General features: G+C 72.6%; 54 protein-coding genes, 1 tRNA gene and 1 riboswitch (1 of these 56 running past the window's edge). Of the genes, 31 read left to right on the top strand and 24 right to left on the bottom strand.

All coding sequences use genetic code 11. The annotated features are described in order from the left end of the window. The 7 genes from sucB to AB0G50_RS28160 all read left to right on the top strand — a co-directional run. On the top strand, positions 1-817 hold the final stretch of the coding sequence (gene sucB / locus AB0G50_RS28190; RefSeq protein WP_360114094.1) for a 2-oxoglutarate dehydrogenase, E2 component, dihydrolipoamide succinyltransferase. Its footprint begins 944 nt before the window's first position; only the last 817 of its 1,761 coding nucleotides appear in the window; the start codon falls outside the window, past its left edge; the stop codon is at positions 815-817. 81 nt (positions 818-898) lie between these two features. Further along, positions 899-1,384, top strand: a complete 486-nt coding sequence (locus AB0G50_RS28185) for a hypothetical protein (protein WP_360114091.1) — start codon at positions 899-901, stop codon at positions 1,382-1,384. A 378-nt stretch (positions 1,385-1,762) separates the two neighbouring features. Further along, positions 1,763-2,644 (top strand): TIGR01777 family oxidoreductase, encoded by an 882-nt coding sequence (locus AB0G50_RS28180; RefSeq protein ID WP_360114088.1) that lies wholly within the window; start codon positions 1,763-1,765, stop codon positions 2,642-2,644. 46 nt (positions 2,645-2,690) lie between these two features. Then, the gene (locus AB0G50_RS28175; protein WP_360114085.1) at positions 2,691-3,290 is read left to right on the top strand and encodes a phosphatase PAP2 family protein; all 600 of its coding nucleotides are present in this window, start codon (positions 2,691-2,693) and stop codon (positions 3,288-3,290) included. Beyond that, positions 3,277-4,020, top strand: coding sequence for a lipoyl(octanoyl) transferase LipB (lipB, locus tag AB0G50_RS28170; RefSeq protein ID WP_360114082.1), 744 nt, complete (start codon positions 3,277-3,279; stop codon positions 4,018-4,020). The genes AB0G50_RS28175 and lipB overlap by 14 nt, the downstream gene beginning before the upstream one ends. Before the next feature lie 61 nt (positions 4,021-4,081). After that, complete coding sequence (locus tag AB0G50_RS28165; protein ID WP_360114079.1) at positions 4,082-5,038, top strand: serine hydrolase; 957 nt, start codon at positions 4,082-4,084, stop codon at positions 5,036-5,038. A gap of 1 nt (position 5,039) precedes the next feature. Then, complete coding sequence (locus tag AB0G50_RS28160) at positions 5,040-5,516, top strand: helix-turn-helix domain-containing protein (protein WP_360114076.1); 477 nt, start codon at positions 5,040-5,042, stop codon at positions 5,514-5,516. Here the strand turns inward: AB0G50_RS28160 and AB0G50_RS28155 are convergent. The 3 genes from AB0G50_RS28155 to AB0G50_RS28145 are packed head-to-tail and all read right to left on the bottom strand — an operon-like array spanning position 5,501 to position 8,055. Beyond that, a complete protein-coding gene (locus tag AB0G50_RS28155) occupies positions 5,501-6,436 on the bottom strand; it encodes an LLM class F420-dependent oxidoreductase (protein ID WP_360114073.1) in 936 nt (311 codons plus the stop codon). The genes AB0G50_RS28160 and AB0G50_RS28155 overlap by 16 nt on opposite strands. 10 nt (positions 6,437-6,446) lie before the next feature. Beyond that, complete coding sequence (locus tag AB0G50_RS28150; protein WP_360114070.1) at positions 6,447-7,403, bottom strand: LLM class F420-dependent oxidoreductase; 957 nt, start codon at positions 7,401-7,403, stop codon at positions 6,447-6,449. 10 nt (positions 7,404-7,413) lie between these two features. Then, the gene (locus AB0G50_RS28145; protein ID WP_360114129.1) at positions 7,414-8,055 is read right to left on the bottom strand and encodes a TetR/AcrR family transcriptional regulator; all 642 of its coding nucleotides are present in this window, start codon (positions 8,053-8,055) and stop codon (positions 7,414-7,416) included. Positions 8,056-8,186: 131 nt separating this feature from the next. Between AB0G50_RS28145 and AB0G50_RS28140 the strand changes: the two genes are divergently transcribed. From AB0G50_RS28140 to lipA, 3 genes are read left to right on the top strand one after another with little or no spacing between them, the layout of a single operon-like run. Next, positions 8,187-8,636 carry a hypothetical protein gene (locus AB0G50_RS28140; protein WP_360114067.1) on the top strand — a complete coding sequence of 150 codons (450 nt, stop codon included), beginning with the start codon at positions 8,187-8,189 and terminating at the stop codon, positions 8,634-8,636. A gap of 18 nt (positions 8,637-8,654) precedes the next feature. After that, positions 8,655-9,578, top strand: coding sequence for an oxidoreductase (locus tag AB0G50_RS28135; protein WP_360114064.1), 924 nt, complete (start codon positions 8,655-8,657; stop codon positions 9,576-9,578). Between the two features lie 14 nt (positions 9,579-9,592). Beyond that, positions 9,593-10,594, top strand: a complete 1,002-nt coding sequence (lipA, locus tag AB0G50_RS28130; protein WP_360114061.1) for a lipoyl synthase — start codon at positions 9,593-9,595, stop codon at positions 10,592-10,594. A 54-nt stretch (positions 10,595-10,648) separates the two neighbouring features. Here lipA and AB0G50_RS28125 read toward each other — a convergent pair whose 3' ends face one another. After that, positions 10,649-10,939 (bottom strand): hypothetical protein, encoded by a 291-nt coding sequence (locus tag AB0G50_RS28125; RefSeq protein WP_360114058.1) that lies wholly within the window; start codon positions 10,937-10,939, stop codon positions 10,649-10,651. A 72-nt stretch (positions 10,940-11,011) separates the two neighbouring features. Then, positions 11,012-11,185, bottom strand: coding sequence for a hypothetical protein (locus tag AB0G50_RS28120; protein WP_360114055.1), 174 nt, complete (start codon positions 11,183-11,185; stop codon positions 11,012-11,014). A 925-nt stretch (positions 11,186-12,110) separates the two neighbouring features. Here AB0G50_RS28120 and AB0G50_RS28115 point away from each other — a divergent pair. Both AB0G50_RS28115 and AB0G50_RS28110 read left to right on the top strand, forming a co-directional pair. After that, complete coding sequence (locus tag AB0G50_RS28115) at positions 12,111-12,296, top strand: hypothetical protein (protein ID WP_360114052.1); 186 nt, start codon at positions 12,111-12,113, stop codon at positions 12,294-12,296. Positions 12,297-12,487: 191 nt separating this feature from the next. Next, positions 12,488-15,985 carry a M28 family peptidase gene (locus AB0G50_RS28110; RefSeq protein WP_360114049.1) on the top strand — a complete coding sequence of 1,166 codons (3,498 nt, stop codon included), beginning with the start codon at positions 12,488-12,490 and terminating at the stop codon, positions 15,983-15,985. A gap of 103 nt (positions 15,986-16,088) precedes the next feature. Here AB0G50_RS28110 and AB0G50_RS28105 read toward each other — a convergent pair whose 3' ends face one another. Continuing rightward, complete coding sequence (locus tag AB0G50_RS28105) at positions 16,089-16,259, bottom strand: hypothetical protein (protein ID WP_360114046.1); 171 nt, start codon at positions 16,257-16,259, stop codon at positions 16,089-16,091. Positions 16,260-16,270: 11 nt separating this feature from the next. Next, on the bottom strand, positions 16,271-16,591 hold the full coding sequence (locus AB0G50_RS28100; protein ID WP_360114043.1) for a hypothetical protein: 321 nt from the start codon (positions 16,589-16,591) through the stop codon (positions 16,271-16,273). Between the two features lie 821 nt (positions 16,592-17,412). Here AB0G50_RS28100 and AB0G50_RS28095 point away from each other — a divergent pair. Further along, a complete protein-coding gene (locus AB0G50_RS28095) occupies positions 17,413-18,219 on the top strand; it encodes a hypothetical protein (protein WP_360114040.1) in 807 nt (268 codons plus the stop codon). Between the two features lie 128 nt (positions 18,220-18,347). Next, positions 18,348-19,310: a hypothetical protein gene (locus AB0G50_RS28090; RefSeq protein ID WP_360114037.1), complete on the top strand. Its 963-nt coding sequence runs from the start codon at positions 18,348-18,350 to the stop codon at positions 19,308-19,310. 55 nt (positions 19,311-19,365) lie between these two features. Here AB0G50_RS28090 and AB0G50_RS28085 read toward each other — a convergent pair. From AB0G50_RS28085 to AB0G50_RS28075, 3 genes are all read right to left on the bottom strand, one after another. Continuing rightward, positions 19,366-19,440, bottom strand: a tRNA-Val gene (locus AB0G50_RS28085). A gap of 34 nt (positions 19,441-19,474) precedes the next feature. Next, complete coding sequence (locus AB0G50_RS28080) at positions 19,475-19,936, bottom strand: peroxiredoxin (protein ID WP_360114034.1); 462 nt, start codon at positions 19,934-19,936, stop codon at positions 19,475-19,477. 75 nt (positions 19,937-20,011) lie between these two features. Further along, the gene (locus AB0G50_RS28075) at positions 20,012-20,446 is read right to left on the bottom strand and encodes a DUF3052 domain-containing protein (RefSeq protein WP_360114031.1); all 435 of its coding nucleotides are present in this window, start codon (positions 20,444-20,446) and stop codon (positions 20,012-20,014) included. Between the two features lie 295 nt (positions 20,447-20,741). On the opposite strand from AB0G50_RS28075, the gene aceE reads away from it, so the two are divergent. The 3 genes from aceE to AB0G50_RS28060 all read left to right on the top strand — a co-directional run bounded on the left by aceE (position 20,742) and on the right by AB0G50_RS28060 (position 26,951). Further along, positions 20,742-23,501 carry a pyruvate dehydrogenase (acetyl-transferring), homodimeric type gene (aceE, locus tag AB0G50_RS28070; protein WP_360114028.1) on the top strand — a complete coding sequence of 920 codons (2,760 nt, stop codon included), beginning with the start codon at positions 20,742-20,744 and terminating at the stop codon, positions 23,499-23,501. 120 nt (positions 23,502-23,621) lie between these two features. Continuing rightward, positions 23,622-25,580 (top strand): substrate-binding domain-containing protein, encoded by a 1,959-nt coding sequence (locus AB0G50_RS28065; protein ID WP_360114025.1) that lies wholly within the window; start codon positions 23,622-23,624, stop codon positions 25,578-25,580. Positions 25,581-25,721: 141 nt separating this feature from the next. After that, on the top strand, positions 25,722-26,951 hold the full coding sequence (locus AB0G50_RS28060; protein WP_360114022.1) for an extracellular solute-binding protein: 1,230 nt from the start codon (positions 25,722-25,724) through the stop codon (positions 26,949-26,951). Here AB0G50_RS28060 and pnuC read toward each other — a convergent pair. Beyond that, positions 26,948-27,577 carry a nicotinamide riboside transporter PnuC gene (pnuC, locus tag AB0G50_RS28055; protein ID WP_360114019.1) on the bottom strand — a complete coding sequence of 210 codons (630 nt, stop codon included), beginning with the start codon at positions 27,575-27,577 and terminating at the stop codon, positions 26,948-26,950. The two genes, AB0G50_RS28060 and pnuC, sit on opposite strands and share 4 nt — an antisense overlap. A 63-nt stretch (positions 27,578-27,640) precedes the next feature. Beyond that, a riboswitch (FMN riboswitch) is annotated at positions 27,641-27,761 on the bottom strand. Between the two features lie 110 nt (positions 27,762-27,871). On the opposite strand from pnuC, the gene AB0G50_RS28050 reads away from it, so the two are divergent. Further along, complete coding sequence (locus AB0G50_RS28050; protein WP_360114016.1) at positions 27,872-29,113, top strand: phytase; 1,242 nt, start codon at positions 27,872-27,874, stop codon at positions 29,111-29,113. Continuing rightward, positions 29,110-30,297: an esterase-like activity of phytase family protein gene (locus AB0G50_RS28045; protein WP_360114013.1), complete on the top strand. Its 1,188-nt coding sequence runs from the start codon at positions 29,110-29,112 to the stop codon at positions 30,295-30,297. Before AB0G50_RS28050 ends, AB0G50_RS28045 begins: the two co-directional genes overlap by 4 nt. A gap of 86 nt (positions 30,298-30,383) precedes the next feature. Here the strand turns inward: AB0G50_RS28045 and AB0G50_RS28040 are convergent, their stop codons facing one another. After that, positions 30,384-31,253: a hypothetical protein gene (locus AB0G50_RS28040; RefSeq protein WP_360114010.1), complete on the bottom strand. Its 870-nt coding sequence runs from the start codon at positions 31,251-31,253 to the stop codon at positions 30,384-30,386. 533 nt (positions 31,254-31,786) lie between these two features. Between AB0G50_RS28040 and AB0G50_RS28035 the strand changes: the two genes are divergently transcribed. From AB0G50_RS28035 to AB0G50_RS28015, 5 genes are all read left to right on the top strand, one after another. Then, positions 31,787-32,983, top strand: coding sequence for a helix-turn-helix domain-containing protein (locus AB0G50_RS28035; protein ID WP_360114007.1), 1,197 nt, complete (start codon positions 31,787-31,789; stop codon positions 32,981-32,983). A 170-nt stretch (positions 32,984-33,153) separates the two neighbouring features. Continuing rightward, positions 33,154-34,092 carry an ACP S-malonyltransferase gene (locus tag AB0G50_RS28030; RefSeq protein WP_360114004.1) on the top strand — a complete coding sequence of 313 codons (939 nt, stop codon included), beginning with the start codon at positions 33,154-33,156 and terminating at the stop codon, positions 34,090-34,092. Then, positions 34,089-35,066 carry a beta-ketoacyl-ACP synthase III gene (locus AB0G50_RS28025; protein ID WP_360114001.1) on the top strand — a complete coding sequence of 326 codons (978 nt, stop codon included), beginning with the start codon at positions 34,089-34,091 and terminating at the stop codon, positions 35,064-35,066. Before AB0G50_RS28030 ends, AB0G50_RS28025 begins: the two co-directional genes overlap by 4 nt. 64 nt (positions 35,067-35,130) lie before the next feature. After that, on the top strand, positions 35,131-35,370 hold the full coding sequence (locus AB0G50_RS28020) for an acyl carrier protein (RefSeq protein ID WP_360113998.1): 240 nt from the start codon (positions 35,131-35,133) through the stop codon (positions 35,368-35,370). Further along, entirely contained in the window at positions 35,367-36,602 is a 1,236-nt protein-coding gene (locus AB0G50_RS28015) for a beta-ketoacyl-[acyl-carrier-protein] synthase family protein (RefSeq protein WP_360113995.1), read from the top strand. The genes AB0G50_RS28020 and AB0G50_RS28015 overlap by 4 nt, the downstream gene beginning before the upstream one ends. A gap of 147 nt (positions 36,603-36,749) precedes the next feature. Here AB0G50_RS28015 and AB0G50_RS28010 read toward each other — a convergent pair whose 3' ends face one another. Both AB0G50_RS28010 and AB0G50_RS28005 read right to left on the bottom strand, forming a co-directional pair. Continuing rightward, on the bottom strand, positions 36,750-37,316 hold the full coding sequence (locus AB0G50_RS28010) for a hypothetical protein (RefSeq protein WP_360113992.1): 567 nt from the start codon (positions 37,314-37,316) through the stop codon (positions 36,750-36,752). A gap of 167 nt (positions 37,317-37,483) precedes the next feature. Next, positions 37,484-37,987, bottom strand: a complete 504-nt coding sequence (locus tag AB0G50_RS28005) for a DUF3145 domain-containing protein (protein WP_360113989.1) — start codon at positions 37,985-37,987, stop codon at positions 37,484-37,486. A gap of 383 nt (positions 37,988-38,370) precedes the next feature. Here AB0G50_RS28005 and AB0G50_RS28000 point away from each other — a divergent pair, with 383 nt between their 5' ends. After that, positions 38,371-39,606: a hypothetical protein gene (locus tag AB0G50_RS28000; protein ID WP_360113986.1), complete on the top strand. Its 1,236-nt coding sequence runs from the start codon at positions 38,371-38,373 to the stop codon at positions 39,604-39,606. Here AB0G50_RS28000 and AB0G50_RS27995 read toward each other — a convergent pair. From AB0G50_RS27995 to AB0G50_RS27980, 4 genes are all read right to left on the bottom strand, one after another. Continuing rightward, complete coding sequence (locus AB0G50_RS27995; protein ID WP_360113983.1) at positions 39,603-39,974, bottom strand: hypothetical protein; 372 nt, start codon at positions 39,972-39,974, stop codon at positions 39,603-39,605. The two genes, AB0G50_RS28000 and AB0G50_RS27995, sit on opposite strands and share 4 nt — an antisense overlap. A 97-nt stretch (positions 39,975-40,071) precedes the next feature. Continuing rightward, a complete protein-coding gene (locus tag AB0G50_RS27990) occupies positions 40,072-41,454 on the bottom strand; it encodes an NAD(P)/FAD-dependent oxidoreductase (protein WP_360113981.1) in 1,383 nt (460 codons plus the stop codon). Positions 41,455-41,490: 36 nt separating this feature from the next. Further along, a complete protein-coding gene (locus AB0G50_RS27985) occupies positions 41,491-42,135 on the bottom strand; it encodes a TetR/AcrR family transcriptional regulator (protein WP_360113978.1) in 645 nt (214 codons plus the stop codon). Positions 42,136-42,284: 149 nt separating this feature from the next. Further along, positions 42,285-42,944, bottom strand: coding sequence for a hypothetical protein (locus tag AB0G50_RS27980; RefSeq protein ID WP_360114127.1), 660 nt, complete (start codon positions 42,942-42,944; stop codon positions 42,285-42,287). A 333-nt stretch (positions 42,945-43,277) separates the two neighbouring features. Between AB0G50_RS27980 and AB0G50_RS27975 the strand changes: the two genes are divergently transcribed. Continuing rightward, complete coding sequence (locus AB0G50_RS27975; RefSeq protein ID WP_360113975.1) at positions 43,278-45,527, top strand: AAA family ATPase; 2,250 nt, start codon at positions 43,278-43,280, stop codon at positions 45,525-45,527. A 101-nt stretch (positions 45,528-45,628) separates the two neighbouring features. On the opposite strand, the gene AB0G50_RS27970 is transcribed toward AB0G50_RS27975, so the two are convergent. Next, positions 45,629-46,066: a MarR family winged helix-turn-helix transcriptional regulator gene (locus AB0G50_RS27970; RefSeq protein WP_360113972.1), complete on the bottom strand. Its 438-nt coding sequence runs from the start codon at positions 46,064-46,066 to the stop codon at positions 45,629-45,631. 53 nt (positions 46,067-46,119) lie between these two features. Here AB0G50_RS27970 and AB0G50_RS27965 point away from each other — a divergent pair, with 53 nt between their 5' ends. The 3 genes from AB0G50_RS27965 to AB0G50_RS27955 are packed head-to-tail and all read left to right on the top strand — an operon-like array spanning position 46,120 to position 50,289. Continuing rightward, positions 46,120-47,412, top strand: a complete 1,293-nt coding sequence (locus tag AB0G50_RS27965; protein WP_360113969.1) for an MFS transporter — start codon at positions 46,120-46,122, stop codon at positions 47,410-47,412. Positions 47,413-47,454: 42 nt separating this feature from the next. Continuing rightward, complete coding sequence (locus tag AB0G50_RS27960) at positions 47,455-48,261, top strand: SAM-dependent methyltransferase (protein WP_360113966.1); 807 nt, start codon at positions 47,455-47,457, stop codon at positions 48,259-48,261. A 3-nt stretch (positions 48,262-48,264) separates the two neighbouring features. Next, positions 48,265-50,289 (top strand): diguanylate cyclase, encoded by a 2,025-nt coding sequence (locus AB0G50_RS27955; RefSeq protein ID WP_360113963.1) that lies wholly within the window; start codon positions 48,265-48,267, stop codon positions 50,287-50,289. On the opposite strand, the gene AB0G50_RS27950 is transcribed toward AB0G50_RS27955, so the two are convergent. From AB0G50_RS27950 to AB0G50_RS27930, 5 genes are all read right to left on the bottom strand, one after another. Then, on the bottom strand, positions 50,286-51,653 hold the full coding sequence (locus AB0G50_RS27950; protein WP_360113960.1) for an NAD(P)(+) transhydrogenase (Re/Si-specific) subunit beta: 1,368 nt from the start codon (positions 51,651-51,653) through the stop codon (positions 50,286-50,288). The genes AB0G50_RS27955 and AB0G50_RS27950 overlap by 4 nt on opposite strands. Continuing rightward, positions 51,650-51,925, bottom strand: a complete 276-nt coding sequence (locus tag AB0G50_RS27945; RefSeq protein ID WP_360113957.1) for an NAD(P) transhydrogenase subunit alpha — start codon at positions 51,923-51,925, stop codon at positions 51,650-51,652. Before AB0G50_RS27945 ends, AB0G50_RS27950 begins: the two co-directional genes overlap by 4 nt. Beyond that, positions 51,922-53,025, bottom strand: coding sequence for an NAD(P) transhydrogenase subunit alpha (locus AB0G50_RS27940; protein WP_360113954.1), 1,104 nt, complete (start codon positions 53,023-53,025; stop codon positions 51,922-51,924). Before AB0G50_RS27940 ends, AB0G50_RS27945 begins: the two co-directional genes overlap by 4 nt. A gap of 91 nt (positions 53,026-53,116) precedes the next feature. Beyond that, positions 53,117-54,265 carry a nitric oxide synthase oxygenase gene (locus AB0G50_RS27935; RefSeq protein ID WP_360113951.1) on the bottom strand — a complete coding sequence of 383 codons (1,149 nt, stop codon included), beginning with the start codon at positions 54,263-54,265 and terminating at the stop codon, positions 53,117-53,119. Positions 54,266-54,466: 201 nt separating this feature from the next. Then, the gene (locus AB0G50_RS27930; protein ID WP_360113948.1) at positions 54,467-55,567 is read right to left on the bottom strand and encodes an FAD-dependent monooxygenase; all 1,101 of its coding nucleotides are present in this window, start codon (positions 55,565-55,567) and stop codon (positions 54,467-54,469) included. A gap of 66 nt (positions 55,568-55,633) precedes the next feature. On the opposite strand from AB0G50_RS27930, the gene AB0G50_RS27925 reads away from it, so the two are divergent. Together AB0G50_RS27925 and AB0G50_RS27920 are read left to right on the top strand one after the other, a co-directional pair. After that, on the top strand, positions 55,634-56,242 hold the full coding sequence (locus tag AB0G50_RS27925) for a TetR family transcriptional regulator (protein WP_360113945.1): 609 nt from the start codon (positions 55,634-55,636) through the stop codon (positions 56,240-56,242). A gap of 151 nt (positions 56,243-56,393) precedes the next feature. Then, positions 56,394-57,542: a macrolide family glycosyltransferase gene (locus tag AB0G50_RS27920; RefSeq protein WP_360113943.1), complete on the top strand. Its 1,149-nt coding sequence runs from the start codon at positions 56,394-56,396 to the stop codon at positions 57,540-57,542. The last annotated feature ends 129 nt before the right edge of the window (positions 57,543-57,671 follow it).

Here is a 57,671-nt window from a genome sequence, read left to right as displayed (position 1 = left end):
TCCCGCGCCCGCACCGCAGGCGCCGGCTCCGGCCGCGTCCGCGCCCGCGCCCGCCCAGCGCGTCGCCTCCGCGCCCGCCGCGGACAGCAGCGGCAAGCGCGGCACCGTGCAGAAGCTGCCGCGGCTGCGCCAGATCGTGGCCCAGCGGACCCGCGAGTCGCTCCAGGTCTCCGCGCAGCTCACCCAGGTGTTCGAGGTGGACGTCACCAAGATCGCCCGGCTGCGCAACCGCGCGAAGGCCGCGTTCGAGCAGCGCGAGGGCGCCAAGCTGACCTTCCTGCCGTTCTTCGCGAAGGCGGCCGTCGAGGCGCTGAAGTCCCACCCGGTGCTGAACGCGTCCATCGACGAGGAGAAGAAGGAGGTCGTCTACCACGGCGCCGAGCACCTCGGCATCGCGATCGACACCGAGCGCGGTCTCCTCAACGCGGTCATCGCGAACGCGGGCGACCTGAACCTGGCGGGCCTGTCGCACAAGATCGGCGACCTGGCCGGCCGGGCGCGGACGAACAAGTTGACCCCGGACGAGCTGACCGGCGGCACGTTCTCGCTGACCAACCTGGGCAGCAACGGCGCGCTGTTCGACACCCCGATCATCCAGCAGCCGCAGGTCGGCATCCTGGGCGTGGGCGTGGTGAAGAAGCGCGCGGTGGTGATCACCGACGAGAACGGCGACGACACCATCGCGATCCGGTCGATGGCCTACCTCGCCCTGACCTACGACCACCGGCTGGTCGACGGCGCCGACGCGGGCCGCTTCCTGACCACGATCAAGAACCGCCTCGAAGAGGGCGCGTTCGAGGCCGACCTGGGCCTGTAAGCCCCCGGTGTCGACTCCAGGCCGCTCCCACCACCCGGCGGGGGCGGCCTGGAGTCGTCCGGCGGCAGTGAGGAGCACGGGGTGCGGACGGCGATCCTCGGCACGGTCCTGCTGGTGGCGGCCTGCGGCACGGGTGCCGCCGCGCCCACCTCGGCCCCGCCACCGTCGCCGACGACCAGGACGTGCGGCGACGTCGCCCGTGCCGACGCGAGCGGCAGCCCGCTGCCCGACACCGCGCTGGACCAGGTCTCGAAGGTGCACGACGCGGCGTGCCGCCGGGACTACGCGGCCCTGCCTCCCCTGATGACCGACCCGTTCGCACCGGGCCGCAGCGCCGCCGACACGGTCGCCGGGTGGCGCGCGGCCGACCCGCGCGGCGACCGGCTGGCCGTGCTGGCGTCCACCCTGGAAACCGAGGCCATCACCGACCAGGGCGGCACCACGTTCTGCGGCCACGACGGCACCGCGGTCGTCTTCGCCCGCGGCACCACCGCCCGCCGCGGCGGCCTGAGCGGCTTCTACGCACCGGGCGAGGTCCCGCCCGGCCTGTGCGACCTCCAGGGCTGACCGCGCTCCACCCGCACCACTCCGCAGGCCACGAGGCCATTCCGGGCGAAGGCCGAGCGGGCGGTGAGCCCGGGCAGGCGTCGAGCCCCGAGCGGGGCACCGGGTCCGAACGAGCGTCGAGCCCGGTTCTCGAGCCGGGCAGGAACTCCGGACGGGCCTCGAGTCCAGTGCCCGAGCGGGCGTCGAGCGCCCCCCGCGGCCGCCCGTACCGCCACCCCGATCGCCCGGTCCGCCTCGACCTCCGGCCGCGACACCGCCGACCAGGGCGGATACCCGTCGGCGCGGGCGATCTCCAGGGCCGACCGGACCGGTGCCCAGTGGCGTTGCCGACACGGTCGCCGCTGTGCAACAGGGCCCGCCCTGCGAGACGATCACCGCATGCGCGTAGTGGTGGCCGGCTCGTCCGGTCTCATCGGGACCAGCCTCGTCGCCGCCTTGCGCGGCGCGGAGCACGAGGTGGTGCGCCTGGTGCGCAGGCGGCCCCAGGCGCCGGACGAGCGCGGGTGGGACCCGCCCGCCGGGCGGATCGACGACGGCACGCTCGACGGCGTCGACGCGGTGGTGAACCTGTGCGGCGCCGGTGTCGGGGACAAGCGGTGGAACCACGCGCGCAAGCAGGTGTTGCTGGACAGCCGGATCGCGCCCACCGAGGTGCTCGCGGCGGCGGTCGCGGCGAACGGGGTGTCGACGCTGGTCAACGCGAGCGCCGTCGGCTACTACGGCGACACCGGTGACGACGTGGTGGACGAGACCGCGCCCAGCGGCAGCGGGTTCCTGGCCGACATGGTGCGCCAGTGGGAGGCGGCGACGGCCGCGGCGGGCGGTCGGGTCGTGCTGCTGCGCACCGGGTTGGTGATCAGTCCGGCGGGCGGGCTGTTCGGCAGGCTCAAGCCGCTGTTCCGGTTCGGGCTCGGCGGCAGGCTGGGCGACGGCCGCCAGTACATGCCGTGGATCTCGCTGGACGACGCGGTCGGCGCGATCGTGTTCGCGCTGGAGCACCCGGCCGTCGAGGGCCCGGTCAACCTCACCGCGCCCGCGCCGGTGACCAACGCCGAGTTCACCCGCACGGTCGGGAGCGCGCTGCACCGGCCGACGCCGTGGGTCGTACCGGGCTTCGCGCTCAAGCTCGCGTTCGGCGAGATCGCCGAGGAGGGCATCCTCGTCGGTCAGCGCGCGGTGCCGAAGGTGTTGGAGCGCAACGGTTTCCACTTCCTGTACCCGGCACTGGGCGCGGCGGTCCAAGCCGCCGTGCGCGGGTGATCGGCACGGTGGTCCACCCGCCGGCGCCCGGCCCGGCCGCCGGTCGATGATCGCGACCGCGGTCGGGCTGCTGCTGGCGCTCACCTCGGTGGCGCTGGGCCTGGCCGTCCGCGACGACGTGCCGGGCGTGGACCGCGTGCTGCGCGACGCCGCGTCCGGGCTGCCGGCCTGGATCACCGACGCCGCCGCCGCGGTCAGCCTCGTGCTGAGCCCGGCACTGGCCACGATCGCGCTGGCGAGCCTCGCCGCCCGGGCCCTCCTGGCGCGGGACCCGCTGCTGTTCCGGGCCGCGGTCGTGTTCGGGCTCTGCTGGTCCACGCTGCTCGCCCGGCACGCCTACCTGCGCGTCCGCCCGATCGAGTTCCCCCTGCCGAGCTACCCGAGCGGTCACGTCACGGCGGTCGCCTCGGTCGCCGTCACGGCCGTGCTGCTGACCGGCCGCCTGGCCCGCCGGCACCTGGTCGCCGCGGTCGTCCTGGGCGCCGTCGCGGTGGTCGTCACGGCCGCCGCCCGGGTCGCGCTGCGGTTCCACTGGTTCACCGACACGGTGGGCGCGGTGCTCGGCGTGGTGGGCGTCGGTCTGGTCGCGGGCCACGCCCTCGGGCTGCTCCCGCGGGGCGTAGGGTCGAGCCGTGAGCAGCACTGACCTCTCCTGCCGCACCTCGTCGGACCCGATCGAGGTGCGCGAGCTGGGCACCGTCGACTACCTGGCCGCGTGGGAGCTCCAACGCGAACTCGCGCAGGCGCGCGCGGACGGCCTCGCCGGCGACACCATGCTCCTGCTCGAGCACCTGTCGGTGTACACGTGCGGTCGGCGCACCGAGGACGACGAACGCCCGAAGGGCGGCGACATCCCGGTGATCGACGTCGACCGCGGCGGCAAGATCACCTGGCACGGTCCGGGCCAGCTGGTGGGCTACCCGATCGTGGGGCTGGCCGAGCCGCTGGACGTGGTCCAGTACGTGCGCCGGCTGGAGCAGGCGCTGATCCACGTGTGCGACCAGCTCGGCGTGCGCACGGGTCGGGTCGAGGGCCGCAGCGGCGTGTGGATCCCGGCCGACGACCGGGGCGTGGAGCGCAAGGTCGCGGCGATCGGCATCCGCGTGCAGCGCGGCGTGACGATGCACGGCTTCGAGATCAACTGCAACGCCTCGCTCGACGCGTTCGGCGCGATCATCCCGTGCGGCATCCGGGACGCGGGCGTGGCGTCGCTGTCGCACGAGCTGGACCGGGACGTGACGGTGGCCGAGGTGCTGCCGATGGCGCGGCGCGCGGTGGTCGACGCGCTGAACGGCGACCTGCCGTTGACCGATCGCACGCTGGTGCGTGAACAACCGGTCGCCCCGGGTGTCACTTTCGCGGTGCGCACGAGCTGACACGGTGCGTCACCCCCTCTAGTGTTCCGTAATTACGGAATCGACAGAGGGGAGATTCGTCGTGCTCCTGACCCGACGACACCTGCTCTCCGCCACCGGCGTCGCGGCCGGCGCGCTCCTGCTGCCCGCGACACCGGCGACGGCCCGGACCGCGCCCGAAGACTGGTCCGGTTGGTTACGCGAGAACCGCGACCGGGTGGCCGCGGTGCTGGACGACGGTCGGGGCGGCCGGTTCGCCCACCACCCCGAGGTGCCGCGGCCGTTGACCACGGGGGTCGTGCACCTGGCCGCGTACGCGCACGCCGTCGAGGCGGGCCGGGTCACGCCCGACGACCCGCTGAGGGTCGGCGACTGGGAGCGGTACCGACTCGGGCCGGACGGCGGCGCCCACCTGCGGGCGCTGGCCCACCTGGGCCTGCGCTGCACCGACGGCCGGGTCGCCGACGACCCGCGGGCCGCGGTCACCCTGGGCGACCTGGTCGCGGTGACGACCCGGTTCGGCGACGACGCGGCGGCGGACTGCCTGCGGGACCGGCTCGGCGAGGCGGCGCTGCGCGCGGCGGCGGCCCGGCACGGCTGGCCGGCCGCGCCGACGACGTCCGCGCTGGGCGACGCGCTGCGCGTGGTGCTGGGCCGTCGGGTGGCCGACGAGGACTACCTGCGCGACCCGCGACTGCGGCTGGAGGCCCTCGGCGGGTTGCCGGACGCGACCTGGACGGGCCGCGCGCGGACCGGCACGGCGGCCGGTCTGCACCGCCTGCACCGGAGTCTCGCCGCGACCACCGCGGCACGCGCGCACCTGGCCGACCACCAGGGTCTGCGGGCCCGCGTGACGGCGGACGTGCTCACGATCGAGGGCGTGGTGCGGCACGAGGACGGCACCCTCGCCTCGGCCGCGGTGCTCGCGCACGGTGTCGACGCGGAGTGGGCCGCGCGGGCGGAGAGCCTGGTCGGGCTGGTGTCGCGGACCCTGCTGGAGCCCGGCACGCCGAGCTCGTCCGGGGTCGACCTCTCGTAGGATGGCAGCGGTGGACCTGGTGCAACGACTTGTCGAACTGGAGCAGCGGGTGGCCGCCCTGGAGGGTGGCGCCGAGGCGACACCCGAGGTCGAGGACGGCGGCGGCGCGCTCGGCTACGACGGGCAGGTCCTGCTGGGCGGCGGCGAGGTGCGCCGGCGGATCGACGTGACGGCGGAACGCGCGCTGGGTCTCGCCGACCGGCCCCGGATCGAGGTGCTGGCCGCGCTCGCCCACCCCGCCCGGGTCGACATCGTGCGCTGCCTGCTGGCGGGCGGCGCGCAACCGGCTGCCACGCTCCAGGAGGCCGCGGGCCTCGGGTCCACCGGACGGCTCTACCACCACCTGAAGGCGCTCACCGGGTCCGGCGTGGTGGAGCAGGACAAGCGCGGGAGCTACCGGCTGCGCGTCGACGCGGCCATCCCCGTGCTCGTCCTGCTCACCGCCGCCTCGGACGTGGCGGGTCAGCTGCGCAGCTGAGGCGCGACCTCGGCGGCCACCAGGTCGACGTGGTCCAGGTCGGACAGGTCCAGCACCTGGAGGTACACCCGCTCGACGCCGGTCGCCGCGCGCCACTCGCCGAGCCGCTGCACGACCTCGGCGGGCGTGCCCGCCAGCCCGTTCTGCTTCAGCTCCTCGACCTCGCGGCCGATCGCCGCGGCCCGGCGCGCCACCTCGGCGTCGTCCCGGCCGACGGCCGCCACGAGCGCGACCGACCGGGTGATGTCGGCCGGGTCGCGCCCGATCTCCCGCGCCGCGGCGTCGACCCGGTCGAACTGCGCGGCCGCGACGTCGACGGGCACGAACGGCAGGTTGAACTCGGTGGCGAAGCGCGCGGCCAGCGCCGGGGTCCGCTTCTTGCCGCCACCGCCGACCACGACCGGGATCCGGTCCTGGGCGGGCTTGGGCAGCGCGGGCGAGTCGGTCAGCGTGTAGTGCTTGCCGCTGAACGAGTAGCGCTCGCCGACCGGCGTGGCCCACAGGCTGGTGATGATCTCCAGCTGCTCCTCGTACTTGTCGAACCGCTCGGCGAGCGGGGGGAACTCCAGGCCGTAGGCGAGGTGCTCCTGCTCGTACCAGCCCGAGCCGAGGCCGAACTCGACCCGTCCGCCGGACATCCGGTCCACCTGCGCGACGCTGATCGCGAGCGGGCCGGGGTGCCGGAACGTGGCGGCGGTGACCAGGGTGCCGAGCCGGATGGTGGACGTGTCCCGGGCCAGGCCGGCGAGGGTGATCCAGGCGTCGGTCGGACCGGGCAGGCCGCTGGCCGACCCCATCGCGAGGTAGTGGTCCGACCGGAAGAACGCGCCGTAGCCCGCGGCCTCGGCGGCACGTGCCACCGCGAGCAGGTCGTCGTAGGAGGCCCCCTGCTGGGGCTCGGTGAAGATGCGGAGTTCCACGGGGTGCACGCTAATCGGCGGTCGCCCCGGTCCGCGATCCGACCTGCGGGAACACCTCGGAGGCGAGCAGCTCGACGTGGTCGAGGTCGTTCTGGTCGTTGAAGCTCAGGTACACCCGGCCGACGCCGAGTTCGGCCCACTCGCCGAGCCGGTCCACGACCTGGCCGGGCGTGCCGCGCAACTGCTCCACGTTCAGCTGCCGCCCGATCTCCTCCTCCACGCCGGCCCGGCGGGCGACCTCGGCGTCGTCCCGGCCGACCACGACCCGCAGCGCGACCGAGTGGACCACCGTGCCGGGGTCGCGGCCGATCGCGCGCGCCGCGGCGTCGAACCGGTCGAACAGCTCCTTGGCCGCCTCGGGCGCCTGGAACGCGGTGTTGAACTCGTCGGCGAACCGGGCCGCGAGCGCGGGCGTCCTGGTCCGGCCGCGACCGCCGATCACGAGGGGCACCGACGCCTGGGCGGGCTTGGGCAGCGCGGGCGAGTCGGTCAGCGTGTAGTGCTTGCCGGCGAAGGAGAACGTCTCGCCCACCGGCGTGCCCCACAGCCCGGTGATGATCTCCAGCTGCTCCTCGAACCGGTCGAACCGCTCCCGCACGTCCGGGAACGGCAGGCCGAACGCGGTGTGCTCCTCCTCGTGCCACCCGGCGCCGAACCCGAAGTCCACGCGTCCACCGGACATCCGGTCGACCTGCGCCACGCTGATCGCGAGCGGACCGGGGTGCCGGAACGTCGCCGAGGTGACCAGGGTGCCGAGCCGGATGGTCGAGGTGTCCCTGGCGAGACCGGCGAGCGTGGTCCACGCGTCGCCGGGCGCGGACGGCGCGGTCTCGCCCGGTCCGATGCGGACGAGGTGGTCGGAGACGAACAGCGCGCCGTAGCCGGCGGCCTCGGCGGTGAGGGCGAACGCGGCGAGGGAGTCGTAGGTGTCCGCCAGTTGCGGCGCGACGAAGGCTCGGAAGTCCACCCCGTCGAAACTAGCGACGGCGCGACCGCGACCGGTGCTCGTCCCGCACGGCGGGAACCGGTTCGCGAACCCGAAGCCCCTCCACCACCCGGACGATCGTGCGCTCCACCTCGGCGCTGGCCTTGCGCGGCTCGGAGGAGGCGGCGATGGTGCTCGCGCCCGCCGACAGCGCGCCGAACAGCAGCCGCGTCATGGTCTCCACGGGCAGCTGCTCCAGCTCGCCGGACTCGACCAGCACGCCGATCGTGGTGCGCAGCAGGCCGTAGCTGAAGTGCTCCTCGGCCTCGCGCCAGCGCTCCCAGCCCATCACCACCGGCGCCTCGTGGATCACGATGCGCTGGTAGGAGGGCTCCAGGCAGACCCGGACGTAGGCGCGCAGGCCCGCGATGGCGGTGTCCCACGGGTCGCCGGGCGCGCTGACGATCTCGCCGAGCTTGCGCATGAACCCGTTCTCGACCGAGTCGAACGCGGCCTCGAACAGCGCCTGCTTGCCGCTGAAGTGGTGGTACAGCGCGCCTTTCGTGACCCGGGCGCGCTTGGTGACCTCGTCGAGCGACGTGCCGGCGTACCCGCGTTTGGTGAACAGCTCCACCGCGCTGTCCACGAGGGCCTGCCTCGTGGACTCGGAGTACTCGACGCGCCTCGACCGCACTGTCACCACGTTCACAACCGTACGACATACCGACGGTACGTACCCGTGGTATGTTCGCCCCATCGGCCATACCGACGGTATGCGAAAGACCTGGGGTATGACGCCGATCACCGACGTTGGGAGGCGTGATCATGAGTTGGACCGACTTCTACCGACGGCGTGACGCCCTGGACGCCGCGTTGCGCGCCGCGGCGCGGGACCCGGCCGCTCCCCTGGCGTGGGACCGGGAGGTGTTCGGGTCCCGCGACGAACTCGTGCAGGCCCTGCACCACCGGTGGACGCAGCAGCTCACCGGCCGCCTCGGGGTGGCGCTGGAGGACGAGGACGTCGACCGGGTCGACACCGTCACCCGGACCTGGCGCGCGCTCGCCGCCGAGCAGCCCGTGCTGCGGGCCGTGCTGGACGCGCACCTGCCGGCCGGCGGCGCCGCGGGCGAGCAGCGGATGCTGGCGCTGACCGCCGGGTTGGCCGAGCTGTCCGAGCCGGTCGCCGAGATCACCCGCGTCGGCGCCGCGTTCACCGCGCTGATCCGGGGCGACCTCCGGGCCGCCGCGCCGCGCGGACTCGCCAAGAGCGCCTGAGCGCGGTTGGCTGGACCCATGAAGTGGACCGAGGCCGACATCCCCGACCAGAGCGGGCGCACCGCGCTGGTCACCGGCGCGAACTCCGGGTTGGGCCTGCGCACGGCGCGGGTGCTCGCCGGGCGCGGCGCGCTGGTGCTGATGGGCTGCCGGTCCCCCGAGCGCGGCCGGGACGCGGTGCGCGACGTGCTCGCGTCCGGCGGCCGGGCGGAGTTGGTCGCACTCGACCTGGCCGACCTGTCCTCGGTGCGCGCCGCGGCCGAGGCGGTCCGCGAGCGCACCGGCGACGCCGTGGACCTGTTGATCAACAACGCGGGCGTGATGGCCGTGCCGCCCGGCCTCACCGCCGACGGCTTCGAGCGGCAGTTCGGCACCAACCACCTCGGGCACGCCGCCCTGACCTGGCTGCTGATGCCCGCGCTGCGCGGGCGTCCGGGCGCGCGGGTCGTCACCGTGTCCAGCCTGGCCCACCGGTCCGGCGCGCTCGACCTCGCCGACCCGAACTCCACCACGCGGCCCTACAGCTCCTGGGGCGCGTACGGCCAATCCAAGCTGGCGAACCTGCTGTTCGCGCGCGAGCTCGACCGGCGGCTGCGCGCGGCCGGCGCGGACGTGACGTCCGTCGCCGCCCACCCCGGTCTGACGAACACCGAGCTGAGCGCGAACATGGCCCGCGCCCACCGCAGCCGGTTCCTCGACGTCGGCTCGAAGGTCGTCGGGTTGATCTCCCAGTCCGTGGAACGGGGTACGTTGCCGCAGCTCTACGCGGCGACCGCGGCGGAGGTCCGTCCCGGCGCCTACTACGGCCCCGACGGCTTCCGCGAGGTGCGGGGCGGACCGGCGCCCGCGAGTTCCTCGAAGGCGTCCCGCGACGAGTCGGCCGCGCGAGCGCTGTGGGACCTGACCGCCGAGCTCACGGGCATCACACCGGACCCCGCGTGACGTAGGGTGAATCGGTGACCGTCGTACCTGAGGGTCGGAAGCTGCTGCGGCTCGAAGTCCGCAACAGTCAAACGCCCATCGAGAAGAAGCCCTCGTGGATCAAGACCAAGGCCAAGATGGGCCCCGAGTACCGGGAGCTCAAAGGCCTGGTCAAGCGCGAGGGTCTGCACACGGTGTGCGAAGAGGCCGGGTGCCCCAACATCTACGAGTGTTGGGAGGACCGCGAGGCCACCTTCCTGATCGGTGGCGAGCAGTGCACCAGGCGCTGCGACTTCTGCCAGATCGACACGGGCAAGCCCGCCGACCTGGACCGCGACGAACCCCGCCGGGTGGCCGAGTCCGTGCAGGCCATGGGTCTGCGCTACTCGACCGTGACGGGCGTGGCGCGTGACGACCTGGAGGACGGCGGCGCGTGGCTCTACGCCGAGACCGTCCTGCGGATCCACGAGCTGAACCCGGGCACCGGCGTCGAGCTGCTGATCCCCGACTTCAACGCGGTGCCCGAGCAGCTGGCCGAGGTGTTCGCCTCCCGGCCCGAGGTGCTCGCGCACAACCTGGAGACCGTGCCGCGGATCTTCAAGCGCATCCGGCCGGCGTTCCGCTACGAGCGGTCGCTGGAGGTGATCACCAGGGCGCGCGAGGCGGGCCTGGTGACCAAGTCGAACCTGATACTCGGCATGGGCGAAACCCCGGACGAGGTCACCGAGGCGCTGCGCGACCTGCACGAGGCGGGCTGCGAGATCATCACGATCACCCAGTACCTGCGCCCGTCGCCCCGGCACCACCCGGTCGAGCGCTGGGTCAAGCCCGAGGAGTTCGTGACGCACAAGGAGACCGCCGAGGAGATCGGCTTCTCCGGCGTCATGGCCGGGCCGCTGGTCCGCTCGTCCTATCGCGCGGGCCGGCTGTACGCCCAGGCCGTGCAGAAGCGCGGCGACGTGCTGCCGGAGAACCTGCACCACCTGCTCCAGGCGGGCAGCGCGGCCCAGGAGATCACCTCTCTGCTGTCCCGCTAGCCACCCGCTCCACCGCGACGCCGCTCCCGCCGCCCGCGGGAGCGGCGTTTTGCGCTAGTCGGCGTCCTCGCGCCGCAGGAGGGCGCCGGCGACCACGACCAGGGCGCCGAACCCGGCGACGGGCGCGGCCCACGTGAGGCGTTCGGCGCGCAGCCGGGAGCAGATGGCGGGCAGCCCGGCGCCCTGCGCCTGCGCGTCCACCGGGTCGTAGCCGAGGCCCAGGCCGTTGCCGCAGGAGAAGTCGAACCCGAGCGGCGTGCCGGTGTGCAGCGGGAGCAGCACGATCAGCAGCCCGGCCACCAGGAACGCCACCCCGACGACCGCTGCCACGAGCCTGGGCGTCATGGCGTCAAACTACGGCGTGCGCCCGCTCCCGCACAGTCCCGCGCCGCCACCGGAGTCGGCGGTTCCCCGCCGTCAGGACCGGCCCGCGGCCCGGCGCGCTTCCTCCCGCTTGGACTCGTCGACCACCTCGGCGGCGCCGTCCACACCCCACAGCTCCAGAAGGCTGGAGACGGCGTCCGCAATACCCGCGTACCGGTCGTTCGGCAGATCGGGAGGAAGCTCGATCCGCAACTCGGGACGGCCCATGCGTGTCATCATCACGTCTTAGCGGCATCGGCACAATCACTCGATCGAGCACTTTTGCACGCAGTTTCACGAGCGCGGAAACAAGCAACCGAATTCACCCGGGCAGGACCGTGGGAGCCTGGTCACAGCACCCGAACTCCGCTTGACAAACACCCCGCGCACCGCACCCCGAGGAACTCCCACACCGGCCAGACGTGGGCAGACGTCACGAATCCCCCAGGTCGCCGGCCGACCGGCGACCGCCTGCCGAATACCGCCGCAACGATCGGGAGGCAAATCGTTCGACTTACCGGCATAAAGTCCGCCCCCGTTCATCGACCCTCCCCGCCGGGCCGCGGACACAACACGGACCGCCCCTAAAATTCCATTGGTCACCGGTCGAATAACAGCCTGAAAAGCAGCTCGTCCCGATCACCGCGAGAGCGCGCCCACAGCCCGGACCAGGCTCCCACCGGCGATGATCGGACTTCGCGGACCCGGCCCGTCGGTACTCGGAATCGCGATACCCGGTCGCCGTCCACCGGTCGGCCACCCATTCCGCAGATCGCGGGAATCACCCGATCGCTTTCCGCACCAGTGCGGACTCCGATCACCGACCACACCGCCGCGCGAGCCGGTGCCGACCGTCCCCGAACCGCCGCCGGGCACCACCGGCGACCAGTCCGACGTGGACCGTCCGAACCGGACATTCGAGACTCAACGGACGCTTGGCGCGGCACACCCGAAGCGGTTCCGCACTTCGGGCGCACGCGCGGGCGGGCGCGGGAGCCCTCCGACCAGGGCGGCTTGACCCACGGCTCACCCCATACACGGATATTATGGACTGTTTGGGATTCCCCAGATGCGCGGCAGCCGCCCATAGTGACTCCCACGCTGGTCGGCCGACCCGCGGGACGAGACCCCTGCCGCTGAAGGACACCTCGCCATGACCCAGCGCTTCCTGCTGCGCGCTGCGTGCGTCCGCGTTCCCGCCGCCGTCCCCCGGCGGCGGGCCGACAGCGCCACCGGCGCGGTGCCGCCGACGAGCGCCCTGCGCCGCGGCGGACCCGTGCGCCCGTCACCGCAAGTCGTGCCACCCGTCACCGGCGACCGCTGGCGCGTCGTCGTGTGACCCCCTGAACGCCCGAGGTGAGCCGCGCATCCGTCGTGCGATGAGCGGCTCGCCCCGCGTGCGTCGTCCACCGGGCGGACCCTGCCAACGGCTGCCCACCGGACGACGAGTTCGACGGCAACCCGCGTTCCCCCTGCGTCAACCGGGACGCGCGGCGCGCCGCACCATCCCTGCATTGCGAGGAGTAGTAGATGAAGCGCAGATCGTTGACGGCCGGGCTCGCCCTGGCCGTCTTCGCCTCAACGGCGCTGGCCTCGGCCACCGCCCCGGCGCAAGCGGTCGAACAGCCCCAACCGTCGGCGCAGGACCGGCAGGCCTCGGCCGTCGCCGCCGCCGACCGCGCCGTGAGCAGCGGTCTCGACTCGCTCGCCGCGAGCCCGAGCGAGACCTACACGCGCGACCAGGTCATCCCGTTCGTGAACGACCTCTACTCGGTCAGCTACCAGCGCTCCTACCGCGGCCTGCCGGTCGTGGGCGGCGACGCGACCGTCATGTCCGACGGCCAGGGCCGGGTCAAGGCCGTGATGGCCGCGACCAAGACCAAGGTGTCGCTGGGCTCCACCAGCCCCAAGGTCGCGAAGGCCGACGCGGAGAAGGCGTCCCGCGCGCTCCAGGGCAAGACCGACAAGGTCGAGTCGAGCCGGCTGGTCGTCAAGGTGGTCAACGACGCGCCGAAGCTGGCGTGGGAGCACCTGCTCGTCGGCACCAAGAAGGACGGTGGCCCGAGCCACCTCAACGTCTGGGTGGACGCCGAGAACGGCGCCGTCCTGGACAAGGTCGAGGACGCCGCGCACGGCACCGTCAACGGTGAGTGGAACGGCAACGTCTCCATCGACACCACGAACTCGGGCGGCACCTACAAGCTGGTCGACCCGAACCGCCCCGGCCTCCAGTGTTCGGACTACAGCACCGGCACGGTGTTCTCGAAGTCCACGGACACCTGGGGCAACGGCTCGGAGACGAGCAAGGAGACCGGCTGCGGCGAGGTGATGTACGCCGCCCAGCAGGAGTGGAACATGCTCCGCGACTGGATGGGTCGCACCGGCCACAACGGCTCCGGTCGCAGCTGGCCCGCCAAGGTCGGCCTGAACGAGCAGAACGCGTACTGGGACGGCTCCACGATCACGATCGGCAAGAACTCGGCCGGTAAGTGGATCGCGTCGATGGACGTCGTCGGCCACGAGTACGGCCACGGCCTCGACCAGAACACCCCCGGCGGCACGTCCAGCGAGGCGGGTCTGGGCGAGGGCACCGGTGACATCTTCGGCGCCCTGACCGAGGCCTACGCGAACAACGCGAAGGACACCCCGGACTACCTCGTCGGCGAGACGATCAACCTCGTCGGCAGCGGCCCGATCCGCAACATGTACAACCCGTCGGCGGTCAACGGCGACCCGAACTGCTACAGCTCCTCGATCCCCAACACCGAGGTGCACGCGGCGGCCGGCCCGTTGAACCACTGGTTCTACCTGCTGGCCGAGGGCTCGAACCCCGGCGGCGGCAAGCCCAGCAGCTCGACCTGCAACAGCAGCACCGTCACCGGCGTCGGCATCAAGGACGCGGGCAAGGTCTTCTACGGCGCCATGCTGCTCAAGACCAGCGGCATGACCTACAAGAAGTACCGCGTCGCGACGCTGACCGCGGCCAAGACGCTGGACGCCACGTGCAACCTGTACAACCGCACGAAGGCCGCGTGGGACGCCGTCTCGCTGCCCACGCAGTCCGGTGAGCCCACCAGCTGCACCCCGAGCGGCAACAACGACTTCTCGCTGTCGCTGAACCCGGCCTCGGGCTCCATCGCCAAGGGCGCCTCGGGCACCTTCTCCGTCGGCACCCAGGTCACCAGCGGCAACGCGCAGACCGTGGCGCTGTCGGCCTCGGGTCAGCCCTCGGGCGTGACCGTGAGCTTCAACCCGTCCTCGGTCCAGGCGGGCGCGAGCTCGACCGCGACCGTCTCGGTCGGCTCGTCGGTCGCCGACGGCACCTACTCCATCACCGTCTCCGGTGCGGGATCCGTCAGCCACACGGCGACGTACTCCCTGACCGTCGGCGGCGGTGGCCCCGGCCCGGTCGACCCGCCGAACATCGACGTGGCGGCCGTGCAGGCGCACCTCACGCAGCTGAACACGATCGCCACCAACGCGGGCGGCAACCGTCGCGCGGGCAGCACCGGCTACACCAACTCGGTGGCCTACATCAAGGGCAAGCTCCAGGCCGCGGGCTTCACCGTCGCGGAGCAGAGCTGCTCGAGCTGCACCTACGTGTCGAACAACCTGATCGCCGACTGGCCCGGTGGCGACACCGCGCAGACGATCATGTTCGGCTCGCACCTGGACAGCGTCGCGGCCGGCCCCGGCATCAACGACAACGGCTCCGGCTCGGCCACGCTGCTGGAGAACGCCCTCCAGCTGGCCGCCAAGAACCCGACGATGCTCAAGCACGTCCGGTTCGCCTGGTGGACCGACGAGGAGCAGGGCCTCAACGGGTCGAAGTACTACGTCAGCCAGCTGAGCTCGACCGCCCGGTCGCAGATCAAGGCGTACTACAACTTCGACATGGTGGCCTCCAAGAACGGCGGCTACTTCATCAACAACATCACCACCGCCGCCGCGGCGCCGCTCAAGGCCTACTGGGACACGCTGAACCTGGCGCCCCAGGAGAACGTCGAGGGCGCGGGCCGCTCGGACGACTACTCCTTCCAGAACGCCGGCATCCCGTCCTCGGGCTACGCCACCGGCGCCTCGGCGCGCAAGACCAGCGCCGAGGCCCAGAAGTGGGGCGGCACGGCCAACGCGGCGTACGACTCCTGCTACCACAGCGCGTGCGACACGACCTCGAACATCAACGCCACGGCTCTCGACCGCAGCGCTGACGGTGTCGCGTACACGATCTGGAAGCAGGCCGTCGGCACGTCCACCCCGACGAACGACTTCGCCGTCACGGTCAACCCGACCTCGGGTTCGGTCCAGCCGGGCGCCTCGACCACGGTCACGGTCAACACCCAGACCACCGCGGGCTCGGCGCAGAACGTGACGCTGTCGGCCACCGGCGCGCCCTCGGGCGTCACGGTGAGCTTCAACCCGTCGTCGGTGCAGACCGGCAACTCCTCCACCGCGACGATCACGGCGAGCTCCTCCACCGCGCAGGGCACCTACACCATCACCCTCTCGGGTGTCGGCACGGCGACCCGCTCGGCGACCTACCGCCTGACCGTCGGCACCGGCAACCCGGGCAACTGCACCTCCTCGGACCTGATCCGCAACGGCGGGTTCGAGAGCGGCACCACCCCGTGGACCACGACCTCGGGCGTCGTCGACGCCCAGGCCGCGGAGCCGGCGCACAGCGGCTCGTACAAGGCGTGGCTGAACGGCTGGGGCTCGGCCCACACCGACAGCGCCGCCCAGTCGGTCACCATCCCGGCGGGCTGCACCAACTCGGTGCTGACCTACTGGCTGCACATCGACACGAACGAGACCGAGAGCGTCGCCTACGACACGCTGACCGTGACGGTCGGCAGCAGCACCGTGGGCAGCTACTCGAACACGGACGCCAACAGCGGCTACTCGCAGGTGACCGTGAACGTCGGCCAGTTCGCGGGCCAGACCGTGACGCTGAAGTTCAACGGCGTCGAGGACGCGAGCCTTCAGACGAGCTTCGTCATCGACGACGTGGCCCTGACGACGGCGTGACAACTCCCTGACCGACGATCCGCCGGTCACCGACGGGGGTGGGTGTCTTCGGACACCCACCCCCGTTCTGCTGTTCCAGGGGGTGCGTTTCAGCCCCGCGCCACTACTCCTCGTCCCCGTCGGGCGCACCGCCCGCCTCGGCGCCGGTCATCGACTCCACGATGACGAAGTCCGCGTCCTCGTCCGCGCCGCTCGTGCTCCGGCGCGTCGGCGGCAGGTGGTAGGTCCCGAGCCCGCGTCCGCGGACGGACGACCTGGGCGACATCCCGCGCATGGCCCGCCCTCCTAGTGAGCGCCGTCGCGCTGGATGCGCGCGACCTGGTGGAGGTGGTTCGACTCGACCTCGGCCAGGACGGCGTCGAGCACGGGGTCGCGGCCCTCGAGCGAACGCCGGTGGGCGGCGACCCGCGCCACGGCGTCCATGGCGGACACCGCGACCTCCGTCGCGATCGCGACGCACACCTGCTGGGCCAAACCCCCCGAGGCCTGGTCGCGCAGCAGCGCGTGCAGGCGGCGCCCCTCGGCGGACAGCAGGAGGCCGCCGTGGGTGCGCATGAGCTGAGAGGTGTCTGCCTGCGCCAACAGGCGCTGAAGCTCCCCGGACACTGGATAGCTCCTCGTTGCTGGTCAGCCGCTGGGTTCGGGCTGTTCACCGTTGAATGATCCGGTCGACTTGTCGCAGACTTGTCACACCGGGAGAACTCCCGCGACCGGGTGAGGTACGGCCGTTGGTCTACCGCTGTCGAACTTCACGGGCCGCCCCTGCGGACCGGACCCGCCGCCCGCGTCGACCACGCCGGCCCACCCGCACCCGGGTTCGGGAAACCTCCGACGACCGATATCCGCACCGGATCGGGAATCGAATACCCGCCGAATCGCGGGGCAGACTCCCGGCGACTGCCGTACCGCGCGCCAGAGGCACCCGGACGAGAGCGATAGCCGGACCCTATGCGGCCGATCCGACCCGGTGATGGACGCCCGCCAGAGGTTTCGATTCCCCACCGCCACATCGGCCACCACCGGACCTCGAATCGTCCCCCGACGGACCGCGGAATTCCCGGTGAATTCCGTAGCGGATCTTCGGGTCGTCGCACCCTAGGTACCTTCCGGCAGCCCGTCAACCCCTGATCACACCGTGGCCGTATTCCATCCGGTGCGGCCCGGAAGAGCAGCCGGAAGACGGTATTGACACTCTCCCGCAGTGGCCGAAAGATCTGTCTCACTCATGTCACATCCGCCGATGTGGAGCGAAAGTGCCCAGCTCAGAGCACCAGCAGCAGAGGCCCGCCGAGCGAGCGGCGTCCAGCTACCTCAGGTGGCTGCTCCGGCAGCCGGACCGCCCCTACCGGAAGCGGTGGCTCCGGAAAATCCGGAGAACCCGTCAGACGGTACCGCTGTACGACGAGACGGTGCTCCGGACGGAGGCCGTGGCCGAGGTTCTGGACGCCTACATGTACGAAAACGGGCAGTTCAACGACAACCAGGCCGACCAGTACGAACAACGCGGCCCCGAGGACCGCCCGATCTACGTCAAGCAGACGAACCGGGCCCTCACCGGAAAGCTCACGGAAAAGGTCCTGGAAAACTTCGTGAGAGCGTTCGAGATCACCGAACCGGACGCCCGCGAACTGTGGTCGATCTGGCACGGCGAAAAGCACTCGCTGGTCGTCGTCGGCACCTTGGAACGACGCGCCGACCTCCCCGCGCACGGCCACGAGACGGTGTCCGTCGACGAGGACCACCACATCGGCGCGAACGGCTTCCCGGCCCGGCACGAAGTCCGCCAGACGATTCGCGCGGTGGGCGCCGAACTGGCCGGCTTCCCCTACTTCTTCGACACGAACGCGGTCGACGTGCGGCTCGTCAGCGGCGGCACCCAGGGCGAGATGACCCGGCACAGCGAACACCTCTGGCGGGTCATGTTCACCTTCGGCAAGCCGGTCGCGCTGGGCGCGACGAAGTTCTTCCACTACACCCAGAACTTCAATTACACCGAACCGCCGGACCCGGACTACCGCCGATGCATCTACAATCGATACAACGGCTGGAACGTGCGGGTGCACTTCCACCCCGACCGGCTCCCCGGCACGGTGTGGTGGGCGGAGTGGGAGAACGACCGCCCGGACAGCCCGATCAAGTACCGGGAACCCGTCGAACTGGATGACGGACTGGCCGCCCACCGCTCGCTGCTGTCGATCGAACGCGCGGTCGCGGGTTTCGTCTGGGATTGGTAACCACGCTCCGCGACATTGGTCTGGGCCAAGAGAGGGAGTCGATGCGGGAACCGGCCTAGTGGCGGTTCCCTCGTGTGCCTGGGCGTGGCAGACTACCGGCGCCGTGCCACGCCTGCTGGAGGACTGCCATGCCTGGTACAGACCCGGCCGGAGCAGACGTCGCGGCGGCATTTCTCCGCGAACTGCTCGATCGGCGGGGACGCTACCGGGAACGGTGGGTGCGCCAGGTCACGAAATCACGTGACGGGGAGATCAGCCAGGCCGCGGTGGCCCGCGTGATCGTCGACTACGTGGGATTGCGCGGTGATGCCATCGCCGATTACCGCAAACTGCGCAGCCGGGTGCACCGGGCCCTTTCCGGCACCAGTCTCACCGCCGAGACGCTCGGTTTGTTCGTGGGCGCCTTCTCGATGTCCGAACGGGACACCCGGGATTTGTGGGCGAAGTTCGCGGGCGCCGCCGTCGACAACGTGGAGGTGCTCCGCACGCTCGCCCCTCCCCCACCGGAGGCGGTCGGTCTCCGGGCCTCGCAGTTCGAAGTGCTGTCCTCCCGCGAGGAGCACTTCATCGACCCGCACGGGCAGCCCGAGCGGCACGAGACCGTCCAGCGGCTGCGCGCGCTCGCGGACGACCTGGGCCGATTCCCGGTCCAGTTCGACACCCCGCACATCCTGGTGCTCGACGCCAGCACGGACGCCTCCGACCTGTACCACAGCACGACCGGCAGCTACGGCTTCGACCTCATCTTCGACTCGCCGCTGCGCCGACTGGACGAGATCACCATCCGGTACTCGGTGAAACTCGACTACACCGCGCCCCAGTCGGATTTCCGGCGCATCGCGGTCCGCCCGATGAGCAACATGTCGATCGCCATCCACTTCAGCCGCGAATGCCTGCCGGCCGAGGTGTGGTGGGCGAGTTGGCGCGACCCGTTCCCGGAAAGCGAACCGATGACCAGGGAACCGGTCCAGGTCGACCGCGGCCGGGTCAGCAAGAAGTTGTCCTTCGCCGCCTCCAGCAGCATCGTGGGGTTCTGCTGGGCGTGGGACGACACCCCGCGAAAACAGCGGCTCACCGCACAGGCCGTGTGAGCGCCCGCGCACCGTTTCCGGGCACGGCGGACAACACGGCGGGACGGACGAGGAGTGGTGGGCGCGGCAGGGTTCGAACCTGCGACCGCTCGGGTGTAAGCCGAGTGCTCTTCCGCTGAGCTACACGCCCGGACGGCACCGGGAGACCGGTGCCGGTGAAGCTATCAGGACAGGGCGGCGACGGCCTTCTTCCAGGCCTCCTGGTCGCGCGCCTCGCCGGGTGCGTTCACCTCGGCGTAGCGCACGACGCCCTCCTTGTCGATCAGGAAGGTGCCGCGGTTGGCGAGCCCCGCCGCCTCGTTGAACACGCCGTACTCCGACGCGACCGCGCCGTGCGGCCAGAAGTCGGACAGCAGCGGGAACTGGTAGCCCTGCTGCTCGGCCCACGCCTTCAGGCTGAACGGCGTGTCCACCGACACCCCGAGCACCTGCACGCCGTCGGCCTCGTACGTGGCCAGCTCGTCCCGCACCTGGCACAGCTCGCCGGTGCAGATGCCGCTGAACGCGAACGGGTAGAACACCAGCAGCACGTGGCGCTCGCCGCGGAACGACGACAACGCCACCGGCTGCTTGTTGTAGTCGTTCAGCGTGAAGTCCGGAGCCTGCGAACCGACCTCGACAGCCATTACCTCAGCCCTTCGGCGCACGATGGAAGACGGGCTCCGGTGAGGAGCCCGCCATCGAGCCTAGGGCATCGAAGATCAGCGCTGCTTGCTCCGGGCCGACTTCGGCGAGACCAGCCGGGTGGCCGACCAGTCCGCGCTGATGTTGATCGAGGAGGTCTGGGCCAGGCCGGCCGTCGACGCGGCCTCCGCGGTCTCGGACGGCTCGACGTACCCCTCACGTCCGGTCTTCGGCGTCAGGATCCAGATCACGCCGTCCTCGGCCAGCGGGGTCGTGGCGTTGATCAGGGCGTCGACCAGGTCGCCGTCGTCCTCGCGCCACCAGAGCAGGACCACTTCCACGACGTCGTCGGCGTCTTCGTCGAGGAGATCGGTGCCGATCCGCTCCTCGACCGCCGCACGCAGGTCGTCGTCGACGTCCTCGTCCCAGCCGATCTCTTGGACAACGTTGCCCGGTTCGATCCCGAGCCTGTCGGCGACACCGACCTTGCCGGCGTCTTCCGCGGCGACCACGGCTTCCACTCCTCCAAGTACACGAGAGCGGCAGCCGGGTACGACTGCCGCGCGGATGTCACTACCAGTCGCGGCTAGCGAACACTGTCACACGTCCCACGCGCAACCGTAAGGGCCAAGACACGCCGCATCGGGTACCCCCGGATGCGCGAAGCCGAGGGCATGAGGCAGGCTGGACACACCTCCTATTCGCGCGCGCGAGAAAGACGGTCTGGAACTACTCACCGGTAGCGGTGACGGGATCGGGTCGCTCGGGCAACGATGGGATCAGAGAACCCCGGAACGAGGAGATCCCTTGGCCCCGCAGAACCCCGGCGCCACGCCCGAGCGGGTGCGCGTCATCCGCGACGGACTGGCCGCCCACCTCCCGGACATCGACCCGGAGGAGACCGCGGAGTGGCTGGAGTCGTTCGACGCCGCGCTCAAGGGCGGCGGGCAGCAGCGCGCCCGCTACCTGATGCTGCGGCTGCTCGAGCGCGCGCGGGAGAGCCACGTCGGGGTTCCTGCCCTGACCAGCACGGACTACGTCAACACCATCCCCACCGAGCGCGAGCCGTGGTTCCCCGGCGACGAGGAGGTGGAGCGCCGCTACCGGGCCTGGATCCGGTGGAACGCGGCGATCACGGTGCACCGGGCGCAGCGCCCCGGTGTGGGTGTCGGTGGTCACATCTCGACCTACGCGTCCTCCGCGAGCCTCTACGAGGTGGGTTTCAACCACTTCTTCCGCGGCAAGGACCACCCCGGCGGCGGTGACCACGTGTTCATCCAGGGTCACGCCTCGCCGGGCGTCTACGCCCGGGCGTTCCTGGAGGGCCGGCTCTCGGCCGAGCAGCTCGACGGCTTCCGCCAGGAGTACTCGCACGCCGGTCCGGGCGGCGGCCTGCCGTCGTACCCGCACCCGCGGCTGATGCCGGACTTCTGGGAGTTCCCCACCGTGTCCATGGGCCTCGGCCCGATGAACGCGATCTACCAGGCCCGGTTCAACCGGTACCTGCGCGACCGCGGCATCAAGGACACCTCCGACCAGCACGTGTGGGCCTTCCTCGGCGACGGCGAGATGGACGAGCCCGAGTCGCGCGGTCTGCTCCAGATCGCGGCCAACGAGCAGCTGGACAACCTCACCTTCGTGGTGAACTGCAACCTCCAGCGCCTCGACGGCCCGGTCCGCGGCAACGGCAAGATCATCCAGGAGCTGGAGTCGTTCTTCCGCGGCGCCGGCTGGAACGTCATCAAGGTCATCTGGGGCCGCGAGTGGGACTCGCTGCTGCACGCCGACCGCGACGGCGCGCTGGTGAACCTGATGAACACCACGCCCGACGGCGACTACCAGACCTACAAGGCCAACGACGGCGCCTACGTCAAGGAGCACTTCTTCGGCCGCGACCCGCGGACCAAGGAGCTCGTGGCGCCGCTGACCGACGACGAGGTGTGGAACCTCAAGCGCGGCGGCCACGACTACCGCAAGGTCTACGCGGCGTACAAGGCGGCGGTCGAGCACGTCGGCCAGCCGACGGTGATCCTCGCCAAGACCATCAAGGGCTACGGCCTCGGCCCGCACTTCGCGGCCCGCAACGCCACGCACCAGATGAAGAAGATGACCCTGGAGGACCTGAAGCTCTTCCGGGACAGCCTGCGGATCCCGATCGAGGACAAGGACCTCGACCCGTACCTGCCGCCGTACTACCACCCCGGCGAGGACTCCCCGGAGATCCGCTACCTCCAGGAGCGCCGTCGCCAGCTCGGCGGTTACGTACCGGAGCGGCGGACCAGGGGCAAGGCGCTGACGCTGCCCGGCGACAAGGTCTACGAGGTCGTGCGCAAGGGCTCGGGCAAGCAGGAGGTCGCCACCACGATGGCGTTCGTCCGGCTGGTCCGCGACCTGGCCAAGGACCCGGAGATCGGCGGCCGCATCGTGCCGATCATCCCGGACGAGGCGCGCACGTTCGGCATGGACTCGATGTTCCCGGCGCAGAAGATCTACAACCCGAACGGCCAGCTGTACACGTCGGTCGACGCCCAGTTGATGCTGGCCTACAAAGAGTCCGAGCAGGGCCAGATCCTGCACGAGGGCATCAACGAAGCCGGCTCCACCTCGTCGTTCACCGCCGCCGGCACGTCGTACGCCACGCACGGCGAGCCGATGATCCCGATCTACATCTTCTACTCGATGTTCGGGTTCCAGCGGACCGGCGACGGCCTGTGGGCGGCGGCGGACCAGATGGCGCGCGGCTTCGTGCTGGGCGCCACGGCGGGTCGCACCACGCTGACCGGCGAGGGCCTCCAGCACGCGGACGGGCACTCGCTGCTGCTCGCGCACACCAACCCGGCCGTCGTGTCCTACGACCCGGGCTGGGGCTTCGAGGTCGCGCACGTGGTGCGGGACGGCCTGCGCCGGATGTACGGCGAGGCGCCGGAGAACGTCTTCTACTACATCACCGTCTACAACGAGCCCTACCAGCAGCCGGCCGAGCCCGCCGACCTCGACGTGGACGGCCTGCTCAAGGGCCTGTACCGGTACCAGGTCGCGCCGGGCCAGACCGGGCCGCGGGTCCAGCTGCTCGGGTCGGGCGTCGCGCTGCCGTGGGCGATCAAGGCCCAGCAGCTGCTCGCCGACGAGTGGGGCGTGCAGGCCGACGTGTGGTCCGCGACGTCGTACTCCGAGCTGCGCCGCGAGGCCGTCGAGGTCGACCGGCACAACCTGCTGCACCCCGACCAGGAGCCGCGCGTGCCGTACGTGACGCGGGTGCTGGCCGAGGCGGCCGGTCCGGTGGTCGCGGTGTCCGACTGGACCTCCGCGGTGCCGGACCTGATCCGCCCGTACGTGCCGACGGACATGACCACGCTGGGCACCGACGGGTTCGGCTTCTCCGACACCCGCCCGGCGGCGCGCAGGCACTTCCTGGTCGACGCCGAGTCGGTCGTCGTGGCGACGCTGGCGGCGCTGGCCAAGCGCGGCGAGGTCGAGCAGAAGCTGGTGGTCGAGGCGGCGCAGAAGTACCGCATCGACGACGTGACGGCCGCGGGTCCGTCGACGTCGGACCCCGGCGTGGCGTAGGCGTCATCCGATCGAGGGGCGGGCTGCCACGTGGCGGCCCGCCCTTCGTTCGTTCGGTCGCGCCGGATGTGACCCACCCCATAGACTCCGGGCCGGCCCACAGGTCCAACGAGGGGACGGATGGGGACGCCGAAACCCGCGGTCCACCGCACGGTGCTCGCTGTCGACGTGTCCGCGTTCGGCGGGCGGAGGCCGGTCGTCCAGCGCGCGGTGCGCGACGGGCTGTACGCGTCGGTGCACGGCGCGCTGGCCGAGTGCGACCTGGCGGCCGAGCACGTGGAGGACCGGGGCGACGGGTTGTTCGCGCTGCTGGACGCGCCCAAGAGCCGCGTGCTCGGGCGGCTGCCGCACGTGCTGGCCGAACACCTGCGCCGGCACAACGCGACGTGCGCGCCGGCCGCCGCGATCCGCCTGCGCGCCGCGCTCACCGCGGGCTCGGTGCAGCACGACGGCAACGGCTGGGTCGGCGACGACCTGGTGCTGGCGTTCCGGTTGCTGGACGCGGCACCGCTGCGCGAGGCGTCGCGGGACTCGACCGGCGTGCTGGTGCTGCTGGTGTCGCGGGAGTTCTTCGCCGACGTGGTGCACAACGACCCGGCCGTGGTGGACCGGGCGGCGTTCCGGCGGGTCGACGTCGCGGTCAAGGAGGCGCGGACCGAGGCGTGGCTGCACGTGCCGGACGGGCGCGCGCTGCCGCCGAAGCGGCACCGCCGGCCGCGCACCGGGTTCCGCCGGCCGCTGCCGAGGCCGCGCCGGTCGGCGGTGGCGGTGGCCCTGGTGCTCGTGCTGCTGCTCGCGACGGACGCGGTCGCGGCGCTGCCGGTCGCGCCGACGTGCTCGGACCCGGTGCAGCTCGTGGTGCTCAGCTCGACGGACAAGGTCGACGTGGTGAGCCGGCTCGCGGTGGCCTTCGAGCGCGCCTCGCGCAAGGCCAACCGGTTGGGGTGCAAGGAAGTCGACGTGCTGGTGTCCGCCGACCGGGACCGGGACGCGGCGGAGGTGCTCGGCCGGGGCTGGCCGGGGACCGGGATCGCCGCGCACGGCGCCGAGCCGCACGTGTGGCTGCCGGACAGCGGGTTCGAGGTGGCCCGGGCGCGGGCGCTGCTGGAGTCGAGCACGAACGCCGTCGCGCTGGAGGACCGCGGCCCGGTCGCGCACTCGCCGCTGGTGGTCGGGGTGTCGCGGGAGCAGGCGGGGCGGGTGGGTCGGCCGGACCAGGCGGTGCGCTGGCACGACCTGGGCGCGCTGCGGTTCCCGGACCCGGACTCGGGTGTCGGGATGGTGGCGGCCGTCGCGGCCGCGCGCGAGGCGCTGGGCGGGGTGAACCTGGCCGTGCCCGACGCGGCGTTGCGGCTGCACGGGTTGGCGCGGCGCGTTGTCGACGCGCCGGGGTGCGCGGGCGAGGTCGCGGTGGTCGGCTCGGAGGCCGAGGTGACCGGGGACCGGCACTGCCAGGTGCTCTACCCGGTGGACACGATGGTGCTGGATCACCCGTTCGTCGAGGTCAGGTGGGTGAAACGGCCCCCGAACGAGCGACGGCGGCGGGTGGTCGACCGGTTCCTGGAGTGGATGCGGGCACCGACGGCGCAGCACGCGCTGCGCGGCGCCCGGCTGCGCGGTCTGGACTGGGTCGCGCCCGGGCCCGGTCTGCGCGCCGGCCGGGTGGACCCGCCCGCCGTGCCGGTGGACGCGGGCCGGGCGCGGGCGGCGTGGGACGCGGCGGCGGCGCCGGCCCGGATCGCGGTGGCCGACGACGGCTCGCCCGAGGCGGCGCGGTTGCTGGGCAGGCTGACCGCCGAGTTCGGCCCGCGCGACTCGCTGGTCCGGCTGGGTCCGGGCGCGGACACGACAGGTGTGACGGCGGTGGTGCTGCTGGGCGTGCCGGACGCGCCCCGACTGGCCCGCCCCGGAGGCGGCCCTGTGCCGGTCGTGGGCGTCGGGTTCGGCGGAGGGACGTGCGCGCCCTCCACGGCGCTCTACGAGGCTTCTGGGGGCCGTTACGGGGCCTGCTACGAGGTGGTGGCCGGCGCGGAGGAACGCGTGTTCCTCGGCGTCGCCGCGAGGGTGTGGGGCGCGTGACGACGCACGGGGTGCTCGCGGCCGGCGACGCCGACGGGGAGGAGTGACGGTGCGCGGGGTGCGAACGGACGCCGGCCAGGAGCAGCGTCACCCGCGGGGGCGGGCCCGACGGCGCCCGGCCGGCGACGCCGACGGGGAGGGGTGACGGTGCGTGGGGTGATCGCGGCGCTGGTGGTGGTGCTGGTGGCGGGCTGCACGGGTCCCGTGGTGGACGAGGACGCCGAGGGCGTCGGCACGATCACGTTCGTCGACGGCGAGGACACCTCGTCGGGCGGGCAGATCAAGGCCGCCGTCGACCAGTGGAACACCGAGCACAGCGACGCCGAGCAGGTCGAGTTCGAGCAGATGCCGCGGTCGACCGACGCCTACCGGGCGCAGCTGACCGCGCGGGCGCAGGACCTGGCGGGCGTGCCGGACCGGTCGGCCTACCGGTCCGAGTGCTACGACGTGATGTCGGTGGACATGGTGTGGACGGCGGACTTCGCCCGGGCCGGCTACCTGGAGCCGTTGGCGCCGGCGCGGTTCGGCGTCGACCGGATGCTGCCGGAGGCGGTGCGGGCGGCGACCGTGGACGGGACGCTGTGGGCGGTGCCGTGGCGCGCGGACGCCGGGTTGCTCTACTACCGCAAGGACGTGCTCGACCGGGAGGGCCTCGAGCCGCCGACCACCTGGGGGGAGCTCGAGCACCAGGCCCGCACGGTCGCGCCGAAGTACGGCCTGGACGGCTACCTCGGCCAGTTCCGCCGCTACGAGGGCCTGACGGTCAACGCGAGCGAGGCGATGTGGGCGCACGGCGGCAGCCCGGACCGACCCGCCGACCCCGGTTCGAAGGCGGGCGTGCGGATGCTGGCCGGCGGGTTCGCCGACGGCTGGATCCCGCAGGCGGCGCTGGAGTACGACGAGGAGGCGAGCCTGGTCCGGTTCGCCGAGGGCAAGGCGCTGTTCCTGCGCAGCTGGCCGTACGCGGTGTCCCGGCTGCGGACCACGGACCTGCGCGACCGGTTCGGGCGGGCCGCCCTGCCCGGACCGGCCGCGCTGGGCGGCTGGAACCTCGCGGTGTCGCGGTGCTCGACGCACCAGAAGACCGCGCGGGCGTTCATCGCCTTCCTCACCAACGCGAGCACCCAGAGCAAGCTGCTGGTGAACGCCGGGTACGGCCCGACGGTGACCGAGCTGTACCGGACGGAGTCGCTCGCCCTGCTGCGCGGGATCATGGCCGGCGCCCGGGCCCGGCCGGTCGGCGGCCACTACGACGAGGTGAGCGGCGTGATGCAGGTGCGGCTGCACGGCGCGTTGAAGTCGCCGGCCACCGCGGACGCGTCGATGGACGTGCTGGCGGGCGAGATCAGCGCGGCGCGGGAGGGTCGCTAGGCGGGCACCCGGGCGGTCGACGCGGTGCGCCTGGCCTCCCGGTTCCAGTCCAGGAAGCCGGTGATCACCAGGGCCGCGAAGACCAGGTAGACGGCCGCGCTGAAGTACAGGCCCGAGCCGATCTGGAGGGGGACGCCGATCGCGTCGACCACCAGCCAGACCACCCAGAACTCGACCAGGCCGAGGCCCTGGAGGCTGAACGCGAGGACCGTGCCGACGAAGATCGCGGCGTCCGGCCACGGCGCCCACGAGGCCTGTAGCGCGTCCAGGACCAGCGCGAACACCACAGTGCCGACCACGAACGCGGCCACCACGGCGAGCCGTTCGCGCCACGACGCGGTGCGCACCACGACGCCGAACACGGGGTCGCGGCGGCGGGTCCAGGCCCACCAGCCGTAGAGCGTGATCAGCGCGATGACGACCTGGCGCGCGGCCGTGCCGCCCAGGTGCGCGGAGGTGTACACGACGAACAGCAGCGTCACCGACACCAGCTGCACCGGCCACGTCCACAGCGACCGGCGCTGCGCGAGGAAGACCACGACCAGGGCGAACACCTGGCCGGAGAACTCGGCCCAGGACACCTTCTGGCCGAAGACCGTGAAGCCCTGCTCCATCAAGACGTGCACCGCGTCCTCCATCCGGTGCGCTGCCGGGGCGCGACGCCGTGCCCGACGCGCGGTCGGGTGCGGCACGCGTGCCTCCCATCCGGACTGTCACCGTCGGCTCCGGAGTTCCACCGGATCGGCCGCCTGGTGGCGGTTCGCGGGCTGTACCGCCGGTTCGGAATCGCACCGAGCCCCGGAACGCGTGTGTCTACAGCGCACGAACACGGCGGCCGTTCGGGGTGTTCCCGGCCGGGGTGTGACCGGTGTCATCTCGAGTTGGGCCGCCGTACACCCGCGGCCCCTAGGTTGCGGCGGATGCGAAGAACCCTGTCGGCCGCCCTGCTGGTCGCCCTGGTCGCGGCCACCCCCGCCGCCGCGTCCACCGCCGGTGTGACCCCGGTGACCCAAACCCGCGCCTTCGTCGACGACGGCTCGGCCACCCCCGCGAACGCCGACGCGGACGACCCGGCCGTGTGGGTGCACCCCGACCGGCGGCGCAGCGTCGTGCTGGGCACCCTGAAGGAGGGCGGGCTGGCCGCGTTCGACCTGGACGGCCGCGCGCTGGGCACCTACCCGGCGCCCGCCGCCCCGGCACCGGGCGCGAAGCCGGGCCGGTTCAACAACGTGGACGTGCTGGGCGGCGCGCGGGTCGGCGACCGGCGGCGGAACCTGGCGTTCGTCAGCGACCGCGGCCGGGACCGGGTCCGCGTCTACGAGCTGGACGGCCGGGGTTCGGCGGCGGGCGCGGCGGTGCTGCGCGACGTCACCGATCCCGCCGCGCGGCCGGTGTTCTCCGCCTCGGAGGCCGAGGTCGACGGGCAGCACACCGCGTACGGGTTGGCCGCGGGCACCGTCGACGGCGCGCCGGTCGTCGTGGTGAACCGGCGGAGCGAAACCCGGGTGGCGCTGCTGCGGGTCGTGCCGGGTCCGGCGGGCTCGGTCGGCACCCGCGTGGTGTCCACAGTGGACCTCCCGTCGTCGTTCCCGCTGCCGGACGGCACCACGTGGACGCCGTGCGAAGACCCCGGCGACGGTCCGCAGCTGGAGGGCATGGTGCTCGCGGGCGATGTGCTCTACGCCGCCCAGGAGGACGTCGGAATCTGGCGGATCCCGTTGCGCGGCACAGGCTTCGGTCGGCCGAAGCTGATCGACAAGGTGCGCTCGTTCGGCGTGCCGGCGACCTACGACCCGGCCACCGAGGAGTGCGCGGTGTCCGGCGCCGACCCCGGCTTCGGCGGGAAGCACCTGGAGGCGGACGCCGAGGGGCTGACCGTCGGCGACGGCTACCTGGTCGCCTCCAGCCAGGGCGACTCGCGGTTCGTGGTCTACCGCGACGACCGCTACGCCGCCGAGTTCACCGTCCGCGCGGGCCGCGGCAACGACTCGGTCGAGCACTCGGACGGCGGTCAGCTGATCACCGCCAACCTCGGCCCGCGCTACCCCAAGGGCCTGCTGGTGCTGCACGACGGCGAGCGCAGGCCCGCGGCGGGCGACCTTCCCACCACCGGATTCGCCTACGTGAGCTGGGCGGACGTGCTGAAGGAGATCAAGCGATGAGAGCGTTGGCCCTCCCACTGGCGGCACTCGCGGTCGCCGCGCTCGCGGTGCCCGGCTCGGCCGACCCCGCCGACCGGCGCGGGTTCGGCCGGGCGACGTTGACCCAGTTCGCCTCGTTGCCCGCGGCGACCTTCGTGCCGGCGAGCGAACCGTCCGGCGCGGCGCTGGGCACGACGCCGGTCAACGGGATCACGCCGCCGTTCGCCGACCAGCCCGTGCAGGGCTTCTCCGGCGTGGTGCGCAACTCCGACGGCACGTTCGACGTGTTGTCGGACAACGGTTACGGCACCAAGGCCAACTCGGCGGACTTCGTGCTGCGGGTGCACCGGCTCGGCCCGGACTTCGGCCGCGGCCAGGTCGACGTGGTGGGCGGGATCAACCTCACCGACCCGTTCGGCAAGGTGCCGTTCGCGCTGACCCGGCCGGACCGGGTGCTCACCGGCGCGGACTTCGACGTCGAGTCGATCCAGCGCGGCAACGACGGCACGTACTGGATCGGCGACGAGTTCGGTCCGTACCTGCTGCACTTCGACCGCGCGGGCCGACTGCTCGCCGCTCCCGTCGCGCTGCCCGGCGTGTTCGCGCCCGAGCACCCCGGCGGCACGCCGAACCTGCCGAGCAGCAAGGGTTTCGAGGGGTTGGCGCTGTCCGCCGACGGCAAGACCCTGGACGCGCTGTTGGAGGGCACCGTCGCGGGCGACGAGGCGGGCACGTTGCGGCTCAACGAGTTCGACGTCGCGCGCACCGCGTTCACCGGCGTGACGTGGCGGTACCGGCTGGACAAGCCGGAGCACGCGATCGGCGACGCGATCACCGTGGACCGCAACCGGTTGCTGGTCGTGGAGCGGGACGGCGCGCAGGGCGTGGACGCGCGGGTGAAGAAGGTCTACCTGGTGGACAAGCGCGATCGGGATCGCGACGGCGTGCTGGACAAGACGCTCGTGGCGGACCTGCTGGACATCGCGAACCCGCGCCGGGTGGGCGGCTTCGCGGACCCGTTCACGTTCCCGTTCACCACGATCGAGGACCTCGTGCTGCTGGACGACCGGACCATCGGGGTGTTGAACGACAACAACTTCCCGTCGTCCTCGGGTCGCACGCCCGGCAAGCCGGACGACAACGAGTTCATCACCCTGCGGCTGTCGGACGGCCTCGGCGCCGACCCGCGCGTGCTGCGGCGGTAGGTCCGGACAGCCTTCCGGCCGGGGGGCTCGCGGTCCTCCCGGCCGGAAGTGTCACCGCGGGTCCTCCACCCGCGGTCGTCCCGGGTTCACTGCGCGGTCGGCCTCGGCAGACCGCTGGGCGGCGTCGGCGCGTCGGCCTGGACCTGGTCCGCGGCCGGGTTCTGGTTCCGGGCCTGGTTCTGCGCCTGGTTCTGGGCCTGGTTCTGCGCCTGGTTCTGGGCCTGGTTCTGGGCCGGCGGCCGGCGGTGGCCCGCGCTCACCGGCTCCTGCGACCGCCGCGGCTCGGGCGCGCTGCGCGCCTCCTCCTGGAACCGGTCGAGCCAGCCCTCCCAGCGCTGCTGCATGGGCCGCACCAGCCCGCCGCCGACGCCGATGACCACCACGCCGGCGATCGTGGCGAGGACGGTGATGAGCAGCGGCGTCGTCACCGACACCGCGATGCCGAGCTGGTTCAGCGCCGCGATCACGCCGAGCGCGAGGATGAAGCCCTGCGCGAGGCCGCCGAGCAGCCGGGTGTACGAGCGGTTGCCCAGGGCGCCCGCGACGAGTCCGCGCACCGCGCGCCCGATGGCCGCCGCGACGAGCACCAGCACCAGCGCCACCACGATCCGGGGCAGGTAGGCGATGACGTCGTTGAGCAGCGCGCTGACCGCGTTGCCGGCGCCGAACACGCCGAACGCCAACTGGAGCGCGATCAGCAGCACGAAGTAGTAGACGAGCTTGACGATCAACCCGGACGCGGTGACCGGTGACTGCGCCAGCGCGCCGCGCAGGCCCGAGCGCTCCACCAACCGCTCGAAACCGAGGCGGCCCAACAGGAACCCGACCGCCTTCGCGAGCGCCTTGGCGACCAGCCACCCGACCAGCAGCACCAGCAGGAAGCCGAGGAGCTTGGGCACGAACGTGGCGATCATCGCCCACGCCTGGCCGAGTCCATCGGTGATCTGGGAGCCCACGACGCCCCTCCTCGCAGTCACGTGATGTGTGCACCGTGATCTTCAGTCGGCCCGCATCACCCGGCAACCTGAAGTCGTGGCACGAAAGGGTGACTGACGTGGCACTTCACCCGAGGACAGTCCAGAGTGGAGGCACCGGTGGGGACCGGGGAGAGGGAAACGCCCGACGCGCACTCGCGTCGGGCGTTTCCGGCTTTCCGAGGCGTTTCGCGCCGCCCGGCCCCGGAACCCCGACGGCAGTGCGTCGTGGCGCGTCACCCGCGCCCGACGACGGCGTCCGGACGCCGTACTCCCCCCACACCGCGTCCGGCTTCCCGCGACAGCCCGCCGCGAACGGCGGGAAACCGGCCGGGCGCGCCGACCCACGTTCGGCTTCTCCACGGCGGTGGCGCGGTCCGGCGGGCGCGCTCGCCCGAAGTCCCGACTCGCGCCGGGCTCGCGCGACGTGCGGCTTCCCACGCCCGCCCACCGCGCGACGTGGGCCTGCTCCCTCGGGTGCGTCGCGGGTCCCATCGGCGTGCGATGGTGGTGCGGTGACCGGTTCCACCCGTGCCGACGAGGGTTTGGCTCCCCTGTCCCGCGCCACATTGCGCGACCTCCAGCGCGCCTCCGGCGACCTCGCGGCGGCCAGCGTGGCCGAGATGGAGGCGCGGCTGCCGTGGTTCCGGCGGATGCCCGCCGACCAGCGGGCGAGTGTGCTGCTGCTGATCCAGAGCGGTGTCGCCGGGTTCGTGTCCTGGTTGAGCGACCCGCAGCAGGCGATCCGGCTCACCGCCGAGGCGTTCCGGTCCGCGCCCAAGGACATCGCGCGCTGGGTCAGCCTGCGGCAGACCGTGGAACTGGTGCGGATCGCGCTGGAGCTGTTCGAGCAGCAGCTGCCCGGGCTCGCCGCGGACGACGCCGAGCGGGCCGTGCTGACCGAGGGCGTGCTGCGGTACGGCCGGGAGATCGCCTTCTCCGCCGCCACCTCCTACGCGGCCGCCGCCGAGGCGCGCGGCGCGTGGGACGCGCGGTTGGAGGCGCTGGTGGTGGACGGCATCGTGCGCGGTGACGCCGAGGAGTCGCTGCTGTCCCGGGCCACCGCGCTCGGCTGGGACCCGGCCGCCGAGGCGACCGTGCTGGTCGGCAACCCGTCCTCGGACGACCCGCCCGCCGTGGTGTTCGAGGTGCGCAGCCGGGCCGCCCGGCTCGGCCGCCCGGTGCTGCTGAGCGTGCAGGGTTCGCGACTGGTCGTGGTGCTGGGCGGTGAAACCGACGACGAGTCTGTGCTGACCCGGATCGCGGACGCGTTCGGCGACGGGCCGGTGGTGGCCGGTCCGACCGTCGGCAGCCTGGCCGACGCCCACCGCAGCGCGGGCGACGCGCTCTCCGGGCTGCGCGCGGTGGTCGGGTGGCCGGGCGCGCCCCGCCCGGTGCGCTCGCTCGACCTGCTGCCGGAACGGGCGCTGGCGGGTGATCCCGAGGCCGAGTGGCAGCTGGTCGACCGGGTCGCCCGGCCGCTGGAGGACTCCGGCGGCGCGCTGATGGAGACCGTGGACGTGTTCCTCGAGGTGGGCGGTGTGCTGGAGGCGTGCGCGCGGAAGCTGTTCGTGCACCCGAACACGGTGCGCTACCGGTTGAAGCGGGCCACCGAGCTGACGGGGCGGAACCCGGCCGATCCGCGGGACGCCCTCGTGCTCAGGGTGGCACTCTCGGTAGGGCGGCTCGCCCGCGCTCGCGGACTCTGGTGACACCCGCCGGAGTGTGATCAAGACCGCACACACCTTTTGAGGCGGTATGGGCGGCGTCCCACAACACGCGACGTCGATCGACGTTCATCTACGAGTCACATTTGTAGGAACCCTACAAACGAAGTCCTCGCGTTTCGTCTGTTCCGGCATTCTGTGAACGAGCCGCGACCGTGTTCAGTGAGCGGGTGATCGCGCTCCTCGCCCCCGGACAGGGGTCCCAGACACCCGGAATGCTCACCCCGTGGCTCGAGCTCGACGGTGCCGGTGAGCGCGTGGCCGCGTGGTCCGACGCCACCGGGCTCGACCTGCGCAGACTGGGCACCGAGGCGGACGCCGAGGAGATCAGGGACACCGCCGTCACGCAGCCGCTGGTCGTGGCGCTGGCGCTGCTGGCGTTCGCCGAGCTGCGCCGCCGGGTCGAGCTGCCGGCGGACACCACCGTGGCGGGCCACTCGGTCGGCGAACTGGCCGCCGCCGCGATCGCGGGCGTGCTGAGCAGCGACGACGCGGTGGCGCTCGCCGCCGTGCGCGGCGCCGAGATGGCCGCCGCCTGCGCCACGACGCCCACCGGCATGGCCGCGGTGCTCGGCGGTGAGGAGGACGAGGTCCTCGCCCGCCTCGACGAACTCGGGCTGGTCGGCGCGAACCGGAACGGCGCGGGCCAGATCGTGGCCGCCGGTCCGCTCGACGCGCTGGACAAGCTCGTCGCAGAACCACCCGGTCGGGCGAAGATCCGCGCGCTCCAGGTGGCCGGCGCTTTTCACACCTCCCACATGTCACCGGCCGAGGACGCCCTGCGCCACCGCGCGGCGGGCATCGCGGTGGCCGACCCGGTCCTGCCGCTGCTGTCCAACGCGGACGGCGCCGTGGTCGGCTCGGGCGACGAGGTGCTGCGCCGCTTGATCTCCCAGGTGACCCGCCCCGTCCGGTGGGACGCCTGCCAGGCAACCCTGGCCGGCCAGGGCGTGACCGCGGTGGTGGAACTGCCACCGGCGGGCGCGCTGACCGGCCTGGCCAAGCGCGAGCTGAAGGGCACCCCCACGTTGGCGTTGAAAACACCCGACCAGTTGGACCAGGTCGCCGAGCTGATCCAGGGGGCCACCCAGTGACCTCCTTCGCCGCACGGCCCGGCTCGCCCGGCTCGCGCATCGTCGGGTTGGGCAGCTTCCAGCCCGACACGGTGGTCAGCAACCACGACCTGGCCAAGATCATGGACACCTCGGACGAGTGGATCCGCGAGCGGGTCGGCATCGTGAACCGCCGCGTGGCCAAGCCCGAGGAACTGCTCGTGGACATGGCCGTCGAGGCGGGCGCGAAGGCGATCGCCGACGCGGGCCTCGCCCCGACCGACATCGAGGCGGTGCTGGTCGCGACCTGCACCATGCCGTCGCAGATCCCCAACGCCGCCGCGCAGGTGGCCCACCGCATCGGCGTCCTGGCCGCGCCGGCGTTCGACCTGAACGCCGCGTGCGCCGGGTTCTGCTACGCGCTGGCGACCGGCTCGGACCTGGTCCGCGCGGGCAGCGCGCGGTACGTGCTGGTCATCGGCGCGGAGAAGCTGACCGACTGGGTCAACCCGACCGACCGGTCGACCGCGATCATCTTCGCGGACGGCGCCGGCGCGGCCGTGGTCGGACCGTCCGAGGAGGCCGCCATCGGGCCGGTGTCCTGGGGCAGCGCGGGCGACCTGTCGGGGATGATCGCGGTCGAGGACCGCGACTCGTTCATCTTCCAGGAGGGCCAGTCGGTCTTCCGGTGGGCCACCACGCAGATCGCGCCCATCGCGATCGACGCGGTGGAGCGCGCGGGCATCGAGCTGTCCGATGTGGACGTCTTCGTGCCGCACCAGGCGAACCTGCGGATCATCGAGGCGATCGCCAAGCGGCTCAAGGCCAAGGGTGCGCGTGACGACCTGAAGATCGCACGTGACATCGTGGACTCCGGCAACACCTCCTCGGCATCCATCCCCCTGGCGCTGGACCACCTGCGCCAGGCGGGCGAGATCGCCTCCGGGGACGTGGCGCTGCTCGTCGGCTTCGGAGCGGGGCTGTCCTACGCGGGACAGGTCGTCCGTTGTCCGTGACCTCAACCCAGACTCCGGCGGGACTTCCCGTCCGGCGCACGCGAGAAGAAGGAAGGGAACCGCAGTGAGCAACGAGGACATCCAGAAGGGGCTCGCCGAGATCGTCGAAGAGGTCGCCGGCGTCGAGGCGGCGGACGTGACGGTCGACAAGTCCTTTGTGGACGACCTGGACATCGACTCGCTGTCCATGGTGGAGATCGCCGTGCAGGCCGAGGACAAGTTCGGCGTGAAGATCCCGGACGACCAGCTGGCCAACCTCAAGACCGTGGGCGATGCGGTGAACTACATCGCCAGCAACGCATGACCACTGGCAACGACGTCGTCGTCACCGGGCTGGGTGCCACCACCCCGCTCGGTGGCGACGCCGCCTCCACCTGGGAAGCTCTGCTGGCCGGCCGCAGCGGTGTGACGCCGCTCGTCGGCGGGTTCGCGGAGAAGTACGAACTGCCCGTGCGGATCGCCGCACGGCTCGCCGTCGAGCCCACCGAGGTGCTGCCGCGGGTCGAGGCCCGTCGGCTGGACCGCTGCGAGCAGGTAGCGGTGGTCGCCGCCCGCCAGGCGTGGGCGGACTCGGGTTTGGGTGACGACGGCGTCGACCTCGAACGCCTCGGCGTGGTCGTCGGCACCGGCATCGGCGGCGCGATGACGCTGCTGGACCAGGACGACCTGATCGAGCAGTCCGGACTGCGCAAGGTGTCGCCGCTGACCGTGCCGATGCTCATGCCCAACGGCCCGGCCGCGCACGTCGGCCTGGACCTGAAGGCCCGCGCGGGCGTGCACGCGCCGGTGTCGGCGTGCGCCTCGGGCGCGGAGGCCCTGGCGTGGGCGTGGCGGATGCTGCGCGCGGGCGAGGCCGACGTGGTCGTGGCGGGCGGCGCGGAGGCGTGCATCACCACGATCACCATGGCGGGCTTCATCCAGGCCCGGACCATGAGCACCCGCAACGACGACCCGGAACGCGCCTCGCGGCCGTTCGACGTCAACCGGGACGGGTTCGTGCTCGGCGAGGGCGCCGGGATCCTGGTGCTGGAGCGCGAGGAGTTCGCCCGGGCCCGCGGCGCGCGGATCTACGGCAAGCTCGCGGGCATCGGCACCAGCTCGGACGGCCACCACATCACGGCGGCCGACCCCGAGGGCATCGGGCAGTCGCGGGCGATCGCGACCGCGCTGCGCAACGCCGGTGTCAGCGCCTCCGACGTCGGCCACGTGAACTGCCACGCCACCTCCACCCAGGTCGGCGACGTGATCGAGCCGCTGGCCGTCAAGAGGGCGATCGGCGACCACCCGGTGCTGACCGCGCCGAAGGGCAACCACGGTCACCTGCTCGGCGCGTCGGGCGCCGTGGAGGCGATCACCACCCTGCTGTCGGTGCGCGACGGCGTCGTGCCGCCGACCCTCAACCTGGAGGACCAGGACCCGAGGGTGCAGCTCGAGGTGGTCACCGGCGAGCCGCGCAAGATCGATCTGGTCGCCGCGGTGAACAACTCGTTCGGCTTCGGCGGGCACAACGTCTCGCTGGTCTTCACCCAGGCCTGACCCGCACCACCCGCGAACGACCGCGTCCACCCGGCGATCGGGCACCGTGCCGCCACCAGACGGCGGCACGGTGGTCATGGCCCCGTCCGGCAAGGTCTTCGCGACCGGGCCGGACGTGGTCGGGACCCGGTCGGGGCGCCCCCCGGGTCAGGCGCAGGGTTCGTACTGCGAGGAGGACCCGCCGGGGCTGGAGTCGACCCGGAGCGTGCCGCCCTCCTCCTGGAGCGGGTAGACGACCCGCCAGCGGATGCAGTCGGCCTGGAGCCCGCGCGGCGCCTTGGTGACGTCCTGGGTGCTGGTGAACACCATCATCACGCGCAGCCGGGTCGGCGAGGCGGACTCGACGCGCTGGACCAGGATCGACCCGTCCCGCGTGGTTTCGTAGTCGGCCAGCCAGTCGCCCTCGGGCGTGGTGTCGGCCCGTTCCGCGGTGACGGTGGCGACCCAGTCCCCGTAGTTGCGCGCGTTGATCGAGTCGAAGTGCCGCTGGAGCAGGTCGCGCACCCGCGTCCCGTCGGGGTGCGAGGCGGCGTCGATGCTGAGCTGCACGCCGGGGCCGCCGGGCTGCTCGGACGGCGGTACGGACGACCCGGACGGCAGGGCGATCTGGTCCTGGGCGGCCGACGAGGGCCGCTGGTAGACGTCCCGAGCCACCACCCCGACCGCCGCGGTCGCGGCCACGACCGCCGCCACCACGCCCACCACGACACGCACCGACACACGTCGAGCCTGCCACACCGCCGGGTGCGTCCGTGCGGGTACCGCAGCGGTCCACCGGCCGGTGCCGGAGCGCGCGGAAGCCGTGTCGAAGAGCCTGGGCGAAAAGTCGTGCAGATGCACGTGCACGGGCGGCACGGTGGAGTTCCGTGCCGCTCCGCGAGTCAACCCACGCGGTGGAGCCAGGTGACGGGCGCGCCGTCCCCCGCCCTCCGGAAGGGTTCCAAGGCGTCGTCCCACGCGGCGCCCAAGATCTCGTCCACGCCGTGCGCGAACGATTCCCCTCCCCTGCTGCGCGCCGCGAGGGCGCGCAACTGGTCCTCCGAGACGACGATGTCGCCGTTCGCACTCGTGCGTGCGTGCCAGAGGCCCAGCACGGGTGCGAAGCAGTACCGCACGCCGTCCACTCCAGGACTCGGATCCTCCGTCACCTCGAACCGGAGCATCGGCCACGCGCGAAGCGCGGACGCGAGTCTGGCTCCCGTCCCGGCGTCGCCGGTCCAGGCGCATTCGGCGCGCAACTGCCCTGGCGCCGCGGGCTGTGCCGCCCACTTGAGGTCCGCTCGCTCACCGAGGGTGCCCGAGATAGCCCACTCGACGTGCGGACAGACCGCAGACGGCGACGAGTGGACGTAGACCACGCCACTGGTGCTGCCACGGGTGCTCACAGCTGACCTCCGCTACTCGACGAGGGACGTCTTCCCCTACGGCCTGTCGAGGCTCGCGGATGATCTGGTGAATTCCCGACTTGGTCATTCTGCCCGCTCCCGACCGGGTCCGCCAGAAGAACCAGCAGCTTCGTCACCCGAGCGTGTCGGATACAGGACTTTGGACCCTAAATGTGTTCCTCACGTCGGCGTATGTGGGCACGGAGATCACTTTCCGAGATCACTCCGACACGGTGGCGTGATCAGTGCTCGACCGGTACCCGCTCCGCGGCTCCGGTAAACGATCAGCAGACCTCGGCGTTCCGGTGACAGGTCTCACGGGTTCGCGCGGACCCCGATCCACGCGGCGGGACGGCGCCCTCGAGCCGCTACCGTGTCCGACCGTGCGGCTGATCAGACTCGGTGCGGCCCCCTCCGCGGTCGGCGCGGACGTGCGCGCCGCGTTGAGCACGTGGGGCGTCGGCGACGCGGTGCTCGGCGGGGTGGCGCTGCTGGGCGTCCAGCCGCCGGACTGCCCGATGCCGCTGGACGCCGTGATCGTGCTCGGGCGCGGCGTCCTGGTCGTGGTCGGCGTCGACCTGCCGGACCCGGCCAAGCGGCTGGAGGCGCCGCTGGGCGGCCAGTGGCGGATCGACGGCTGGCCGCTGGTGCGCGGCGACGGGGCGACGAGCCCGGCGGCCGAGGCGCTGGAGGCCACCAAGGCGGTGGCCCGGCGCATCCAGGACATGCGGGGCGAGCCGCTGCCGGTGACCACGGTCGTCGCGGTCGGCCCGTACGTGGGCCACGTCGTGCAGCCGACGGCGGACCTGAACCGGGGCGTGCGGGTGCTGCACCCGAAGCCGACCACGCTGCTCGCGGCGGCCCGTGAGCTCGCCACCGCCGAGCGGCCGTGCTCGGTGGACCACGCGGCCAAGCTGATCGCCGTGCTGGCCGCGACCGGAACGCCGCCCTCGGCGCAGGACCTCCGGGCCGAGGGCTTCCCGACCGCGGTCGCCGACGAGAGCACGATGCTGCTGCCCCGGGTGACCGCCGCGCCTCGCCGGTCGAGGCCGGCGTGGCTGCCCTACGCGGCGGTCGGCGTCGCGCTCGCGGTGGTCGCCGCCGTGGTGGTCGCGGTGTCCTCGGGCGGCGGCTCGCAGGCCGCGCCGACCGCGGGCACGTCGACGCTGCCGACGACGGTCGTGGTGGACGGCCGCGGATTCACCCCGCACGGCGCGGACCGGACCGGCGACTGCGGCGCGCACGCGTTCGGCGACGTGCGGGCGTGGCTCGCGGCCAACCCGTGCTCCCGGCTGGACCGGGCCCAGTACGAGACCACCGCGGACGGGCGGAAGGCGGCCGTCGCGGTGGCCGAGCTGGCGGTGGCCGACGGAGGTCGGGCCGAGGAGTTGCGGGCCGTGGCCTCGGCGGCGGGCGCGGGCGGGATCACCGCGCTGGTCAAGGAGGGCAGGGGCTGGTCGGGTGGGCCCGCGTCGTTCGACCGGTCCGCGATCCGGGTGACCGCGACCGGGGGTGCGGTCCGCGTCGCGCAGGCGGTGTGGAGCGAGGGCGAGTCCGCGCCGACCGACGCGACCCTGGCGGCGTTGGCCGAGCAGGCGCTCCGGCTGCCCGCCGGCTAGTCGCCGGTGCGCACCAGGCCGACGGCGATCAGGCCGAACGCCACGTGCAGCACGATCACCAGGCCCGCGACCGCGCAGACCGACTCGGTGCCCGGCAAACCCTCCAGCGCGCCCCAGGAGAACAGCCAGCCCGCCACCGCGATCGAGAAACCCAGGCCCAGCACCACTTTCGGCACGTGGGCCAGGCAGAACAGCGCGTTGGTCCGGGCCCGCAGCAGGGTGTGCGCGACGACCGGCAGCACCAGGAAACCCGGCAGGTACACGGCGATCGGCCCGAACCTCGGCGCGCCCGGCACGAAGTTCATCGCGATGACGAAGGCGCACCAGAGGACCGCGGCGCTCGCGACGAAGACGGTTCCTCGGGTCACTCGTGCAGTCTAATGAGACAGGGCCGCAGAATTCGGTAATGCCAACCGATGGCGGCGCGATTCGTACGGCAGTCGGGTCAGCGGGCTCCCCTGCCGGTCACAGTCCGTACGCCTCCAGCAGCCGCAGCCACACCTCGGAGATGGTCGGGTAGGACGGGACGGCGTGCCACAGCCGGTCGACGGTGACCTCGCCGACGATCGCGACCGTCGCCGCGTGGACGAGCTCGGCGACGTCGGGGCCGGCGAACGTGACGCCGACGAGGGTCCGCCGCGACTCGTCGACGACCATCCGGGCCTTGCCCCGGTACCCGTCGGCGTGCAGGGACGACCCGGCGACCGCGATGTCCAGGTCCACCACCCGGATGTCCAGTCCCGCCTCGCGGGCCTGCGTCTCGGTGCGGCCGACCGACGCGACTTCGGGATCGGTGAACACGACCTGCGGCACGGCGGTGTGGTCGGCGGTGGCGACCGCGGCGGTCCACGGTCGCGGGTCGGTCGCGCCGGTGACGATGGCGGTGCCGACGGCGCGGGCCGCGTACTTGCCCTGGTGGGTCAGCGGCGCGCGGCCGGTGACGTCGCCCGCCGCGTAGAGCCAGTCCACTCCGGACACCCGGCCGGTGTCGTCCACCGGGAGCGCCTTGCCCGGCTCGAAGCCGAACGCCTCCACGCCGAGGTCTTCGGTGGAGGGCTTGCGGCCGGTCGCGACGAGCAGGTGCGAGCCGGTGATCGCGCGACCGTCGGCGAGCGTGAGCGTCACGCCGCCGGCACCGTCCACACCGGACACCGCGGTGGCCCGGCCGCCGGTGACGACGGTGACGCCGTCCTCGCGCAGGCCGTCGGCGACCAGGTCGCCCGCGAACGGCTCGAACGCGGGCAGCGGTCGGTCGCCGGACAGCACGAGGGTGACCCGCGAGCCCAGCCGCGCCCAGGCCTGCGCCATCTCGACGCCGACCACGCCGCCGCCGAGCACGACCAGCGCCTCCGGCACGGACTGCGCGGAGGTGGCGTCGCGGGAAGTCCAGTAGGGCACCTCGGACAAGCCCTGGACGGGCGGGATCCGCGGCACGCTGCCGGTGCACACGACGACCGCGCGGGACGCGGTCAGCACCCGGCCGTCGACCGTCACCTCCCGGTCGCCGGTGAGCCTGCCCCGACCGCGCACGACGGTGAGCCCGGCGCCCTCCGCCCACTCGACCTGGCCGGAGTCGTCCCAGTGCGCGGTGAACGAGTCGCGACGCGCCAGCACGGCCGCGACGTCCAGGTGCTCCCCCACCGGGACGCCGGGCACGCGCCGGGCGGCGGCGAGCGCGTGACCGGGACGCAGCAATGCCTTGCTCGGCATGCACGCCCAGTACGAGCACTCGCCGCCGACCCGTTCGGCCTCCACCAGGGCGGTGCGGAGTCCGCCGGCAGCGGTCCGGGCGGCGGCGTTCTCGCCCACCGGGCCGCCGCCGATCACGATCACGTCGAAGTCGGTCACCGCTCCACCCCACACCAGGGCGGACGGCCGGGCAAGTCACACCGGGTCGAACACCCCGGCCAGCATTCCGATGATCACACCGTCGGCGGTGTCGAGCACCTGGGCCCGTTCGGCGGGCTCGACCCGTTCCGCGAGTTTGAACAGGGCGTCCGCGGTCTGCGCGGCCATCCGGAACGTGAGCATCACGGGCGCGCGACCCCGGACGGCGTACCGCTCGGTGAACAGCTCGCGCAGCCGTTCCGCCATCAGTTCGTACTGGTCGACGCTGGAGTCGAGGTGGTGCCCGTCGAGCAGGTCGCTGAACCGCACGCGGCCGAATCCGGGCATTTCCACGACCATCCGCAGGTACATGGCGACGACCTGGCGCGCGGCTTCCCGCCAGTCCGCCCCCGCCCCGCCCGCGGTGAACATGCTTTCGACCCGGCCCAGGTACTCCTCCATGCCGCGCAACGCCAGCGCGTGCACGACGGAACGCTTGTCCGGGAAGTATTGGTAGAACGATCCAATTGGCACACCGGCGAGCTCGACGATCCGGGCTGTGGTGATGTCGTCGTAGTCGTGGTCGTTCAGCAGTGTGGCGCAGGCATCGACAATGGCGGTCACCGTGGCGGCACCGCGCTGCTGGACCGGCTGACGGCGCATCACCTTGGCTAAGCGGTTTTCGGCGGGATTTTCAGGCACCCCGACATCTTGATGGATACGGACCGGTAAGCCCAAACTACGGAATGGCAACACTAGGGCCACGACTTCGAGATCAACCACCTGAGGTTTGCTCGGTTTGGCACCGGACCTGATTCTCCTGCAACGAAAACGATTGCCCCGGCGATAGGTTATTCCGAACTTCGCGGAACCGGCACCGGAGATCGTTCCGCGATGTTTCCGACACCGTTTCGCGTCCGGATGTTCACCTCCACGACCCGCCGGACGGGCGGTCGGGTGACGTACGGACGGAGCAGTCCGGCGACCGCGAGACCGGGCGCGACGAGCGGCACCACGGCGGACAGGGCCACGGCGGTCGCGGCGGCGCGCAGGACGTCCTTCGGGACGAGCGCGATCCGGTCGACGACGAACGCGCGCCGGCCGAGCAGCGACGCCAGCACGACCGCGCCGAGGAACACGCCGAGGGTGAGCAGCGCCCGGTGCACCGCGCCGTAGCCGACCGACTCGGCGGCCAGCATCACGGCGAGCCAGCCGAGCAGCGCGCTGCCCTGGCGCCGGGTCGTGGTCATCGCCCACAGCAGGCCCGCGGTGATCGCCAGGAAGCCGCTGCGGCCCTCGAGCCACCCGCTCGCCGCCTCCAGCCACCCCGTGGGCAGGCCGGCCCACGCCACCGGCGCGCGCACCACGTCGACCGGGCTCGGCGAGCCGTACGCCTGACCGAGGACCCAGGACAGCGACCAGACCGACACCAGCACCGCGAGCACGAGCTGCCGGCGGGGTCGGTCGGCCGCGCACCGGCACAGCCGGGCGAGTTCGCGACGATGTTCCATCACCCGCCCAGCGTGGGGCGGAGCCGCGTCGTTTTCGACCGGTTTCACCCGCGCGCCGGCCAAGTGCGCCTCTTCGGGCGGGTTCACGTTCACCCGCCGCGCGAGGACTTCCGCAGAACTGCGGAGAAGGGCGGCGGACCGGCGCGGCCGGGGTGACGTGCGGCGGAGCACCGCGGAGGTGGGCCGCGCCACGAGATCGGCCCACCCGACGCTGTCTCAAGGGGGTGCCGACGGTGTAGATTAGACGTTCTGCGTGCGCGACCCGAGGCGCACAAGGAGATCAGGCGAAATGGGAACAGCCTGATAAAACACGGTAACGAGAAAAGAGGCACGTTGTCAAGCCCCTCCGCTGACACCCGGCTCGCCGAAACCGAGTCGGAGCAGGAATACGTGTCGATGCTGTACGGCAGGCTGGACGACCTCCGCGAGCAGAGCTCGAAGCGGCTGGCGGGCGCGTTGCGGCAGACGGGCGGCACCCACCAGATGCGGTCCGAGCGGGACACGTCGGTCGCGATGTACTCGGACCAGTTGGCGCAGTACAGCGCGGTCGAGAACGGGTTGTGCTTCGGCCGGTTGGACTTCCACACCGACGACCGGTTCTACATCGGTCGAATCGGGCTGTTCGACGAGGACCGTGAGTACGAGCCGCTGCTGATGGACTGGCGCGCGCCCGCGGCCCGCCCGTTCTACCTCGCGACCGCCGCCGCGCCGGAGGGCGTGCGGCGGCGCCGGCACCTGCGCACCAAGCAGCGCAAGGTGGTCGGGTTCGACGACGAGGTGCTCGACATCAACTCGGTCGACCCGTCGCGGCGCTCGGAGGGCCTGACCGGCGAGGCGACGCTGCTGGCCGCGGTGAACGCGAGCCGCACCGGGCAGATGGGCGACATCGTCGCGACCATCCAGGCCGAGCAGGACCGGATCATCCGCACCGAGCTGAACGGCGTGGTGGTCGTGCAGGGCGGTCCGGGCACCGGCAAGACGGCCGTGGCGCTGCACCGGGCCGCGTACCTGCTGTACACGCACCGCCGTCAGCTGGCCAAGCGCGGCGTGCTCGTGGTGGGGCCGAACACCACGTTCCTGCGCTACATCGGGCAGGTGCTGCCGTCGCTGGGCGAGACGGGCGTGCTGCTGTCGACCGTGGGCGAGCTGTTCCCGGGTCTGGTCGCGACCGGTCGGGAGTCGGCGGACGCGGCGGCGGTCAAGGGCCGGATCGGGATGGCGGACGTGGTGGCGCACGCGGTCAAGGACCGGCAGGAGGCGCCGGCGCTGGTGGAGGTGCCGTTCGAGCAGGACGTGCTGAAGCTCGACCGGCGGGCGATCTCGGCGGCGCGCGGCCGGGCGAGACGGACCCGGCGACCGCACAACGAGGCGCGGCGGACGTTCCAGCGGGAGATCGTCTCGACGCTGGCGGGCCAGGTGGTGGCCCGGCTGGGCAGGCACCTGGTGGACGCGGCGGACATCGACGACATCCGGCGCGAGCTGCGCGAGGACGAGGCGGTGCGCGAGGTGGTCGAGCGGCTGTGGCCCGTGCTGACCCCGGAGCGGTTGCTGGAGGACCTGTTCTCCTCGCCGAAGCGGATCGCCAAGGCGGCGCCGAAGCTGACCGCCGAGGAGCGGGCGCTGCTGGTCCGCCCGCGCGGCGCGGCGTGGACGCCCGCCGACGTGCCGCTGCTGGACGAGGCGGCCGAGTTGCTCGGCGAGGACGACACCGAGGCCAAGGCGCGCGCCGAGCGGCAGCGGCGGCAGGCGATCGACTACGCGCAGGGCGTGCTGGACATCCTCGACCTGGAGGACGACGCCGACCCGGACCTGTTGATGGCGGGCGACCTGGTGGACGCCTACCGGCTGGCCGAGCGGCACGGCGCGGAGCGCTACGAGACGGCGGCGGAGCGCGCGGCGGCGGACCGGACGTGGACGTTCGGGCACGTGATCGTGGACGAGGCGCAGGAGCTGTCCGCGATGGCGTGGCGGACGCTGATGCGGCGCTGCCCCAGCAAGTCCATGACGGTCGTGGGCGACATCGCGCAGACCGGCGACATCGGCGGCGCGTCGTCGTGGGCGGACGTGCTGTCGCCGTACGTGATGGACCGGTGGAAGCTGACCGAGCTCACCGTCAACTACCGCACGCCGTCGGAGATCATGGCCGTGGCGGCGGACGTGCTGGCGTCGGTCGACCCGGACCTCGTGCCGCCGACCTCGGTGCGGGACAGCGGTTTCGCGCCGTGGGCGCGGCGGGTGGACTCGGTCGCGGCCGCGCTGCCCGGCCTGGTGGCGGCCGAGGTGGCGGCGATCGGGGACGGGAAGCTCGCGGTGATCGTGCCGGCGGCGGAGGTCGACGGGCTGCGGGTGGCGGTGCCCGAGGGCGCGGACGACCTGGACGCGCAGGTGGTGGTGCTGGGCGTGACCGACGCCAAGGGCCTGGAGTTCGACGCGGTGCTGGTGGTGGAGCCGGCCGCGATCCTGGCCGAGTCGCCGAAGGGCGCGAGCGACCTCTACGTCGCCCTGACCCGCGCCACGCAGCGGTTGGGTGTCGTGCACACGGGCGGGTTGCCCGCGGTGCTGGACGGCCTCACCCGGGCCTGACGGGGTGTGCCGACGGCCCGTCTCCGCGTGACGGGCCGTCGGTGGGCCGCGTCCGCCGTGCGGGAGGCGTGGGACCGGAGGACTCGCGGTGCCGTGCCGGGTCAGGTGGCCCGCAGGTGGTCGACCAGGTGGTCCAGGGCGGAGAGGGCCCGGACCACGTCGGCCCGTTCGCCCGGCTCCAGCCGGTCCAGGGCGCCGCCGATGCGCTTCTCGTGGGCGCTCTGCCAGACGGCGAGCTGCTCGTGGCCCTGCGGGGTCACCGAGAGGCGGGCCACCCGGCGGTCGGTGGGGTCTCCGCCGCGGGCCACCAGGCCGGCCTCGATCAGCTGGCCCACCAGGCCGCTGACCGTGTTCGGGGCCAGGCGGAGTTCGGCGGCGAGGTCTCCGACGCGCATCGGAGGGCGTTCCGCAAGCGTTTGCAGCAGCTCGATCTGCGCCATCGGCAGGGAGTCCCACGGCCACTCCGAGCGGATGCTCGTGCGCAGGGCACGCCGCAGGCGGGTGACCACGTCGGTGAGCGTGCGCGCCTCATCTGACATGCGCAGATAGTACTGGGTCGCGTTAACTCTGTTCCCGATATAATCTGACTACGATGCATCTGTCGACGCGCTGGTTCACCTCCGAGTCACCCCGACCACGACAGGTCGCCACCTGGGCCGGGGCGCCCTGGCTCGCCGTCGTGACGGTGTGTCTGGGCGCCTTCCTCGGCCAGTTCGACGCGAGCGTCGTCACACTCGCCCTTCCCGCCATTCAGGAAGAATTCGGGAAGTCACCCGAATGGGTGTCCCTGGGCTACCTGCTGGCGCTCGTGGCACTGGTCGCGCCGGTGGGCCGGCTCTCCGACGTCGCAGGTCGCAAGCTCGTCTACCTCTACGGCTTCACGGTCTTCACCGCGGCGTCGGCGGCGTGCGCGTTCGCCTGGGACCTGCCGAGCCTGGTCGCGTTCCGGGTGGTCCAGGCGGTCGGCGCGGCGATGCTCCAGGCGAACAGCGTCGCGCTCGTGATCGCTTCGGTGCCGAAGGTCAAGCTGCACCGGGCGCTGGGCGTGCAGGCGGCGGCGCAGGCCGTGGGGCTCGCGCTCGGGCCGACGGTCGGCGGGCTGTTCGTCGGCACGGTGGGCTGGCGCTGGGTGTTCGCGGTCAACGTGCCGATCGGGCTGCTGGCCCTGGTCGCGGGCCACTACCTGCTGCCGCGCACCCACGACCGCGGCGCCGGCGCGCCGGTGCGGCCGCTGAACGTGCTGCTGCTCGCGACCGCCACCACCGGCGCGTTGCTGCTGCTGTCCGGTGTGGACGCGCTCTACCTGCTCGCCGTCGTGGTGCCGGCCGCGGTCTGGTACGTGGCGCGGGAACCGTTGCTGCGCAAGGTCGGTCTCGGGCTGTTCGGCGCGTTCTGCGGGTACCTCGCGCTGTTCGGGCCGCTGGTCGTGGTGCCGTTCACCACCGATCGCGGCCCGGTGGAGACCGGCCTGCTGCTGACCGCGCTGCCCGCCGGGTTCGCGCTCACCGCCACCGCGCGCTGGCGCGGCTCCGGGCTGCTCGGCATCCTCGTGTCCACAGTGGACTGCGCGGTGCTGGCGCTCGGCGTGGTCGACGCGGTCACGCTCGGCGTGCTGGGGTTGGGGCTCGGCCTGTTCGTCCCGGCCAACAACGCCCGGCTGCTGGCGGCCGTGCCGCGGTCGGACGCGGGCGCGGGCGGCGGGCTCGTCAACCTCGCGCGCGGCCTCGGCACGGCGTTCGGCGTCGCGCTGCCGCTGCTGCTCACCCACCGGCACGGGCCGGGCGCGGCCTTCTGGGCGTTGGCCGTCGTGGCGCTGCTCGCCGCGCTAGGCCAAATGGGGACAAGGACGTCCGTCCCCTACTCCCGAAAGGGCACAGCTGCGTAACCTCCAGCGCGCGGGGGTCGGGCGACGCGGATGAGGTGTGGCGTGACTGAGCGGTCGAGCTGGGTTCCCGACGGCATCGACACCGGTCTGCCGAGCGCCGCGCGGCTCTACGACTACCTGTTGGGCGGCGGGCACAACTTCGCCGCGGACCGGGCGCTCGCCGAGAAGTTCGTGGCGGCCCAGCCCAACGCGCGGACGATCGCCCGGCTCAACCGGTCGTTCCTGCGCCGGGCCGTGCTCTTCCTGGCGGCACGGGGCATCCGGCAGTTCGTCGACCTCGGCTCGGGCATACCCACGGTGGGCAACGTGCACGAGATCGCGCAGCGCGCCGCGCCCGACTCGCGGGTGGTCTACGTGGACTACGAGGACGTCGCGGTCGCGCACAGCAGGTTGATGCTGCGCGACGACGAGCGGGCCACGATCCTCCAGCGGGACATGACGGACCCGACCTCGGTGCTCGAGGCGGCCAGGGGGACCGGGCTGGTCGACTTCGCCGAACCGGTGGGGCTGCTCGCGGTCGGCGTCTTCCACTTCGTGCCGCCCGAGGCGGACCCGGCGGGTCTGGTCGCGGCGTACCGGGACGCGCTCGCGCCCGGCAGCCACCTCGCGTTCTCCCAGTTCACCGCGGACCTCCAACCCGCGGAGATGGCCGGGGTGGTCGAGGTGATGAAGAGGAGCGCGAACCCGATGTTCCCCCGCTCGCACGCGGAGATCACCGCCCTGTTCGACGGTTTCGAGCTGGTCGAGCCGGGCGTCGTGCCGCTGCCGCTGTGGCAGCCGGAACCCGGGGCCGCGGTCGAGGACCCGAACACAGCGGGGATCCTCGCCGGAGTGGGCCGCAAGCGGTGAGCCGTGACGTCCGACGCTAGTGCCGAGCGCCAGGCGATCGCCCACACCTGGCTGCGGGCGGTGTACCCGACCGCGTACGTGCCGCTCTCGCCCGCCGAGATGGCGGTCCTGCTGTGCGGTCTGGTGGACGAGGTCGCGGCCGCGGTGCGCTCCGGGGAGACCGTGACGGGTGTCGGCGAACGGCTGGTGCGCGAGCGGTTCACCGGCGCGGACTCGTTGCGGCGCACGGTGGAGGTGCTCGGCTGCGGGCTGCTCGACGCGGCCGAGTTCGCCGACCTGCCCGACCTCGCCGAGCGGGTGGTGGCGGTGCTGGGCTCGGTGAGCGCCGGGTACGCCAACGCGATGCGGCTGGACGTGTTCGAGCAGCAGGAGGAGATCAAGACCGCGCTGCTGACGGCGAAGCAGCGCGTCGAGCGGGTGCTCGAGGTGAGCGAGGCCCGGTTCCGCGAGGTGTTCGACTCGTCCGCGTTCGGCATCGCGATCACCGACCTGCGCGGCGCGTGCGTGGAGGCGAACGACGCGCTGGCGCAGATGGTCGGCGGCCGGCGGGAGGACCTGGTCGGGCGGCGGCTGATCGCGCTGTTCCACCCCGACGACGTCGAGGTGCTGACGGCGGCGTACCGGGCGGCGGGCGCGGGCCGGCTAGACCGGTTCCGCGAGCAGCGCAGGCTGGTCCGCGCCGACGGCGAGCCGATGTGGGTGCACCTGGCCGTGTCGCTGCTGCGGGACGCGGACGGCGAGCCCGCGTACTTCGTGACGATGGTCGAGGACGTCACCGAGCTGCACCTGCTCCAGAAGAACCTGGACCACCAGCTGCTGCACGACTCGTTGACCGGTCTGTCGAACCGGCAGCACTTCGTGACCAGGCTGGAGGCGATGCACGCCGCGGCGGGCGGCGGGATCACGCTCTACCACCTGGACCTCGACGCGTTCGCCGTGGTGAACAACGGCATCGGGCACGGGGCGGGCGACCGGCTGCTCCAGGAGGTCGGCCGGCGGTTGAGCGCGGTGGTGGAGGCCGAACGGGCGTGCGTGGCGCGGGTGGCGGGCGACGAGTTCGCGATCGTGGTCGAGCGCTCGGCGGACACGCCGCGGGTGCCCGCCATGATCGACCGGATCAACGAGGCGCTGGAACGGCCGCTGCCCTCGGGCGTGGCGCTGTCCGCGGGCGTCGGCGTGGTGGACCTGCCGGGTCCGGACTGGGCGGCAGAGGAGTTGCTGCGCGCGGCGAACACCACGCTGCGCCAGGCGAAGGCACGGGGAAAGAGGCAGTGGTTGACCTACGACAGGCACGAGGACGCGCGCAGCCGCGACCGGCTGGACCGGGCCGCGCGGATGCCCGGCGCGCTGGCCGCCGGCTGGATCGACGTGGAGTACCAGCCGGTGGTGGACCTCGCCGACGAGCACGTGGTCGGGCACATCTCGCGGCTGCGGTGGCACGACCTCGGGCACGAGGAGTGCGCGGAGTCGGCCGAGGCCAACGGGTTGGCGCTGCCGCTCGGCCAGTGGGCGTTGCGCGAGGCGGCCGGGATCGCGGCGTCGTGGTCGCACGGGCTGCTGTTCGTCGAGCTGTCGCCGATGCAGTCGCGCGACGCGGACCTGGTGGGCGCGGTGAGGCGGACGCTGGACACCACCGGGCTCGACGCGTCGGCGCTGCGGATCCTGCTCGACACCAGGGCGATGCTGGACGGTTCCGGCGACGACAACGCGCAGGTGTTGCGGGACAACGGGATCGTCACCGGGTTGACCCGGTTCAACGGCGGCCAGGCGGAACTCGCGCTGCTGGCCGAGCTGCCGGTGGGCGCGCTGCTGGTCGACCCGGCGGTGGTGCGCAGGCTCCGGGAGGTCGAGGAGTCGTTGCTGCACCGCGCGATGGCGATGATGACGCAGGTGATCCGGGACTCCGGGGTGTCCGTGTCGGTGCCCGGCGTGGTGGACGCCGACCAGGTGCGCTGGTGGACCGAGGTCGGCGCGAGCTGCGCGTTCGGCCCGTACTTCGGCGACCCGATCCCGGACTACGAGCTCTAGACCTGCTTGACCGCGGCGAGCAGCTTGGTCAGCGAGTCCTTGGCGTCGCCGAACAGCATCGTGGTCTTGGCGTTGTACAGCAACGTGTTGTCCACGCCCGCGAAGCCGGGGCGCATGCTGCGCTTCATGAACACCACGGCCTTGGCCCGGTCCACGTCGAAGATAGGCATGCCGTAGATGGGGCTGCTGGGCTCGTCGCGCGCGCCGGGGTTGACCACGTCGTTGGCGCCGACCACGAGGACCACGTCGACGCTGCCGATGCCCGGGTTGACGTCGTCGAGCTCCTTGAGGTGCTCGTAGGGCACGTCGGCCTCGGCCAGCAGCACGTTCATGTGGCCGGGCATGCGACCCGCGACGGGGTGGATGCCGTAGGACACCGCGATGCCCCGGCTCTCCAGCAGCTGGGCCAGTTCCCGCGCGGCGTGCTGGGCCTGCGCGACGGCCAGGCCGTAGCCGGGCACGACGAGCACCGAGTGGGCGTAGCCGAGCAGGATCGCGACGTCCTCGACGGTGCCGGAGCGGACGGTGCGGTCCACGTCGGACTGCACGGCGGCGGCGCGCGGGGTGAACGCGCCGAACAGGATGTTGGCGAGCGAGCGGCCCATCGCCTGGGCCATGAGCCGGGTCAGGATGGTGCCGGACGCGCCGACGAGCGTGCCGGCGACGATCAGCAGCGTGTTCGCCAGCACGTAGCCGGACGCCGCGACGGCCAGCCCGGTGAACGCGTTGAGCAGCGAGATCGCGATCGGCACGTCCGCGCCGCCCACCGGGAGCACGAACAGCACGCCCAGCGCGAGGCCGGCGAGCGCGACCAGGACCAGGAGCGTGCCGCTGCCGGTGGCGAGCACGGCGACCGCGAGGGCCAGCGCGAGCACGGCCGTGCCGATGCCGACGTACCGGCCGCCGGGCAGCAGCACCGGCCGGGTGGTCATGATCTCCTGGAGCTTGAGGAACGTGACCACGCTGCCGGAGAAGCTGACCGCGCCGATCAGCACGGTGAGCACGGTCGCGACGGCGAAGAACACACCGGTGTCGGTGGACTCGCCGTACTCGGTGAGCGCCACGAGGGCCGCCGCCGCGCCGCCGACGCCGTTGAACAGCGCGACCATCTGCGGCACCGCGGTCATCCGCACCGACCTCGCCGCGGGCACGCCGACCGCCGCGCCCAGCACGATCATGAGCGCGATGAGGATCCCGTTGTGCTGCACGCCGTGCACGTAGGCGACGACGACGGCCAGCGCCATCCCGGCCGCGCCGACGAGGTTGCCCGCGCGGGCGTAGCGCGGCGTGCTCAGGCCCTTGAGGGCGAGCACGAAGCACAGCGCGGCGGCGAGGTAGGCGAGCTGGACCCAGGTCGGCGTCATTTGCGGTGCCCCTTGAACATCTCCAGCATCCGGTCGGTGACCACGAAGCCGCCCACGACGTTGACCGTGGCGAGGAAGACCGCGACCAGCCCGAGGACGAGTTGCAGCGGTCGCTCGGCCTGACCGGTGATGAGGATCGCGCCCACCAGGATCACGCCGTGGATCGCGTTCGCGCCCGACATCAGGGGCGTGTGCAGGATCGTGGACACCTTCGAGACGACCTCGAAGCCCACGAAGACGGCCAGGATGAAGATCGTCAGCAGGTCGGTCACAACAGCTCCCTGGTCGGGGCGTGGCGCACTTCGCCTTGGTGGGTCAGGCAGCAGCCGTCGAGCACCTCGTCGGAGAGGTCGGGTCGGACCTCGCCGTCGCGGGTCATCAGCAGCAGCAGGTTCGCCACGTTGCGGGCGTAGAGCCTGCTGGCGTGCGCGGGCATGGTGCTCGGCATGTTCTTCGCGCCGTAGAGCAGCACGTCGCCCACCCGGATCTCCTCGCCGGGCACCGAGCCGGTGACGTTGCCGCCGGACTCGGCCGCGAGGTCGACCACGACGGAGCCGGCGGGCATCGCCTTGAGCATGTCCGTGGTGACGAGCACGGGCGCCTTGCGGCCGGGTATCGCGGCGGTGGAGATCACCACGTCGCTGGCCGCGACCCGGTCGGCGATCAGCTCGCGCTGCCGGGCCAGGGTGTCCTCGGACTGCTGGCTCGCGTAGACGCCGGTCTGCGTCTCCAGGTCCAGCTCGAGGAACCGGGCGCCCAGGCTGCGGACCTCCTCGGCGGCGGCCTTGCGCACGTCGTAGGCCTCCACGACGGCGCCGAGCCGGCGCGCGGTGGCGATCGCCTGCAACCCGGCCACGCCCGCACCCAGCACGAGCACCTTGGCGGGCGGCACGGTGCCGGCGGCGGTGGTGAACATCGGCAGGAACCGGGGCAGCCGCTCGGCCGCGGTGAGCACCGCCCGGTAGCCCGCGACGAGCGCCTGGGACGACAGCGCGTCGGCGGTCTGGGCCCGGGTCACCCGGGGCAGCAGGTCGAGGCTGAAGGCGGTGACGCCGCGGTCCCGCAGCGCCCGCACGTGGTCGAGTTCGGTCGAGGGTTGCAGGAAGCTGATCGTGACGTCGCCCTCGCGCAGCCGGTCGACGTGCTCGGTCGGCTGCACGGACAGGACGACCTCGGCGCGTCCGGCGGGGTGGTCGGCGGTGACCTCCGCGCCCGCCGCGCGGTAGGCCTCGTCGGTGGCGTGCGCGTGCGCGCCCGCCCCGGCCTGCACGTCGACCGCGAGGCCGGCCGCGACGAGGGTCGTGACGGTGTCCGGCACACCCGCCACACGGCGTTCGGCGGGTCGCGACTCTGCGGGGATCCCGGCTCTCACGGAGAGTCACCCTAGACGATCAAAGGTGATCCACACCACATTTGGCCGTTCACCGTGAAGTCGCGGCACCGGACAGCGTCTTGACCGCCGACTAGTGGATCACCGGGCACACGCCCTCGGTGTCGGCCGCGAAGAAGTTCGGCACGAGCTCCTCGCGGTCGTAGTAGCGGTGGAACACGCTCGTCGCGCCGCCCGAGATCGGCGGCACGATCCAGCTCCAGTCCGTCGGGCAGCTGCGGCCCGCGGCCTCCTCCCGGGCGACGTGGGTGAGGAAGCGGTCGGACTCGGTGTGGTGGTCGGTGATCGTCGCGCCCGCCTGGTCGAACGAGTGCAGCACCGCGCGGTTCAGCTCGACCAGGACGCGGTCTTTCCACAGGCTGCGGACGTCCTTGACGTCGAACCCCATCCGCTTGCCCAGGTACGGCAGCAGGTCGTAGCGATCGGTGTCGGCGAAGTTGCGCGCGCCGATTTCGGTGCCCATGTACCAGCCGTTGAAGGGCGCGGCCGGGTAGTCGATTCCGCCGATTCTCAGTCGCATGTTGCTGATGACCGGCACCGCGTGCCACTTCAGGCCGAGGTCGGCCCAGGAGAACTCGGGGTGCACGATGTCCACCTCCAGCACCGCGTCGGCCGGCAGTTCCACCATCGCGGACTCGCCGTCGTGCCCTTCGACCACCAGCGGCAGCACGTCGAATGGGCCGCGGCGTTTCGGCGGGCGCCAGCCGAGTTCCACCGCGCGGTCGGTCAGCCCGCGGTTGCGGCGGTCGCCGAGCACGCCGCCGTCCTTCCCGGCGTAACCCGCGTACCGGATCAGTTGCTCATTCCTGATCCGCGGACCGGGCTGGTCCGGGTCGTCCGGCGCGAAGATCGTCACGACCGGGCGGACGCGGCCGCCGTTGGTGGCGAGCCGGAGGTGCTCGACGCACTCGTCGGCGACCTCCTTGGGGTCCCGCAGGTCCCTCAGGTCGCGGACCTTGAGGCTGCGCCAGTAGAGCCTGCCGATGCAGCGGGCGCTGTTGCGCCAGGCCACCCGGGCGCCGAAGGCCAGTTCGGCGGGTGTGTGCCGGTAGGTGCCGGTCGCGGCGACCTCGGCGTGCACCTCCGCGAGGCGGTGTTCGACCGGCCCCGTCTCGGGGTGTTCGCCGTGGTGCAGGCGGAGGAATTCGTCGGCCTCCGACAGGTCGACCGCGGCGGTGCGGGTCGGGATGGCTTCAGCCGGACACAGGGGGACGGGGGCCATGGCGGGACACCGTAGTTGCACTTTCGCGCAAGGTGAACCGCCGTGTCGGGCACCGCAGTGTGAACGTAGGGGGAACTACCTGCCGCACAGTGAGTGCTTGATCCGGCAAAAGGGTGACGAATGCTGGGAAAACGAGTGATTCCGTATCGTTATCAGGCTGATTCCCGGCAGTGATCAGTGATTTACATCACGATCCATTTGTCACCTATCGAGTGAGGGCGGTGTCCACGCGGTCAGCCGGGACATTCCGCGCCCGACCGCCGCGGGCGGCAGCGCGCGCACCACGGCGTTTCTGACCGCGACGCCGAGAGGATTGCGCAGCCGGTGCCCGAGCGCGCCCGCGCGCCGCGAGGCCCGTGCCACGGCCTGCGTTCTCCGCCGTCGTGCGGCGTCGTACCGGAATAGCGCCTCGCTCACGTTCCGCGCATTTCCGCACTCGTGCGCGAGCACGACCGCGTCCTCGAACGCGAGACACGCGCCCTGGCCGAGGTACGGGGTCATCGCGTGCGCCGCGTCGCCCAGCAGCGCCACCCGGCCGCCGACGAACGACGGCAGGTCCGCGGCCAGTTCCCGGATGTCGTTGCGCAGCACGGCGGCCGGCGGGGTCGCGGCGAGGACGGCCGGGATCGGGTCGTGCCAGCCGTCGACCAGCGCGCGGACCGCGGCGTGCTCGTCGGGCGCGGCGCCGCCGGGTTCGGCCTCGGTCGCGGCGAACCAGCAGACCCGCCTGTCGGCCAGCGGCAGCACGCCGAACTCCACGCCGGGGCCCAGGGTCTGGCCGATCGGCTCGTCCGGCGGGAAGTCCGGGGCGGTCACGCCGCGCCACGCGGTGACCCCGGTGTGCACGGGCGGCGGCGCGGTCGGGAACAGCTCGGCCCGAAGCCTGCTGCCCACCCCGTCCGCCGCGACGACCAGGTCCGCGTCGAGGTCGGCCGAGGCGGTCACCTCGTGGTCGGTCGCCAGGCAGCGCTCCGGCAGCGCGGACCGCAGCACGCGGTGCAGGTCGGCCCGGTGCACCGCGATCACCCGCTCGGCGGCAGGGTCCACCCGGGTCAGCGTGCGGCCGGCCGGGTCCCGCAGCAGGCCGGGCACCCGCGGCGTGCCGATCCGGCGCACCTCGTCGGCCAGGCCGAGCGCCTCCAGCGCCCGCAGCGCGTTGGGCAGCACGCCGACACCCGCGCCCACCTCGCCGACCGCCGGCGCGCGCTCCAGCACCCGGACCTCCCAGCCGACCTTCCGCAACGCCACCGCGGCGGCGACCCCGCCGAGCCCGCCACCGACCACCACCGCCGTTCCGCGCACGACACCCTCCGCTTCTACACCTGTAGAGAGCCGCTACTCTACAGCTGTAGAACGGAGGTGCGGAACGTGACGGAGCGCATGGCCCGGTTGGCCGACGCCGCCATCCGACTGGTGGCCGCGAAGGGCATGCGCGGGCTGACCCACCGCGCCGTCGACGCGGAGGCCGGCGTGCCGCCCGGGTCCACGTCCGCGTACTTCCGCACCCGCAAGGCGCTGGTCGAGGGTGTGGTGCGGCGGCTGGCCGCGCTGAGCCTCGCCGAGCTGGGTCCCGCCGAACCGGACCCCGCCGAACCGCACTCGACCGCACCGCCGATCGACCTCGACGACGCCGTCGCCCGGCTCGCCCGGCTCCTCGACCGCTGGTCCGGCCCGGACCGCGAGCGCACGCTGGCCCGGTACGCGTGCCTGCTGGAGGCGACCCACCACCCGGAGCTGCGCGGCGTCCTGGCGCACGGCGCGGCGCACCGCGCGCAGGCGACCGCCGTGCTGGCCGCGGCGGGCGCGGCCGATCCCCGTGCCGCCGGGCGCGACCTCGTGGCCTTCCTGGACGGTCTGCTGTTCGACCGGCTGGTCGGCGCGGGCGCGGCCACCGCGCCCGAACCCGGGACGCCGGAGAACCTGGCCGACCTGACCCGCGCGATCCGGTCCGCGCTGCGCGGCGTGCTCGGCGGGTGACCGGGCGCGCCGGAAAACCACTGGCGCGCCCGGTTAACCTCGGACGCATGTGGGCCTACGTGGTGTTCTACCTCTGATTCGCGACACGCCGTCCGCCCCCGCGCCACGCGCGAGGGGCCATCCGACCGTGTCGTAGAACAGGGAGAAACCCTTGTCGCACATCGCTTTTCTCAACATCCCCGGCCACGGCCACGTCAACCCGACGCTGCCCGTGGTCGCCGAGCTGGTCGCGCGCGGCCACCGGGTGACCTACGCCGTGCCGGCGGGGTTCGCACCGCAGGTCGCGCACGCCGGCGCCGAACCCGTCGCCTACCGCACGGTGCTGCCCGCCGAGGAGGGCGACTGGCCGATGGACGCGGCGGGCGCCATGGGGCTGTTCCTGGCCGAGGCGCGCCAGGTGCTGCCCCAGCTCGCGCAGTCCTATGTGGACGACCAGCCGGACCTGGTGGTCTACGACATCGGCGCGTGGACCGCGCGGGTGCTCGCCCGCCGCTGGGGCGTGCCCGCGATCCAGTTCTCGCCCACCCACGTCGCGTACGAGGGCTGGGAGGAGGACATGGGCGTGAACCCGGACGAGCCCGCCATCGCCGCCTTCTACGCCGAACTGGCGGAGTGGTTGCGGGAGCAGGACGTCGAGGTGCCGGCGCCGGCGTTCGTCAGCGATCCGGACTCGGCGGTCGTGTCGATCCCGCGCGCGTTCCAGTTCCGCGGCGACCGGGTGCACCCGAAGTACACCTTCGTCGGGCCGTGCCTGGACGACCGGTCGCACCAGGGCGGGTGGGCGCCGCCGGACGACCGGCCGGTGCTGCTGGTGTCGCTGGGTTCGGCCTACACCGACCGGCCCGAGTTCTACCGGCGGTGCCTGGAGGCGGCGCGCGGGCTGGACTGGCACGTGGTGATCGCGATCGGCAGGCACGTGTCCGAAGAGGACCTGGGCGACGTTCCGCCGAACGTGGAGCTGCGCGCGTGGGTGCCGCAGTTGGCGATCCTGGCGCACGCCACCGTGTTCGTCACGCACTGCGGCATGGGCGGGACCATGGAGGGCCTGCACCACGGCGTGCCGATGATCGGCGTGCCCACGCTCGGCGAGCAGGTGATGAACGCCGAACGGCTGGTGGAACTGGGCGTCGGCAGGCACCTGCCGCACGACCGGGTGACCGCCGCCGGGTTGCGGGAGGCCGTGCTGGAACTGGCGGCCGACCGCGACGTCGCGGCCCGGCTCGCCGCGCTGCGGGCCGACATCCGGGCGGCGGGCGGTACCCGTGCCGCGGCGGACGTGGTCGAGGCCGCGCTGAGGTGATCGGGCCGAGGTGATCGGACGGGGGGGGGGCCCCCCCCCGGGGGCCGGCGCCCCCGCGAAGTGGCGGGGGCCACGCCGCAGCGGCGGGGGGGGGTCGGGGGGGGGGGGGTCCGCCGCCCCAGCGGCACC

It is taken from the genome of Actinosynnema sp. NPDC020468 (genome assembly GCF_040642015.1).
In the GTDB taxonomy this organism is placed as follows: Bacteria; Actinomycetota; Actinomycetes; order Mycobacteriales; family Pseudonocardiaceae; genus Actinosynnema.
The sequence above is the reverse complement of the archived record's forward strand: the minus strand, read 5'-3'. Positions and strand labels throughout refer to the sequence as shown.

Bases quoted from the DNA above. Each gene is read 5' to 3' on its own strand.
- AB0G50_RS28180 (WP_360114088.1), top strand. From the start codon at position 1,763: ATGCGCGTAGTGGTGGCCGGCTCGTCCGGTCTCATCGGGACCAGCCTC.
- AB0G50_RS28175 (WP_360114085.1), top strand. From the start codon at position 2,691: ATGATCGCGACCGCGGTCGGGCTGCTGCTGGCGCTCACCTCGGTGGCG.
- AB0G50_RS28160 (WP_360114076.1), top strand. From the start codon at position 5,040: ATGGCAGCGGTGGACCTGGTGCAACGACTTGTCGAACTGGAGCAGCGG.
- AB0G50_RS28140 (WP_360114067.1), top strand. From the start codon at position 8,187: ATGAGTTGGACCGACTTCTACCGACGGCGTGACGCCCTGGACGCCGCG.
- AB0G50_RS28135 (WP_360114064.1), top strand. From the start codon at position 8,655: ATGAAGTGGACCGAGGCCGACATCCCCGACCAGAGCGGGCGCACCGCG.
- AB0G50_RS28125 (WP_360114058.1), bottom strand. From the start codon at position 10,939: ATGACGCCCAGGCTCGTGGCAGCGGTCGTCGGGGTGGCGTTCCTGGTG.
- AB0G50_RS28120 (WP_360114055.1), bottom strand. From the start codon at position 11,185: ATGGGCCGTCCCGAGTTGCGGATCGAGCTTCCTCCCGATCTGCCGAAC.
- AB0G50_RS28115 (WP_360114052.1), top strand. From the start codon at position 12,111: ATGACCCAGCGCTTCCTGCTGCGCGCTGCGTGCGTCCGCGTTCCCGCC.
- AB0G50_RS28110 (WP_360114049.1), top strand. From the start codon at position 12,488: ATGAAGCGCAGATCGTTGACGGCCGGGCTCGCCCTGGCCGTCTTCGCC.
- AB0G50_RS28105 (WP_360114046.1), bottom strand. From the start codon at position 16,259: ATGCGCGGGATGTCGCCCAGGTCGTCCGTCCGCGGACGCGGGCTCGGG.
- AB0G50_RS28090 (WP_360114037.1), top strand. From the start codon at position 18,348: ATGCCTGGTACAGACCCGGCCGGAGCAGACGTCGCGGCGGCATTTCTC.
- AB0G50_RS28080 (WP_360114034.1), bottom strand. From the start codon at position 19,936: ATGGCTGTCGAGGTCGGTTCGCAGGCTCCGGACTTCACGCTGAACGAC.
- AB0G50_RS28065 (WP_360114025.1), top strand. From the start codon at position 23,622: ATGGGGACGCCGAAACCCGCGGTCCACCGCACGGTGCTCGCTGTCGAC.
- AB0G50_RS28050 (WP_360114016.1), top strand. From the start codon at position 27,872: ATGCGAAGAACCCTGTCGGCCGCCCTGCTGGTCGCCCTGGTCGCGGCC.
- AB0G50_RS28045 (WP_360114013.1), top strand. From the start codon at position 29,110: ATGAGAGCGTTGGCCCTCCCACTGGCGGCACTCGCGGTCGCCGCGCTC.
- AB0G50_RS28015 (WP_360113995.1), top strand. From the start codon at position 35,367: ATGACCACTGGCAACGACGTCGTCGTCACCGGGCTGGGTGCCACCACC.
- AB0G50_RS27980 (WP_360114127.1), bottom strand. From the start codon at position 42,944: ATGGAACATCGTCGCGAACTCGCCCGGCTGTGCCGGTGCGCGGCCGAC.
- AB0G50_RS27970 (WP_360113972.1), bottom strand. From the start codon at position 46,066: ATGTCAGATGAGGCGCGCACGCTCACCGACGTGGTCACCCGCCTGCGG.
- AB0G50_RS27965 (WP_360113969.1), top strand. From the start codon at position 46,120: ATGCATCTGTCGACGCGCTGGTTCACCTCCGAGTCACCCCGACCACGA.
- AB0G50_RS27950 (WP_360113960.1), bottom strand. From the start codon at position 51,653: ATGACGCCGACCTGGGTCCAGCTCGCCTACCTCGCCGCCGCGCTGTGC.
- AB0G50_RS27935 (WP_360113951.1), bottom strand. From the start codon at position 54,265: ATGGCCCCCGTCCCCCTGTGTCCGGCTGAAGCCATCCCGACCCGCACC.